The sequence below is a fragment of the Foetidibacter luteolus genome (assembly GCF_009650435.1).
Classification (GTDB): domain Bacteria; phylum Bacteroidota; class Bacteroidia; order Chitinophagales; family Chitinophagaceae; genus Foetidibacter; species Foetidibacter luteolus.
The window spans coordinates 1-57,671 of the sequence record NZ_VVIP01000035.1; the positions used below are offsets into that span (position 1 = coordinate 1).

The window sequence follows — 57,671 nt, forward strand, 5'->3', positions numbered from 1 at the left end:
AGCGGAAAGCCCGACCCCTTGCGCAGCTTGGGGACACCCCCAAAAAGCAAGTACGAAGTTTGAAGTACGAAGTACCTGTAATATGTTAGATGTTTGATGTGGGATGGAAACAAGTACGAAGTTTGAAGTACTTTTTATGTAAGATGTCAGGTGTGGGATGCACGATGTAAATGTAAACAATATTCACCTTCTCGCCATTCACCACTCCCCACTTACCCTACTAATGCTGCCTGAAAAATTTAGTGCTGTTGTGGCGTGCCTGCGCCATTTTTACGGGATACCCACATAAGCCATGCATAACCCGCAATGATAGATGCTATGGAACCGGCCAGTACAGCTACTTTGGCCATATTCTGGCTGCTGACATCGGTAAAAGCGAGGGTTGCTATAAATATGCTCATGGTAAAACCAATGCCCGCCAGCATGCCCCCGCCCAGCAGGTGTTGCAGTGTGGTGCCCTGTGGCAGTTTTGCAATGCGTTTTTTAATTACAAAATAGCTGGCCGCATAAATACCCAGCGGCTTGCCAATGAACAGCCCCAATATTATACCTACAGAGAGCGTACTGCCCAATTGTACTATAGCATTAGCAGGTAACAAAATAGCCGTATTGGCAAGGGCAAAGATGGGCATGATGATGAAGTAAACGATGCTGTGCAGCTTCATTTCAAAATGATGCAGGCATTTTTGCGGCACCAGGAACGCGAATAATACACCGGCTACGGTGGCGTGGATGCCGGAATTGAACATGCAGTACCACATAAGAATACCAAGTACAAACTGCAGCCATCCAAACGCCATTTTTTTGTTTACCAGCCAAATGAGAAATCCTGTAACGGCGCAGGCAATAAGCCAGGCAATGTTAACCTCGGCCCCATAAAAAAGCGCAATTACAATGATGGCGCCCAGGTCGTCTATAATAGCAAGAGCGGTTAGAAAAATTTTGAGTGTAACAGGAACCCGGCTACCCAGCAGAGATGCGACGCCCAGGGAAAAAGCTATATCGGTTGCGGTTGGTATGCCCCAGCCTGACTGGAAGATGGTGCCCTTATTAAAGATGGAATAGATAACCGCCGGTACAAGCATTCCACCAATTGCCGCTACCACGGGCAAAGTGGCTTTGCGCAGGCTGTTTAGCTCTCCTTCCAGCAATTCTCTTTTTATTTCCATACCGGCCAGGAAAAAGAATACAGCCATTAGGCCATCGTTGATAAAATGCAGCAATGTATGTGGCAGGTAAAAATTGTGCAGGAAATGAAATTCTGTTTCCCAAAAATGAATGTAGCGTTCTCCGCCAGGCAGGTTGGTAACCACGAGTGATATGGCAGTACACAGCAGCAGCATGATGCCGATAGACCGGCTATCGTGGATAAACTCGTTCAGCGGGTCTAAGAACTGGTGTTTAAAAAAAGAAAATATTTTAAAAGGCATGAGCTAATGTTTGATGTGGGGTGTACGATGTTATTTTCCGAACAGGTCGTACCTGGATTTTGGCCTGCGCTCATCAATCCACCTGAAGCCGCGTATCCGGATTTCATCATGGTTTACCTGCCGCATGGGATAAGTAACCCCTTTTACATTTACCCGCATAATAACACGCTGAGGTTTACGCTCATTAAAATACATATCGCTTATATCGGCGCTGGCTTTGTTTACGCCCACAAATTTATTGCCTTCGTCCTGGGCGTAATATACACTTTCAGAGTTGCCTTTTGCCCGCATGTAATCAATATTGCCATCTTTAAAATAGCCATTGATGGTACGCCCTTTTATCTGGTTGTAGAAATTGTCGGCCACTTTATTAATAGCCAAAGCATTTTCAAAAACATACATACGCTGCGGCTTTTTACTTTTTGTGTACAGGTAAATAGTGTCGCCGGTTACCTGGTTGTCTTTTGTCCAGATGATGGGATCACGAAAAAGGCGGAAAACCGAATCTTCACCCGAATAAAAAAGGCTGTCACCTACTGCCTGCAGAGAGTCAGAATAGATACGCACATTGAAGTAAGCTTCAAAAAAACGGTCGGTACTGTCGGCTTTGGCAGTAGCCACGCTATCCCTGGCAACCACAAGAGTATCATGCCTTACTCTCAGCGCACTATCGCTGGTTAGCAATGCCGCGGCAGAATCCGGAACGGGTGCTGCGGCATCGTTGGTAACAACGGAATCCAGCATAGTGCCAAATTTGTTAGGCACAGGCCCGTGGGCAACTGTATCCGGGGCTGCTTTGGCAGAATCTATCATTGCTGCCGCTGAATCGCTTAATGAAAGCTTTGCGGAATCGGTTACTTCTTTTGGCTTCAGTGCTTTGCCGGTAAGCGGCGGCCTTGACAGTTTAGCAGCCGGCCGGTTAAGGCCGGGCGGGGCGGAGGGTGCCGGTTGCGGCTCTATGCCCGCATCTCTCTTAAGCCCATAACCGCGTATATCAGGTACATCCCGGTACTTGCGCAATTCTGATAACTTACCTGAATAAAGTGTATCCGCGGCAATAAACAGGGAGTCGCTTTCAGCATCCTGCTTTAGTATCATTACCGGTTGTTGTGTAGCCAAAAAAGAGTTATCGTTCCTGTTTGACTTCATGTTATTCGCAAGGATGGTAACACCCTGGGAGGTATCCCTGTATATAACGTTGCCCCTTGCTTCGCCATAGCCGGTAGAATCATTGGCTATATCATCGGCAATAAGGCTGGTTTTACCATCTATTATGGTGGACCTTTTTCCAAAATATGTTTTCTTGCTTTTGGTATTGTAAAAACCGCTCCGGGTATTAACCGTGGTGTTTTTGCTGATGATTTTGGTTGGTACCGTAAACGTAGCTTCTTCGGTATATGTGTTGTAAATAAGCGTATCTGTTTCAATATTGTATTCAGGGTCTTTCAGGCGTACCGCTTTCTTAAAAATCACATCGCGGGTATCGCCATAATAATAACCTTCTGTACTGGTTAATACAGATTTATTGTTCACCAGTTTACCGCCCTTGGTATAAATGCCCAGCTTGGTGGTGGTGGTATATTCCAGTTCCGGCGTAGTTAGAACGCCCTTTCCGTCCGTTAACTTTACATTGCCTTTAAGAAAAGCTTTTTTCTCGTTGCCTATATACCTTAGATAATCTGAGTAGGTGTGCACACTGTCCGCATCATTAATATGCACATGCCCAAAAGCCTCCAGCACATTTATTTTACGGTTAATAACCGCGCTATCACAATAGAACAGGGTTTTTTCCTGCCTTATCACCACATTTTTTACCAGCGACTGAAACTCTGATGTATCTATTTTTTCATAGTTCATCCGCTCTGCACTTATTACCTGTATACGCTTGCGGTTAACAGCGGCTGTATCGGCAGGCGCAGGTTGTTGCGCCACCGCTGCTGTACAACACAGCAACAGTGTGGCAAAAGCAAAAAAAGAAAATAAGGGAACCCTTTTAATCATTTGTTGACAGGTGTGTTGGTACTATCCGGCAGCGGCTGGGTGAGATAGTCTCCTTTGTCTTTACGGCCAAAAACAGAAATATTCACGTACCGCTTGGGATGCACACGAAGGTCGTCCATTAAAGTGTTAAGGCTGCGTACGGTATTGTTAAGATTGTTGTACAGGGCTTTATCGTTAATAAGTGCGCCCAGCGTTCCGTTGGGCGAGTTTACCTGCGCCAAAGTACTGTTGAGTTTTTCTACCGATGATTTCAGGTTATTTACAACGCCGTCAATATCTGCTTTCGCCAGGTTTTGTGTAGCCTGCTGCACGTTAATCATCGTGCTGTCCAGCCTGTTTTTATTCGCAGCCAGTGCCCCTGAAAAAGTATTCACATTATCCAATGTGTGTGCCAGTGCGCCGGTTTCTGTATTAAGCAGTGTTTGCAGCGATGCAGAAGATTTTACAAGGCTGGCCGTAGCCGCATTCATATTGGCAATAACACTTTGCAGGTTGCCTTTGGTGTTGGGGTCAAGAATATTGTTGGCGCTGCGCAGTAACGAATCCAGGGAGCTGAGTGTTAATACCAACTGGTCTGCCACAGGTGAAAGTTTAGAGCCAACAGCATCAAACAGGCCGGCGCCTTTGCCGGTGGTAATCGTTTCATCAGACACAAAATATTCTTTACTGGTACCCAGTTTAATTTCGATGGAAGGAGAGCCAAGGGGGTTATCTTTTATTACTGCCACAGAGTTTTTGGGAATATTAAATTCATCCTTAAACTTCATGGTAACCAGTATCTCCTTTACGTTTTCATCCGCAGGCTCAATATCGTATATATTACCCACCGCCAGGCCATTAATGGTTACCACATGAGATGGTAACAGGCCCTTGGTATTATCGTACCGGGCATATAAAAAAAAGCCGCTTTTAAACAAGCTGCGGCCCTTAAGAAAATTAAACCCTAAAATGAGCAAAGCGATAGCTATAGCTGTTAAAGCGCCAATCTTTGTTTCATTAGATATTTTCATTCACTTCTTTTTTTAGTACAGTTATATACGGCGTGCAGCGCAGCCTGCAATAACGGGTAAAAACATGAATACAAAAAAACAAATGTAATGTTTATTTGCAACCGTGAATTTGGCAGCGGTAATTCAGGCCCTGTTAAATTATTGCATACTGAATTGCAGGTAACGTGACTGAAATAATCTTTACGCATTAAAATTGTGCAATAATTTTTGGTCGTCAGCGGCAGTGCTGCTATATGGCTTGCGTTGTGTCACTCACTTGTACGGCTGGGTTCGCTATTCAGCTTTTCCCGCATTGTAGAAGGTGTTTCTGCTGCCTCCGGCAGCAGAAACATGCATGCCACGGAAGCAGTTAAAAAAATTCAGGAGTTCGTTTATAACTCTGCTAATGGCTGCGTTAACTTTTTAATTTGGACCAGCAACCGTTCCTGCCTCCAACTTACCTTATCAGTACTATTGTTCCTTTTCGGTTTACCAGCTTTCCTTCGTAATCCACCGCCTGTGCCATGTACACGTAGGTACCGGGTGGTTGCTCCTGCCCGCCGTAAACGCCGTTCCAACCCATACCAACAGCATTGGTTTGATACAGCATTTGCCCCCAGCGGTTAAATACCCTGAAGTAATTGAATTTTTGCATGCCCACCACAATGGGTTTAATTACATCGTTACGGCCATCGCTGTTGGGTGTAAAGGCGGTGGGTACAAAAATGTCAGGCAATGTTTTAAAAACAATAACCCTTAATTGGTCTTCCGCATAACAACCCGGCGGTACTATACCCACACGCACTTTATATACTACTGTGTCGTAAAAAGAATTGAGTGTAACTACAGGGTCTGCAATGCTGGGGTTGCTCATGCCAACCGCCGGCGACCATTGATAACTGTTACCACCTGTAGCATTCAGTTGCAGCGGCTGGTTGATGACGATCATGGTATCCCTTCCGGCATTGGCCTGTACGGGTGGCTTTACATCTATCTCAACAGTATCCCTTACCGGTTTAAGGCATCCCGAATTATTGGTTACTGTAAATACAAAATCAGTGGGCCTGTTGGGGTTTGCACGGGGGGTAAGTGTATTGGCATCCCGCAACAACAGCTCCGGAGACCAGGTAAAATTATCTCCCCGCGTAATAATGCCAGTTAGCTGGGCAAAGTCGCCGTAGCAAATGCTGGTATCGCCAAAAGCCCTGGCTTCAGGATAAGGAAATGTTGAAACTATAATATCATCTTCATTGCTGCATTTGCCCACACTTGCCACCAGGTGATACTGCTGCACCGGGTTAACAGGCGTTGCCACCGCGTTCTTAAAGGTAGTATCGTGCAGGGTAGCGGAAGGCGACCACGCAAAATACAGTGCATTGGTTTGTGGAAAGAATTGTACACTGTCAGTAAGGCAAATATTTACATCAGGGCCAATATCCAGGTTAACGTTGTCTATAACGTTTACCAGCACAGAATCGTTGGCTGCACAGCCATTCTGTGTAATGTTAACAGAAAACCATGTACTTGTTTTAGGAAATACAAGCGGCCCGTTAGAGTTGGGATTAAGCAAAATATTGCTGCTGTTTGGTTGCCAGGCTACAGCGCCGGACGTGTTTACCTGTAGCTGCAAAGTATCAATGCTGCAGATAAGTGTGTCTTTAAAAGGAAAATCGTAAGCCGGTTTGTCGTTGGCCACAATTTCGGTGGTGGCTGTATCAATGCAGCCCTTGTCATTAACAACCACCAGCATTACGGTACGGGTACCGGGCCCCAGGTAAGTGTAGGCGGGGTTTCTCAGGCTGGAAGTGTCCTCCACGGTAGCATCATCCCCAAAGTTCCACTGCCAGCCAACGCTGTTGCCATTGTTAGAACCGGAAACGTCATTAAAGCTGAAGGGATTTTTATAGCATTGCCCCTCTGCTCCTATGGCCGCCTTAAAGCCCGGGTAAACCTTTGCTATCGCGTACCCGGTATCGGAACACTTGTTGCCCCTGTTGGTGATAAGTGTTACCGTATAAGACCCGGTGTCTGGAAAAGTATAAGAAACCACAGGCTGACTGGACGTGTCAGTTGTGCTGGATTTTACACCAAAATCCCAAAAATAGGAATGGATATTAGACGCCGTACTTTGGTTTTGAAAGTTTAGGGTCAATCCTTCGCAGTTAAGATATACCGGGCTTAGCCGCGCCTGCGGAATTTCGCAGTTTTCCACCCGCATGATAAAATCTTTGCGGTGCTCATTGATAGCGCGGCCATTTCGCCATTCCGTTACACAAACATTTACTACATAACCGCCGGTATTTAAGGGTGCAATGCCGCTTATTATACCGGTTACCGGGTCTACTGAAGCGGAGGCGCCAAGTGGGGATGCGCCACTGTACGGGGAGGAATAGCCCAGGTCTCTTAATGTTAGCTGGCCAGGGGGTAGCGGGTTGGCATTAAATTCACTCCCTCCCTGAAAGGCCCCACAAAACTGATAGCTTAAAGAATCGCCATCCCTGTCAACCGCGCTAAAATCCAGCACAAAACCGCTGTTTCTGCAAACCAGTACCGTATCGCGTACCACAAACTGCGGACTGCTGTTGTTCCCGGTTGGTAATTTGGCTGTACCGGGAATATGGGTTATAAAAGTTGCCCCTTTGGGATTAACTATGTTGACGGAATTTGGTCTGCTATAACGTATCCAGGAAAGAATGTAACCGTTTGCATTTTTTGGCAGGTCTATTTCTGCCCTGAAAATACCAATCTGGTAACAAATGTCCACTTCGCCAGACAGGCAGGGTATAGAGCCGGGTACCCGGGAGATAGAGGATACGTTACCTACCCTGGACAGAAAGACGCTCTCATACAACTGCCGCTGGGCATCGTCAGTATAGATGCCAATGGTAACCGTTTCTGTTTCCAGTGTTTGAGAGCTTGGTGGCGCATCGCACGGCCGAAACAACCGCATGGTTATACGGTATTTGCTCGTATTGGCGCCAAGGCCAGGGCCTAAGTACTCATAAAACAATTCTCCACCAGCTATATGATTAGCAAGAGTGCCCGTGTACTGTACAAAAAAGGCCAGTATGGCCAATAGAAACTGCTTTCTCATTCGTCGCTCACATTAGTACCATCTCTTGTTTAAGCAACTCAGATTGAATGGATGTGTTGCATATAATAGGTTCGTGGCGTAATATACGATCTTTGCCAGCGAACCGGCACCTTTAAAGGACAGTTGTGCCTTAGTGTAAAAATCTTGTCATTTCGGGAACGGGCGGCTACCTTATCAACACAATGGTGCCCTTGCGGTTAACTGTGCGGCCCTCGTAATCCACCGCCTGTGCCATATATACATAAGTACCGGAAGGCTGCTCCTGCCCGGCGTACATGCCGTTCCACCCCATGCCGATGGTACTGGTTTGGTAGAGCATTTGCCCCCAGCGGTTAAATACACGGAAGTAGTTGAACTTTTGCATGCCCACCACAATTGGCTTTACTATGTCGTTACGGCCATCACTGTTGGGCGTAAAAGCGCTGGGCACAAAAATATCCGGCAAAGTTTTGAATATTACAACCCTTATTTCATCCTCAGCAAAACAGCCGGGGGGCACAATGCTTACACGCACTTTGTAAGTAACGGTATCATAAAATGAATTGAGGGTTACTATGGGATCTGCAATATTCGGATTGTTCATGCCAAACGTTGGCGACCATTGGTAAGCGTTGCCGCCAGTAGCATTCAATTGCAGTGGCTGGTTAACAACAATCATGGTATCGCGGCCGGCATTGGCTTGTACGGGCGGTATAACAACCACCCTTACTGTATCTGTTACAGGCTTTAAGCAACCCGATGTATTGTAAGCGGTAAGCACATAATTTACAGTTGTATTGGGTACAGCCCTGGGCGTTAATGTATTCGCATCCCGCAGTAAAATAGCCGGCGACCAACTGTAGTTTTCCCCGTCCGTTTCTCCACGCAACTGCGCAAAATCGCCATAGCAAATGGTGGTGTCGCCAAAAGCCCTGGCTACAGGGTAAGGGGCCGTAAATATGGTTATATCATCCTGGTTGCTGCATTTGCCTACGCTGGCCACAACATGGTAATCATTCTGCTGGCTGATGGGTGTGGCTACTGCATTTTTCACGGTGGTATCCCGCATGGTTGCCGAGGGCGTCCATGCAAAATATAAAGCATTGGTTTGGGGGAAGAACTGTATGCTGTCTGTTAAACAAATGGTGGTATCCGGCCCTATATCAATGGTCACATTATCAATCACATTCACCCGCACCGAATCATCAGCTACACAACCGGCTTCTGTAATGCGCACCGTAAACCAGGTACCTGTTTTAGGAAACACCAGTGGTGTATTGGTGTTTGCGTTGAGCATAATATTGCTGTTATCTGGCTGCCAGGCTACTGCACCCGTTGTGTTTACCTGCAACTGCAGCGTGTCAATGCTGCAGATAAGCGTGTCTTTAAAAGGCAGGTTATAGGCAGGCTTATCTGTTACCTGTATCAGTTTAGTGGTATCGTCTGTACAGCCTCTTTCGTTGGTTACGGTAAGGCTTACATAGCGGGTGCCCGAATCAGCATAGGCGTAGCTGGGATGCTGCAGCAAAGAAGTGTCCGCCAGCGTGGAAAGGTCCCCAAAATCCCAGCGCCAGCCACTTATGCGGCCATACCGGAAGGTAGAGGCATCTGTAAATTCAAAAGGCTTTTGGTAACAGGAACCGTTAATGGTAAAGTCTGCCACAAAACCCGGGTACACTTGTGCAACAGCATAAGCCGTATCGGAACAGGCCTCTCCTTTGTTGGTAATAAGTGTGATGGTGTAGGTGCCGGAATCAGGAAAACTATAGTCTGCGATGGGAGAGGTAGAAGTGTCTGCCAAAGTTGTATCAATACCAAAATCCCAGAAATAAGAATTGATATTAGCCGCCGTGCTGGTATTTTGAAAAGTAAGGTTAAAGCCATCGCAGGTTAAATAATTGGGGTCAAGCGCCGCCTGCGGAATGGTACAGTTTTCCACCCGCATAATAAAATCTTTGCGGTGGCGGCCAATGATAATGCCGTTTCTCCACTCGTACACCACCACGTTTACCACATACCTGCCAACGTTTGGCGAGATACCTGAAATTATTCCTGTTACAGGGTTTATGGCAGCCTGAAGGCCCAGTGGGAAATTACCGCTGAAACCATTACCTGTGTTATAGCTTACAGAGCCGTAATTGGGGTCGCCGGGAGGGTTTGCATCCTGGGCACTGGTGAAAGCACCACCGTTATAGGCCGCGGAAAAGGCATAGCTTAAAGAGTCGCCATCTGGGTCTGTAGCGCTAAAGTCAAGAACAAAATTTGTGTTATAGCAAACCAGCTCTGCATTCTGCACTTTAAAAACGCCGCTTGAATTGGTGGCTGCACCCAGCAAATCCCTGCCCGGCATAATACAGTCGTAAGTAGCTCCAGGTACACCGCTGATAGACGGGGCATTATCCAGCACATTGGCAGAGGAAGCCCGGCAGCAATTCTGGTAAGCCAGTATGTATCCTTCATCATTATCCGGCAGTTCTACAAAAGCCGAGTATGTTTTTACTTCGTAACAGGTGGGCGGCCTTGTTGATATGCAAACAGGATAATTAGCCGAAACGCTGGTGGTGGAGTCAATGTTTACAGTTACATTACCCCAACGCTCGTAGGAGCCGGAATTACTAAAGATGCCCACGATAGCCGCACTGGGCAAACAGGCCACCTGGTTTACGCCGCAGGTAACCAGGCAATCCCTGAAAAGGCGTAAAGAAACTTTATAACGGCTGGTGTTGGGTTCAGCCCCCGGCCCGAGGTATTCATAGAATACCTCGCCACCAACTATATGCGAAGCGATGGCATCTTTTGTAAACAACAATGTGGCAAACAGTGCCAGCAAAACAATTTTTTTCATTCAACGTGGGTTCTAAACCGCTTCGGTAAACGCAAGCAGGTATTGGTTGGTAAGTTCCGGCTCCTCCCACATGCCCATGTGGCCGGCATTCTGCAGTATATGAACGTGCGATGTTTCCGGCAAATGCACCTGCTGCAACACATCGCTGAGCGGGGCGGCGGTATCTTCCTTGCCTAAGATGAACAAAACAGGCAGTTTGCTGCTTTGCAAAACGGCTGTTCTGCCGGGCCTGTTCATCATAGCAGTATAATATTGCTGTAACGCCTGTACAGGTATGTTATTGCCTGCCTCTATAAGCGCCAGTACTTTATCTGCATGCAGTGCTTTATAACCGGCAGAAAACATATTGGGCACCATACTTTTTAAAAAAGCGGGGGCGCCATATTCGCCCATCATTTTTATACTTTTCAGACGGTTTTGCTTTTTTTCTTCACTGTCTGCAAAGGCGGTAGAATGCACCAGGCCAAAACCAAGCAGCAATTGCGGGTATTTTTCCGCAAAGGCCAGTGTTATATAACCACCCATGCTATGGCCGCAAACAATGGCGCCCGTAACCTGTTCCTGCTGCAAAATGGCATACAACACATCAGCAAAAGCTTCCATAGTAGTAAGGGAGCCGTTAAAAGCCGACTTACCGGAACCCGGCAAATCCGGCACGATTAACCGGCAATGTGTTTTCAGCGCAGCTACCTGGTTATGCCATACCGTATTATCTTCCGGAAAGCCATGCACCAGCACCAGGGTTTTTCCTTCGCCTTCCACACGGTAGTTAATGCTTCTATTTTGATATGTAATTTGTTTCTCCATATTTTTTTGGTGGCCGGCTACATCTTTCCATGGCAGCCAGGTTGCATCGTGCCGCAACTTCGGGATTCATCGCCTGGTTCTTTGTGACGGCATTTAAGCGGTTACAGCCCTTGAACTTTTCTTGCCCAAATTACTTCCGCTTACAGTACGCAAAGTACAAAGGGATTGTTTGATTTGAGCCGGTCATTTCTTTCAGCAGGTGTTTAAAACAGGTAAAAGCAGGCGCCATAAACACAAAGGGCCGGTGAATTGTTGCGTTGTGTCACCACCGCGCCAGGGATTGAAGCGGATACCCCGGTACCCCCTATAGCTCCCCCTCAAGGGGGAAACGCAGCGCGGCGGGTGCCGGAGTATAAGCGGAAAGCCCGGTGCCCTTGCGATAGCTTGGGCAGGCGCCCCATGCATTTGTATTTATTTCTTTTTGCGAACGGGCAGTTTTACTGGCATTTCTATTTTGGCCAGCTTAGAGCAGCGCAGCAGCAGGTAAAGCACCAGGGGGATTAAAGCTATGTTTAATTGCTGCGGCAGCCAGAACCATGTAACCAGTAACATGCCGTAAATAAGCGCCAGCAATAAGAAATACCGCCTTAGCCACAGGGCTTTTTTCCACAGGAAAAAGGCCGCGAAAATATTGGTTGGCAACGCCCATAAAAGATTGTAGTTTTTTTGGCAAACGGTATGATCTGTACCAAACCACATAAACAACAATAAAATACCTAACAGGCCGGTAATGTAAAGCAGCAAAGAATCAAAAAGGCGGGTGATGCTGACAGCCCAGCGGTTCTTTAATAAAGACAGCCCGAAAAACAAAGTGCAAATGATGCTGAATATCATTAGCGGCGCATACTTCCAGGACTGTATATCCGGCGGGCTGGCCTGGTAAATTATATTGCTGGGTTCTATAACACCCTCGGCGGCCAGGTTAGATTCATCCAGCCCCTGCATAAGGTAATCAGGCAAAAACATGGCGTTCCAGTTAGTAACAGGCTTATCCATCATGCTGCCCAGCAAAATATCTATACCCAGTTTGCTCCATGGTTTGGCGCCTTCGTCCAGGTATTCGTGTATCTGGTTGCGGTAAGTAAAGCCATACTGTACAAGTGAATCTGTTATAGCAAGCCCGCTAAGGTTGGCAAACACAATATCCCGCACCCGTGATGTGCAGTTATCCAGCAAAAAATCGTATTTGTAATACCGGTTGGCGCCCTGCAGGTTTTTGCTTAGCGCATTAAGCATTTGCTTTTTGTGGCTGCAGTCAATACTCAGTACCTGCTCCCATATACTGCGCTGCTCGTATTGGTAAACACGGATAAACTCGTTGTAAGGCTCTACGGATAAAAAATATTCCAGTTTACCACGCACAAACTTCATATAAAAATCAGGGTCATCAAAGTCAAAAGTGCCCCAGTTAAAAACAAGGTCAGTACGCCGGGTGCTGTCAATAACCCTGATGGCGGTATGGCCAAACGTAGAATATAATTCGCTACCGGGGGTGCAGGTTAATACGCTGATGCGTACATGGCAGCTACTATCGGTTTGAGCGCCTGCGATATAAAAAGAAAGAAAAAAGACAACAGCCGGTAACAGCCACCTGGTAATCTTCATTTGGATTTTAAGCGATTTAGGGGGCAAATTAAGCTATTTATGGTTGGCGGCGGTGATTGCCATTTTACGTTATTAACATGATTTGGTGGAAAAGATAAAACCAGGTTTTTCCACCGGTATGGAAGAAGGATAGCGCATTTTATAATTGCAGGTTTTTGGGGGTGCCCCCAAGCTATCGCAAGGGGTCGGGCTTTTCGCTATTACTCCGGCGCAAGAGCCACCGCACTAAGGCCTCACCGGGGTAACCGCTGCAATCCCTCACCCGCCGGTGCAACAGGCTGCTTATTTTGCAGGCCAGCTGTAGTATAAATGGGTTAGAGAGATTATTTTTTAGATTTACAAGAACATTGTTTGGCAAACCAGTTAAAGTGCTGTTTACCGGGGTTCGACCTCACCCCAATCCCTCTCCAAAGGAGAGGGGCCAGCAAAACCTACAAAAACAAGGTTTTGGCAGCACAAGCCCTGGGTTACAAAGTTACCTTGCTGTTTTTTTGGTTGCACGATGTAAACCTGGCAACAGAACGTGTAAAGCTGCGGGTAGCCGCAGGCGGACATAACATACCAGGAGATGTAATAAAAAGACGCTACCAGAATGGTTTAAGCAATTTGCTTGAGATTTATTTTGATATTTGTGACAGGCTGATTATAGCAGACAACTCAGACATGGAATATGATTTGATTGCTCAAAAAAATAAAGGTGCCGATATTACAATCGTAAGTAACTCAAAATGGCAAACCTTAAAAGAAAACGTAGATGGAAAACAATAAATTAATATTCGACGAGGTAACCCAAAAAATTCTTCAGGGCCTCGACCTTGTATCCAAACGCCTTATTGAAGACGCGAAAAAAAACAACAGGGAACTTGTTGTTTACCGCGACAATAAAATCGTAAAGCTTAGATTCTCCAAATAGCGCCTTCTTTTTACTTGTCCCGTACTTCTACTATTAAAAATTTCAGGTAATTGGTATTCTCCAACCCCCAAACAATCGGGTGATCGCTGGCCTGTGCATTAAAAACCACCTGCCTTATTTTTTTACGGGCATCTTTGGCTGCCATTTCAATGGTTTGCAAAAACAGCTCCGGCTGTACCAGGTTGGTACAACTGCTGGTAACCAAAAAACCGCCGTTCTTAATCAGCTTCATGCCCCGCAGGTTAATTTCTTTGTAACCGGTAATGGCTTTCTGTATGTTTTCCCGGCTTTTGGTAAAAGCAGGCGGGTCCAGCATTACCACATCGTACTGTCGGCCATCTTTAACCCAGGTTTTCAATACATCAAATGCATTTACCGCTTCAAACTTACAGATATGCCCCAGCCCGTTCAATTCTGCATTGCGGGTGGCCTGGGCAACAGCGTTTTCACTAATATCCAGCCCCAGTACCGATTTTGCGCCATAATGCGCCGCATGTATTTCAAAAGTGCCGGTATAGGTAAAAGCGCCCAACACATCCGCACCTTTTACAATATGCTGTATGGCACGGCGGTTATCCTGCTGGTCAAGAAAATAACCTGTCTTTTGGCCATTCTCAATATCCACATGAAACTTAAGCCCGTTTTCTGAAATGATGATACTGGTATCAAAAGGCTCAGACAAAAAACCTTTGTGTTGTGCCAGCCCTTCCAGTTCACGCACAGGCACATCGTTTCTTTCGTAAATGCCTTTGGGCTTAAATACCTGTTGCAGGGCTTTTACAATGGCCGGTTTCCAGGCATCCATGCCGTAAGCCAGGGTTTGCAGTACAAAATAATCGTTGAACTTATCTATTACCAGGGCGGGCATTTCATCCGCCTCGCCGAATATAAGGCGGCAGTTTTCCGTATAGCCTATGTGCTGGCGGTAACCCCAGGCTTCCTGTATGCGCTTAAGAAAAAACCCTTCGTTAATATCTTCTTTTTTGCGGGTAAGCAACCGCACAATAATCTGCGATTTGGGGTTAATATAACCCCGGCCGCAATATTTTTCATCATGGTAAAATACGTCTACTATGTCGCCAGGGGTAATATCCGGGCCGGCAGGCACTATCCTGTCCACTTCATTGGCAAATATCCATGGATGGCCGTTGGCTATACGCTGGGCGATTTTCTTGCGCAGGAACACTTTTGTCATGCCGCAAAAGTATATGGTTACTACGAAAAAGGAATATCGAACAAGGAACACGGAATTTTGAATGGCGAAGACGAATGAACCCCACTCACTATTCACTACTCACCATTCACCAGCATTACACGCCGAAATATTCCTTGGCGTTGTTGTAGCAGATATCCTGTATAATGCCGCCCATCCAGGTAACATCGTTGGGCAGCAGGCCTTGCTCTATTTCATTGCCGAACATATTGCATAACAGCCGCCGGAAATATTCATGGCGTGGAAAAGATAAAAAACTGCGGCTATCTGTAAGCATGCCCACAAAACAACTAATGATGCCCATGCCGGATAACGCATTCATTTGTTTTTCCATCCCATCCAACTGGTCTAAAAACCACCAGCCACTACCAAACTGTATTTTGCCTTTTATACTGCCATCGTTAAAGTTGCCCGTCATGGCGGCCAGCACCTCGTTAAGGCCGGGATTAACGTTGTAGAGTACAGTTTTGGCAAGTTGGTTGGTACTGTCAAGCCGGTTAAGCAACATAGACAAAGCGGCCGCCTGCCGGTCGTCCGCAATGCTGTCAAAGCCGGTATCAGGCCCAAGCCGGCGGAACATGCGGGTGCTGTTGTTACGTAATGCGCCAATGTGCAACTGCTGTGCCCAGCCTTTTTCATGGTACATTTTAAACAACTCTACCATCAAATGCCCCTGTAAAGCTTCCGCCCATGGGCTTGCATCCACAGCATCGCCACGCAGCAGCTTTTTGTATTCTTCCGCGGCGCCGGCGGGCAGGTCCAGCACGGCAGGCACTTTTTGCAGGCCATGATCGCTGATGCGGGCACCCAGCTCATGAAAATAATCCAGCCGCTTGCGCAACGCTTCCAGCAGGGTATCTATGCAAACTATGTTTACAGCACTTGCAGCCGAAAGGTTTTTAATGTATGCCAGGTAGGCATCGCCACCTGTAACATTCCAGCTTTTATCGGGCCTGAAGGAAGGCATCACCTTCACTTCAAAACCTTGCTCTTTAAGTTGCCGGTGATAAGCCAGGTCATCGCAGGGGTCATCTGTAGTGCCGGCAAATTCCACTTTAAAATGTTTAAGCAACCCCTGCGTGGTAAAACCGGGTTGTTGCAGCAGTTCACCGGCTTTATCATACACATATTTTGCCGAAGAAGCATTCAATAATTGCGTTATGCCAAAAGGATTTTTTAACTCCAGGTGTGTCCAGTGAAACAAAGGGTTACGCACCGTATAAGGCACTATTGCGGCCCACTTCAAAAACTTTTCTTCATCTCCGGCCTCGCCGGTTATGTATTCTTCATTAACACCCAGGGTACGCATAGCCCGCCATTTATAATGGTCGCCACGCAGCCATGCATCGGTAAGGTTGATAAATTTTTTGTTTCCTGCTATTTCCGCCGGTGGCAGGTGATTGTGATAATCAATAATGGGCATTTGCCTGGCGTAATCAAAATATAGCTTCTGTGCCGTTGGTGTTTGCAGTAAAAAATTATCGTCCAAAAAATTTTTCATGCCTGGTGGTTTCGGTGATGGTTGTGCTGTTCTACTTTTTCTTTTGGGTACGGGCGACTGTTTTTTTATGGCATCCCAGTTGTGTCACTCACTTGTGCTTTCTGTTTTTCATTGCAACAATTAGTCTCCATAGCAGCTTTTGGCTTCGATTTTTAGGTCTTTGTTTCCGCCCGGCATATTAACGCATAAAGCCACTGCCGTCTTCTTCAGGAAGTAAGGGCGTATCCCTCAGACCTGCAAATGCCTAGTTCCAGCCCTCTCAACTCGGCCAGCCCACGCAAGCGGCCAATACAGGAATAGCCGGGGTTGGTTACCTTATTCAAATCATCAATCATCTGGTGGCCATGGTCTGGCCTGAAAGGAATGGCGTTCTTACGTTGCTGCTGTGTGGCCAGCAGTTCCTTCATTACAGCATACATATCGGTATCGCCGCCCAGGTGGTCGGCCTCATAGAAATTGCCATACTCATCCCTGCTGGTATTGCGCAGGTGGATAAAATAAATGCGGTCTGCCAGTTGGCTTGCCATAGCCGGCAAATCATTATGCTTGGAAGCGCCTAATGAGCCCGTGCAGAAACAGATGCCATTACTTTTGTTAGGTACGGCCTGCAGTATATATTCATAGTCTTCTATTTTGTTCATAATGCGTGGCAGGCCAAGAATATCAAACGGAGGGTCATCCGGGTGTATGGCCAGTTGAATACCAAGTTCATCAGCCACTGGTGTTATTTCTGAAAGAAAGTAAGCCAGGTTTGCACGCAGCGCATCATGGTTGATATCTTTATACACCGCCAGTCTTTCACGCATTTCTTCCACGGTGGTTTTCTTTTCGCCCGGTATGCCGAACATTACAATACCTGCCAGTTGCTCCAACTCATCTTCGCTGTATTTGTTGTAACGTTTCTCTGCTTCCTGCAAAATGGTATCGTTGTAATCTTTAGCGGCGTTTTCTCTTTTAAGAATATAAATGTCAAACACGGCAAGGTCAAACCAGTTAAAGTACAATGCCTTACTACCATCGGGCATCAGGTAATCAAGGTTGGTTCTTGTCCAGTCGTTTACCGGCATGAAGTTGTAGGTAACAATGGTAATGCCGCAGGCTGCCAGGTTGCGCAGTGTTTGCTTGTACTGTTCGATGTATTGTTGATAATTACCTGTTTTTGTCTTAATATCTTCATGCACAGTTACACTTTCCACTACAGACCATGCAAGGTTATAGGCTTCTATTTCTTTTTTCCTTTTTTCAATTTCTTCTACTGTCCATACATCGCCATGGGCAACATGGTGCAGGGCGGTAACAATTCCTGTGGCGCCTGTTTGTTTTACATCCTGTAATGTAACGGGGTCGTTTGGCCCAAACCATCTCCAGGTTTGTTCTAATTGCATATTGTTGTTTTTAAGCTTTGAGTTTTGCATTACGAGCCGTGAGCTTATTTATAATCCTGTTGCACTATGCTGTGTAGCAAACAAGCCCTCCATTTTGCCCAGGGCAGGCTACTGAGGCAATTTGCTGAATGGAATTTACTCAGTACAAGTGAGTGACACAATCCCGAAGTTTCGGGACCTCATAGCAGCAATAAAGCCTGGCCCGTAAGCCTTGCTTTTCTATACTCCTGAGAACACATTAAAGCCGCCGTCCACACAAATAATTTCGCCCGTTACAAAACCCGAAGCCGGGCTTAATAACCATATTAATGTGCCGTTTAATTCTTCGGGATTGCCAAAGCGCTGGTAAGGCGTATTGCGTATAACCGCCTCGCCCCGGGGGGTGTAGCCACCATCTTCTTTTACCAGCAAATGGCGGTTTTGCGTGGTTACAAAAAAGCCGGGCGCAATGGCATTGATGCGTACTTTTCCTTTATAACGACGGGCCATTTCCACACTCATCCATTTGGTAAAATTATCAACTCCCGCTTTGGCCATTGAATAACCCAGCACCCGGGTGATGGCTTTTTGCGAGGCCATAGACGAAATATTTACGATGCTGCCACCCTGTTCGGCTATGTGTTTTCCAAAAATAACCGAGGGCAATACCGTGCCAAACAAGTTAAGCTCAAACACATCATGCAAGGCATCCAGGTTCATTTCAAACAAATCATCATCAGGCCCTATTACCGCCGCTGCCACATTACCGCCTGCGGCATTTACAAGGGCATCAATTTTTCCGTACTGCTGCAAAATTTTTCCAGATGTAGCATGCAGTTCCTCTTTGTTCAATACATCACATTGCATAAACACAGCTTCGCCACCGCTTTGCTTTACTTCTTCTTCAAGCTGGCTACCCACCTCCTGCTTACGGCCAATGATAAGTACTTTGGCACCGGCGGCAGCCAACACTTTTACAAAAGAACTGCCCAATATACCTGTACCGCCGGTAATGACGACTACCTGGCCAGAAAGATTAAAAACATTTTCTATAACACTCTGGTTCATATTATTTGAATTGTAACGCGTCAAGTTTATGATGGGCGCAAGCTTTGGAATCAGGGCAGTGCTAAGCGTTGGCTATTAACCCAACAGCAAGTATGCATCAGGCAAGCGCATGGGCTATACCCCTGAAATAGCCTACGGATTCAGCTATGCCCGGCAAAGACTCAGTCATATCTTTTTCAAATTCAATACTTGCCAACCCTTTGAATTTCGCTTTATACAGCGCTGTAACAAAGGCCTTGAAATCAATAATACCGCGGCCTACTTCTATTGCTTTGGCATCTTTCTCCGCGGCGGTTACGTCTTTAATGTGCAAGTCAAATATTCGTTTGCCGTAAGCTTTAACTGCATCTGCAGGCGAAAGGCCGGTACGTTGTGTATGGCCAATATCCAGGCAAAGCCCCACACGTTCATCCCTGTTCTTTATTTGCTCATACACTTCTTTCGGGCTGGGATATAATTTATCCTCCGGGCCATGATTGTGAATAGCGATCCTTATGTTGTATTCTTTCACTTTTTGCTCAGTGTAGTCCAGCAGTTCGTAATTAGGCACACCCACAATCATATCCACTCCCACATTTTTTGCTTAGGTAAACGTTCGGTCAACTTCCTCCTTTGTTTTCATGTAAATAACCCCCACGGCATATACCTTAATACCGGCATCGTTAAACTGTGCTAACACAGATTTAATTTTTTCAGCATCACTGTCCAACGGCAGGTGAAAATCCTTTAGAGAAATATTGTAAACGCCTACCCTTTTCATCATGGCTATGGTTGTGGGTATATCAAATTTTGCAAAAGTGTAACCTGCCATACCCACGGTAAACGCATCTTCGCCTTTGTTAACGGCTGCTTCAGAAAACATGGCCGCCCCGCCTGCTATCGGCAAGGCTAAAGTTCCTGCCATGCCAATGGCAGATGACCTGATGAATTTTCTTCTTGAATGCATGTATGTTTATTTATGTATAACAGTTAACAATAAAGGAGTATTTTTTAGCCCGGCAACATTACTGCTATCAGGCTTTACTTGCGTCGCACTCTTGTACGCTTTGCTCTTTGTTCATCAAGGCATCAGCAGCTTTCCCGGCCATACTTCACAGCAATCATCCACCTTAACTTTCAATACATGGTGCCTGCACGTTATAAGCCTGCCGCACCTTGCCGCGTAGAATTACCGAACGTACAAGAGTGCGACGCAAGCGGCGATGAAAGAAGCAATACAGTCCGGCTCCAAAAAATTGCTCACCTTTTAATTCTGTGATTATACCTATTCTTATCATGTTATATCAAACATGTACTGTATAAAAAATATGAAGTGATTTACTGGCATAAGCAACAAATTTTCGCTGGTTGTGCAGTGGCGTTTTCACCGGCTATGCTGCAATATATGCATAATCAGTGTTCAGGAAACAACGGTATTGCGGTCTTTGTTAACTACAACGGTTGAAATTGTTTACTACAACGTTTTAAATTATCGGGAGATTTGCCCAAATTTGACGATGGCAGAATCCTGTCACTTAAATTAACAACTTTGAAGAAGCCTGTAACGATAAAGGACATTGCCAGGAAGCTGAACATGTCTGTGTCTGCCGTATCAAAAGCATTGAACAACGATAAAAGCATCAGTACACTTACCCGGGAACGCGTAGCAGCCCTTGCCAGTGAGTGGAATTATGTGCGTAATGAAACGGCAAGGCATTTTCAGCAAAGTAAAAGTTTTACGGTCGGCATAATTGTACCTGCCATTCTTGACCAGTTTTATGCCCTTGCCATTAACGGTGTTGAAAAAATAGCGCTGGAACAACAATACAACGTTATCCTTTCTCAGTCGCATGAAGATTTCGAAGTAGAATCGAAGATTGTTAATATGATGATACGCAACCGGGTGGATGGTGTTATTGTGGCCTTATCCAAACAAACTGTTGACACGTCTTCCTTTAATAAGCTGGCCACTTTAGGCATACCGATTGTTTATATTGCCCGCATGCCTAAAAACCCTGACTGCCATTACGTAAGCAGCGACAATTTTGGCGGCGCCTATAAGGGAACTGAATTTTTGATTAAGAAAAAAGGGCACCATCGTATTGCCCATATAAAAGGCCCGGATGAAATGTACATAAGCCATATACGGCACGAAGGTTATATGCAGGCCTTAAAAAAGTACGGTATTGAATACGATGACAAGTTGGTTACCAGTGTTGACTTTTCAAAAGAAGCCACCTACGCTGCCATGGAGCAACTTATGGCTTTGGCAGAGCCACCGACCGCCATACTTACCTTTAAAAATTACATTACACTGGATGCGCTGCAATTTTTAAGAACCCGCCATCCCGATAAAATTAACAGCATTGATTTTGTAGGCTTTGGTTTTTTGCCCTTGCTGGAATACATTGATCACAAACCTACCGCTTCTGTGGCAGAGAACTCTTATGATATTGGCATTAGTGCCATGCGGCTTCTGCTGGAGCTGATGCGGGATGAAACCGAAGATAACAATATAACGCCCAAGCATATTGAGGTGGCTTGTAAACTGGTGGTTCACAAATAACCCATTTACCCAATGAAGAAAATTTTAAGACCCCTGCAGATTGTTTATGTTATTTACGCCTTGCTATGGTTTGTGATACTGATGTTGCTGGTGCTTCTGTTTGTGCCGTTTTCTTTGCTGGCCGGCAAAATAAAAGGGGGCAATTATATTTACTGGCTGTGCAATAAATGGGCAAAGCTCTGGTACTTTTTTACAGGTATAAGGCATAAAGAAATTTATGAAGCGCCGCATGATAAAAGCCGGCAATACATATTTGTAGCCAACCATTCTTCTTACATGGATATACCACCTATTGTAAGGGCCATACACCAGCCTGTGCGTGTATTGGGAAAATATGAGATGGTAAAGTATCCCATATTTGGGTTAATATACCGCTCCGCTGTAGTGGTGGTAGACAGGAGCAGCGCCGAAAAAAGGGCCCGGAGCGTAAGGGCGTTAAAGAGCGCCCTGCAAAAAGGCATTTCCATTTTTATTTTTCCGGAAGGCACATTTAACCAAACGGATAAACCTTTGAAAGAATTTTTCGATGGTGCTTTCCGCATAGCCATTGAAACAAAAACCCCCATTAAACCATTGCTGTTTGTTGATTCAGAAAAGCGCATGCACTGGCGTGGATTTTTTGAACTGACCCCAGGCCCCTGCAGGGTAGTGTACCTGGCAGAAGTGGATGTTTCCCAATACAGCCCTGCAGATATTGCTGTGCTAAAACAAAAAGTGCATGATGTGATGGAAGAAGGTTTGATAAAATACAAGTTCACCTGACAAAATTCTAATTGATGAAGCCTTGTTATCTTTACCCGTTACAGAATGGAAAATGGACAACTTAACATAAAACCAGTTACCCCGTTAAACATGCAGGCTGATATCTATGCCGAGATCATCGTTCCCCTTGCCCTGCCTGTAAATTATACATGGAGCATACCTGCGCATTTGCAGGAAAAAGCCAAAGCCGGTGTTAGGGCAGAAGTTGAGCTGCGCAATAAAAAATACACGGGCATTATCAAAAGAATGTTTCCTGAAAAGCCCGCCGCATTTAATCCCAAACCCATCCTGAACATACTGGATACCGAGCCGCTTGTCTATGAAAATCAACTGCAGCTATGGCAATGGGTGGCGGCATACTACATGTGTACGGAAGGTGAAGTAATGCAGGCTGCGGTACCCGCCAACCTGAAACTTTCCAGCGAAACCATAGTTATCTGGAATGATGAACACGATGAAGACTTTACCGACCTTGATAATGACGAATTTGTAGTGGCCGAAGCGCTAACCATCAAAAAGGAACTTAAGTTAAGCGAAGTGCAGCAGTTACTGGATGCATCTCATGTATACCCGGTGATAAAGCGCCTTATCGAAAAAAAGATATGCTATGTGTGGGAAGAGCTGAAGGAGAAATACAAAGAGAAAAAAGAAACGTACATACTGCTGCACCCGGATTACCACAACGAAGACAGGCTGGCTGATTTAATGAATGCATGGAGCCGGGCACCCAAACAGCTTGACCTGCTGCTCTCCTACCTTCACCTTTTAAAAACCGAAGGCGAAGTGATACAGGTAGAGTTGCTGAAAAAATCCAATGCCACTGCAGCCCAGTTAAAGGGCCTGTTAGAGAAAAAGATTCTCATAGCACAAAAACGCTCTGCCGAAAGAATTAAAAGCCTGCCCAAAGATGTACAGGTTGATTTTAGCCTTTCGCCGGCGCAACTGCAGGCTACCAACGAACTGCTGGAGCATTTCTCTAATAAACAAGTATGCCTGCTGCACGGCGTTACTTCCAGCGGCAAAACCCAGGTGTATGTTAAACTCATTGAACAACATATTAAGCTGGGCCAACAGGTATTGTATATGCTGCCGGAAATTGCATTAACAGCCCAAATTATCCGCAGGCTGCAAAAGCATTTTGGCGGCCATATTGCCATCTACCATTCCAAATTCAACCCTAACGAACGTGTTGAACTTTGGAACAAGGTTAAGAGCGGGGAGATTAAAGTAGTGCTGGGTGCAAGGTCTTCCTTATTCCTGCCCTTTCATAACCTGGGGTTTATTATCGCAGACGAAGAGCACGACGCTTCTTACAAACAACATGAGCCTGCCCCGCGTTACCATGCCAGGGACGCGGCTATCTACTACGCTTCCCTCTGTAATGCCAAGGTATTGCTGGGCAGCGCAACGCCTTCCATTGAAAGCTATTACAATGCCGTTGCCGGTAAATATGGCCTGGTAAAACTTACTGAAAGGTTTGGCAATGTAGAGTTACCGGCTATTGAACTGGTGGATACAAAAACCATCATTCGTAAAGACAAAGGCCGGCTGTTGCTAAGTCCACATTTAAAGCATGCTATTGAGCAAAGCCTTATGCACAAAAAGCAGGTAATTATTTTTCAAAACAGGCGCGGCTATGCGCCTTATCAAATATGCGCCGTATGTGGCTGGATACCCCACTGCGAGCATTGCGATGTTACGCTTACCTATCACAAGGCAAAGAATAAATTAAGCTGTCACTATTGCGGCACTGCTTACCCCGTTATACAAACCTGCGCGGCCTGTGGCAGCCATAATTTTATACAGCGCAATTTTGGTACAGAAAAAGTGGAAGAACTTTTTACCGAAGAATTTCCGGAGGCCAAAATTGCCCGCATGGATTACGACAGCATTAAAGGCAAGCACGACCATGATAACCTCATCAAGCTTTTTGAACAACAGCGGGTGGATATCCTTATCGGTACGCAAATGGTAGTAAAGGGGTTGGATTTTGAGCAAGTAAACCTGGTTGGCATTATTGATGCCGATGGTATTTTAAACTTTGCCGATTTCAGGGTTAATGAACGGGCGTACCAGCTAATGGAGCAGGTTAGCGGCCGTGCCGGACGCAGAGATGGCAAAGGCAATGTACTTATACAGGTTAGCAATACCCACCATCCTGTGCTGGGCTTTGTACAGCAGCACAACTATCAGCACCTGTACGATTTTGAGGTTGAAAACCGCCGCCAGTTTTTTTACCCGCCTTTTTCCAGGCTTATACAGCTTACGCTTAAGCACAAAGAAAAACACCTTGCAGAAGAGGCCGCTTACCTAATGCTCAACGGGCTTAAACCTAATTTCGGTAATTACCTTAACGGCCCCGCGGAACCCATGGTTAACCGCATACGAAACCAATACCTTTGGGAGATACTCATTAAGCTACCCCGCGATGGCAAGCTGATTGCGCAATGCAAAAAAGAGATACAGCAACAAATGGTCATCATACAATCCGCAAAGCTGTATAAACGTGTGGTAATTGTGCCCGATGTTGATCCAGTATAAGTGTAAAAAATTGAGGATGATAATAATGGGGTGTCCCCAAGCTATCGCAAGGGGCCGGGCTTTCCGCTTATACTCCGGCACAAAAGCCTTGCTGCGATGGCCTCACCGGGGTAACCGCTTCAATCCCTCACCCGCAGGTGTAACACGCTGCTTTTTTTGCAGAAAGGCTTCCCGGCCAAAACAGTAAAAGAAAAAAAGACAAGTTAATTTCTAAACTCATAAGTGTTACCAGATCTCATTAAAATCAATATTCACCTGGTAATCACCTATCAAAAAATTGTAAACAAAACTTCTCCCTTTTTCTTTTAGCTCATAGCCGTTGTGGCCTATTTCGTACACTTCCACTTCTTCCATATCCGGAGAAATCAGCAGGAAATACCCAATGCCGTTAGATTCGTATATAGGGAATTTTGTATAGCGGTCTTTTAGCATAGTAGCGGGTGATAAAATTTCAGCCACCAGCGCAGGCGGAAAATCCAGGTATTTTTTTGCTATAGGGCCACAAACCACCAGCATATCGGGCTGTAGTACAATATCGTCTGCAACGCGATAATCCAAAGGCTGGTAAGCAGCGCAATCAGGGCTCTTCTTTAATTGAAACCTGAATTCTGCAACAAGGTTTGCAGCAATCCTTTGATGTTTGGGTACTGGTAAGGGGCTCATAGCATACGGAATACCTTCTATCAATTCCCACTGGCCTTCCCACTGTTCATAATCAGCGTAATTGTAGTGCGGTAATATTTTAACGTCGGGTAACATGTAAAAAATAATAAGCTAAAGTTACAAGAATATGTTCACACCGTCAGCAGCAACTACCCCCTTAACTTTCATACTCCCGCTCTGCGAAGTCTCCAGACTTCGCAGCCCTATGCATCAAGTCTCTGACTTGATAAAGCTTTGCCGCGGGTCTAAAAAGCCGCTCAATGAACCGGACGATGAACGGATTGCGACGCAACGATGATGCCATGAAACTATATCGCCGGTATCATAATCGCAAATGATTATGGTATGTACAGCGTAAAATTGTGCAATAGCCCGAAGGGCTGAATATGAATAGCCCCGGATGAAATCCGGGGTTGACTTACAATAAACCCCCAACCCCTTCGGGGTTGAACAATGCTGTTGCACATTTACCCGGTTTTCGGCATAGAATTGTTTAAGACACCTCAACCTCGCATTCATTTTCTTAACAACCAAACGGTAAATGAATGAAGGTTAGGGTAAAACACTAACCCCCAGCCAGCTTCACCATATCATCATATAAGTACACATGTGTGCCAGGCTGGTGCTGTTTCGCGGCTGCCACCATAGCTTTTGCAACGGTAAGGCCTTCAATAGCACGGTACTTACTTAATGAGCCCCTCAACAAAAAAGAGGTAATTCTCATCAACACTTTTCCGGCGCTTTCGCCTAAACGAAACTCCTTACGCCCACCCAGCAATACAGATGGCCTGAAGATGCCCAGGCTGCCAATACCTGCGGCGCTTACAGCGTCTTCCACCTCACCTTTTAAACGCAGATAAAAATTGCGGGATTGGGCATTTGCCCCCACTGCGGATACAAGCATGTAAGCTTCAATACCCGCTTGACTAGCCAATTGCGCCGCATAAACAGGTATATCAAAATCTACTTTTCTGTAGGCCGCCTCGTCGCCCTTTACTTTTTTGGCAGTGGTACCTATGCAACAAAAAAGGCAGTCGGCTTTACCAATATGGCTGCGCATTTCTTCGGGGTTATTAAAGTCAATTACTATCGCCTGCAGCTTTGGGTGTGGGGCTGCTACATCTCTGCGTACCAAAGCTTTTACACTTGCAAACTGCTCATCGTGCAAAAGTTCGTTAACCAGGTATTCTCCAATAAAACCAGTGGCGCCAAGCACCACAGCAGTTAGAGGTTGCATAATTTGTTTACTTTGTGGGCTATGCAAATTGATAAAAATATTTCGCTTAAACCATACAATACTTTTGGCATTGATGTATTGGCCGGCTTTTTTGCTTCTTTTGGCACAACAGACGAACTGGAGGAGTTGTTTAATGCCTTTGCAGCAAAGGAGAAGCTTATACTGGGTGGTGGCAGCAATATTCTTTTCACCCAAAATTTTGATGGCCTTGTTTTAAAGAATGAGCTGAAGGGCATAAGCCTGGTTAAGGAAGATGCCAACCATTATTATGTAAAAGTGGCGGCGGGAGAAAACTGGCACGGCTTTGTTATGCATTGCCTGGCACATAACTATGCCGGGCTTGAAAACCTTAGCCTTATACCTGGCAACACCGGCGCATCGCCTATGCAGAACATAGGCGCTTACGGCGTGGAAATAAAAGATGTATTTGAAAGCCTGGAAGCCTGGCACATAGCCGGCGGTAAAACAGTGCTGTTTACCAACAACGATTGCGAATTTGGTTACCGCGAAAGTGTGTTTAAAAGAAAATTTAAAAACCAGTTTGTCATACTCAACGTTACGTTCCGGCTAAACAAAAAACCTGTCTTTAACACATCGTACGGCGCTATTGAACAGGAACTTGAAAAAATGCAGGTGAAGGAGCTTTCTATACAGGCCATATCCCAGGCTGTCATCAATATTCGCAGCAGCAAGCTGCCAGACCCCAAAGAAATTGGTAATGCAGGCAGCTTTTTTAAAAACCCGCAGATTACCAATGCGCAGTTTGACGAATTAAAGAAGGAATACCCCACCATACCGGGCTACCCGGCAGAAAGCATCAACCGGCAAACCTACACCAAAGTAGCTGCCGGCTGGCTGATTGAGCAATGCGGCTGGAAAGGCTACCGCCTTGGCGATGCCGGCTGCCACGCCAAACAGGCTTTGGTATTGGTAAATTATGGAAACGCTAAAGGCAATGAAATCTATGCCCTTTCGGAAAAAATCATCGAAAGCGTGCAGGCCAGGTTTGGCATAACGCTGGAAAGGGAAGTAAATATTTTATAGCAAGTGGAAACCTCACTTAATTTCCAAATACTTTCTTCAGCAGGTCAGATGTTCTGGCCAAAGGGTTTTTCCTGATGTCTTTTTCCTGCTGCCCTACTTCATAAAAGATGCCCGTAATGGCTTTCTCTGTAACATAGGCGGAGAGATCGGGGTTAAGCTTATCGCCGCCAAAAAGGTTTACTTTATTGTAAGCATTCACCAGGTCGCTCCAGTATTTGGTAGCGTTTACCTTAGTAAGCGACTGTTCGATAACAGGCTTAAAAGCCGCGGTTAGCGGTGAGGTTGTTTTTGTTTTAAGATAACTGGTGGCAGATGTATCGTTACCACGCAAAATGCCCCAGGCATCCTGTATGGTAATGCCTTTAATCGCATCCAGAAAAATTGGTGCGGCGCTTTTGGTGGCATCTTCTGCTGCGCGGTTCATAGAGGTAATGGCATCATCCACCAGTTTGCCCATGCCTACACCACGCAGGGTTTTTTCTACCTTTTGCGCTTCTGGCGGCAACAACACTTTTATGGCTGCATTCTTTAAAAAGCCATCTACGGAAGATAGTTTCTCCGTTCCCTTTTTCACGCCTACATTCAGCGCTTCCTTTAAACCGCTGGCTACGTCATTTGTGCTCAGTGAGTCATTACCGCCGCCGGACAATGCACCCAACAATCCGCCCACAGAAGACTTACCCGTAGAATCAGTCTTGGTAGCTTTTTTAATCAACCCCTTTAATCCCTGGGCATTAACGGTAGTTATGGCAAACAGCAGGATGGTTGTGTAGAATATTCTTTTCATATTGAATTTTTTAAGGAACCGCGACGCTTGTAACCTTAGCGCCAACGCCCTTTGCAACCAAATATATAACCACAAAAACATAACAGGGCGTTAAATGCTTTTAAACAAAGTTTTGCATCGGTAAAAAAGAAACGGTGTAATTTTCGGCCATGCAAATTTCAATCTGGGAAAAGCAGAGTTTTTTTTCCCGCCGCGACTTTATTATCGCCGGCGCAGGCCTTGCAGGTTTGTGGGTAGCGTATGAATTGAAAAAGAAGTTTCCTGAAAAATCTGTGCTGATTATTGAACGCAATATTATACCTGCCGGGGCTTCTACCCGCAATGCAGGTTTTGCCTGCTTTGGCAGCCCTACTGAACTGCTGCACGATATGCACCTGCTGGGCGAAGAAACCATGCTGCAAACAGTTGAATTTCGCTATAAGGGTATTGAAAAAATTAAACAAACACTTGCCGGTACCGATATTGAATTTGATGATTGCGGCGGTTACGAATGTATCACCCGCGGCATAACAGACTTAAGCAGCCTGCAGGAAATGCTGCCTGCACTTAACAATCTGTTGCAAACCGTTACAGGCAATAGCCAAACTTTTGCCTGGTGTAACCAACGGCTTAAGGAATTTGGCCTTAACGGTTTTGATGCACTGATTGAAAACAAGGCGGAAGCAGCCCTGCACAGCGGCAAGCTGGTATATAACCTAACCAGGCTGGTACAGCGTATGCACGTAGATATTTTAACAGGGGTTAGTGTAAAGCATTGGTCGCACAACAACAGCCATGTAGAGGTTGATTGCAGCTACACTTTTGTGGAAGGCAACGTACAGCACATAAGCCTTTTGGCAGGGCAACTTATTCTTTGCACCAACGCTTTTACTTCGGCTATTGCACCGCAACATAAGGTAGCCCCGGGCCGGGGCCAGGTTATTGTTACCAGCGAAATTGCCGGGTTAATGCTTAAAGGAACTTTTCACTACGATGAAGGCTTTTACTATTTCCGCAACCTGGGCAACAGGATATTACTGGGCGGTGGCCGCAACAAGGCGTTTGACGAAGAAACTACCAACAGTTTTGATGAATCTGACATTATACAGGATGAGTTGGAGCGTTTCTTAAGCCAGCATATCGCATCCGGTTACAATTATACAATAGATTACCGCTGGAGTGGTATTATGGGTTTTACTGATAACAGGCAACCATGCATAAAAAAGCTGGAGAAAAATGTGTATACGGTTACATCCTGCAACGGCATGGGTGTTGCCCTTACTCCGGTAATGGCTGAAAAACTGGTTACACAACTGCAGGAAAATTAATGTGCTGCCAGGCTCTACCTTCCCATCCAGCCGCCATCTACCAATAGTATGGTACCATGTACATAAGCCGCCGCGTTTGAAGCAAGAAATACCGCCGGGCCTTTAAAATCAGCAGGTTCTCCCCAGCGGCCGGCAGGTATGCGGTCAAGAATACTTTTGCTGCGTACCGCATCGTTGCGCAGGGCTTCTGTGTTATCGGTGGAAATATAACCCGGCGCAATACCGTTTACGTTTACGCCCTTGCCTGCCCATTCATTACTAAACGCTTTTATCAGGCTGCTTAAAGCGCCTTTGCTGGCCGCATAGCCCGGTACGGTTATACCACCCTGGAAAGAAAGCAGGGAGCAGGTAAAAACAATTTTCCCTTGCCCTCGCTGCAGCATGTCTTTTCCAAATTCACGTGTAATAATAAACTGCGAATCAAGGTTAACGGACAGCACTTTATCCCAATATTCATCGCTGTGCTGCGCCACTGGGTTACGCAGTATGGTGCCGGCATTGTTAATAAGAATATCAATGTGCGGGTGTGCCGCTTTTACCTCTTGTATCAATGAGTACACAGATGCCCTGTCGCTAAAGTCTGCCGCGTAGGCCCAATATTTGCGCCCGGTTGCCAGCACCGCTTTTTCAGTTTCACTGCCAGGCTTTAGTGAGCTGGAAACGCCAATGATATCAGCCCCTGCCTCAGCCAGTCCTATGGCCAATGCCTGGCCAATGCCGCGGCTGCTGCCTGTAACAAGGGCGGTTTTGCCCGATAAATCAAATAGCTGGTTTACGCTCATGTTTGCCGGTTAAGCTGTTAAATAAAGCGCAAGTGTAAAGTTTATTGCAACAGCTTGCATTAACGGCAGGCTGTTTTTTAACGTAAACGATTTCGCGGGTAACTTTATACGCCACTTATTTTCAGCAGCTTATAAAACCGCTCCAGTTCCGAAGTTTCCGCTGGGGAAAAAATTTCGTTCCGGTCATACTTGTTCTTATAAAACAATACCCTTTTGTGTTCCGGGTATTTTTGAAGAATGGCTTCTATCATTTTGCCGGCCTGCTCGTTTTTTTCATATAGCGGTTTTACAGGCGGCAGGGCCGATTTATAACGGGTAGGCCTCTTCATTATGTGCGCCTGCAGGGTAGCCAGTTTTTTAGCGGGTATACTGGTTACTTTAGCGGCCTTAAGGTAAAGCCCTTCCAGTTGTTTTTTACTAAGGCCTCCACGTTCCCGGTACTGCTGGTTAAGGCTTTTGATAAAGTCTGAGTCAGGCCTTGCCTGCAGCATGGCATTCAGTACTTCGCTTACAATGTCTATCTCAATGTCTTTTTTGTCTGTAGGCATAAAAAAGGGCTCTGGCAAAAATAGGGCAACCCGGCATGGTTGCAGTAATTTTTATGTACCGGGCCCAGGAATTTCATGTCATCGCCTGTTGCGTCGCACTACGTTCATCGTTCTGTATTTCATGGCGTCTTTTCAGCCCGGGTAGAAAATATCGAACAAGGAACAGGGAATGATGAGCAACGAAGCGAAATGCCCCAACTCACTACTCACCATTCACCACTCACCATTCACCAATCACTTTCAGCATCCTATCGAAATGCAAAAAGCCAGCCTCTCGGCTGGCCCCGGGATACGGTATGGGGTTACAGTGTTTTTTAGTGTTGGTTGAAAAAGGGGGTAACAATTCTATGGGGTTATATGCTGATCAAGGGTTATGATATTCTTTAAAAAAGGAGGGTGGATAGACATCCACCACTCCCACTCCAAATCTTGAATCAAAATCGGCATGTATATTTCAAGGGCAATGCCAGAAAATAAATAACTGATTATCAATAAATTGAACCGAAAATTATGAAGTAAATTCTCTTTTTTAGAAAATAGCAGTCCATTATGGGAATTACTGTTTACCCGCTTATGCATGGGCATAAAAAAACGGAAGTTGGAAAACCTCCGTTTTGTGTCAGCATATAACCCCCAATGAAAAATTTGTTATTGCTATCGGCGGTTGTTTTGTTCGCCGTAACAACAATACAAAGATGCACCGCGGTAAACCCTGAATCAATGTGAGAAATAAAATGTTTACTGTGATTTTTCACAACAGGGAAATAGGGGATGGTGAGTGGTGAGCAGGGAGTAGTGAGTGGGGAGTAGTGAGTAGTGAGTAGTGAGTGGGGGAATTTCGCTTCGCTATTCATCATTCCTTGTTCCTTGTTCAATATTCGCATCCTTGTTCCTTGTTCGATATTTTCTACCCGGGCTGAAAAGATGCCATGAAATACTGAACGTACAAGGGAGTGACACAACAGGCGATGCCATGAAATACATCAGTCCATCACCAAAAAATAAACACGAAAAATAAATAGCGGAAATTATACTTTGCCCAGTACAAACATCTGGTCCATAGAAGGGGCGGCATTACCGCCAGCCTTTTCCAACGTTATGGCAAAAGCCTGGGCATTAGGAATGGTAAGCATTTTACAGAGGCCGGCACAATCATCAACCATGCCTGCATTAACCGGCTGGCCATTTACGATGGCCCATAACTGGTACTGTTTGCCGGCCGGGGTGGCGGGCAGGTTGCCGGTAGACAGATAAACATTTTTGCTGCTTTGGTTCCAGTACACCTGCGCCAGGCTGTTTTCGTGCCCGGCCACACCCGGCATTTTTATCATCCTGGTGGCAGGGTCGTTCATTACCTTGATGCTTTCATCCATATCATCCATTTTGGCCTTGTATACATCCATACTGGCCTGCATGGTATTTTGGGTTGATAACAAAGCCTGGTATTTGGTGTAGGCGGTTTTGTAACCGTTGTAGAAATAAACATTTAATGCGGCGCTGCCTATAAGCAATACAATAGACGCTGCGGCCATATACTTCCAGAAGGCGGAACGAACAACAGCGGCGCCGGGCAGGGTATTGCTTTTTAACTCCCGTAATGGAAAAGGCGCCGCGGCAGTCGGCTGGTTGTTAGCCTGTTGCATAAGGGCCGCCATTACTGTTTCTTTTAAGGCGGGCGGTGGCGCTACAGCACTGTTTAAGGCATTTTGCTCAAGGCTGGCGGAAAAGGCATCAACAGCCTGCCTTACCTGGGCATGCTGCTGCATTAACTGCTCAAGCTCTGCCGCTTCTTCAGGGCTTGCAAGCTCAAGAACATAGCTTTCAATAATACCAGATTCTATGTATGCCTTTATATCCACTTTATGTTTTAACTAGTTCACGCAATTGTACCAGGGCATTTCTCAGCCTTGTTTTTACAGTTCCTAACGGTATGTTTAACATTCGGGAAATCTCTTCCTGGGTGAACCCCTGGAAATAAGACAGCTCAATTAATACCTTGTACTCCTCTTTTAAAGTTTGCACTATTTTACGGAGGCCTATTTTGTCAGTATTAGTTTGGGTTGTTCCGCTGCTGTCATATACGTTTTCTGTAAGCTCACGGTTTTGCCTGCTGTTTTGAAAACCTTTACTGCGTACCATGTCTATAGATGCATTGCGGGCAATATTAAGCATCCAGGTAAACAGGCGGCCCTTGGAGTCGTCGTAAGAATCTATCTGGCGCCAGATTTTCACGAACACTTCCTGTAAAACATCGCCTGCCAGCTCCCTGTCTGTAATAATGGATAAGATTACAGAAAACAGGGCGCCGGAATAACTGTCGTACAAATACCCAAAAGCATGCTGCTCATGTTGCTTTAGCAACATAACCAGTTCGCTTTCAGAATATTTTTTTATTTCAGGCATTTACAGGAGCGGGAAAACAGAAGTTGATGAACAGGATTACCAGCAAGTTTTAAGCCGGAAGATTAAGCTACCAGTTCCGCATAGGCTTCAGCGGTTAAAAGACCATCCAGGTCTGCCGTATTGGCTAATTCAAACTTCACCATCCATCCTTCGCCGTAGGGGTCATTATTCACCAGTTCGGGATTTTTTTCCAATGCGCTGTTAACCTCAGTAACGGTTCCGGCAACGGGCAAAAACAGGTCGCTAACGGTTTTTACCGCTTCAACAGTACCAAATATTGCTTCGGCTTCCAGGGCTTTACCAACAGTGGAAATATCCACGTACACAATATCCCCCAGTTCGCGTTGGGCAAAATCAGTAATGCCTATCAGGGCGGTATTGCCATCAACAATTTTTATCCATTCATGGTCTTTGGTATACTTTAGTTCCGCCGGAAAGTTCATGGTGTAAGTTTTTGCGTAAGTTGATTAATGTAATATTCTTGGTAAATGTATATGATTTCAGTTTTGCCCAACACAAATTCAGCCACACAATTTTAGCCGGTTAGCCAGCCTTTACCGGCAGGTGCGTTAAACCAGTTTGCTTACCACGTTCCAGATAACTTTGGGCTTGCCCAGGGTATAATAATGCAATACGGGTACGCCGTTCTGTTTCAGCTCTTTGCTTTGTTGTATCATCCATTCTGTACCAACAATTTCGCACTCCGCATCGTTTTTACACTTCATAATTTCTTCAGACAGCTCCGTAGGTAAATCCACATGAAAAATACGGGGGAGTATGGACAATTGTTTTTTGTTGGTAAGGGGTTTAAGGCCCGGTATAATAGGAACGTTAATGCCAGCCAGCCTGCAGGCATCTACAAAGGCAAAGTATTTGGAGTTATCAAAAAACATCTGTGTCATTATATACTCGGCACCGGCATCCACCTTTTCTTTCAGGCGTTTAAGATCTATATTCAGGTTAGGCGCTTCAAAATGCTTTTCAGGATACCCTGCCACACCAATGCAAAACCTGGTTTTGCCGCCGTTAAGAATATCTTCATCTATATAAATACCGCTGTTAAGGCTTGCTACCTGTTTCAGCAGGTCTATGGCATAACGGTTGCCGTCGGGTTCTGGCTCAAAAGCCGCTTCATTTTTCGCGGCGTCTCCCCTTAGCACCAGCACATTATCTATTCCCAGGAAGTTAAGGTCAATCAGGGCATCTTCAGTTTCACGGCGGCTAAAACCGCCGCATATCATGTGCGGCACCGCGTCTACCTGGTAATGGTTCATAATAGCGGCACAAATACCCACGGTGCCGGGCCTTTTGCGAACGTCCACTTTTTCAAAGCTGCCATCCAGCTTTTTCTTAAACATGGTTTCGCTGCGGTGATAGGTAACATTAATCCAGGATGGCTTAAATTCCATTAAGGGGTCAAGGTGGTCGTAAATTGACGTAATGCTTTTGCCTTTTAAAGGTGGCAAAACCTCAAAAGAGATCAGGGTCTTATTTGCCTGTGCAATATGATCGGTAACTTTCATTTTATTTAAAATTGCTGCAATATACAACGCAAAGGATTTGATAAAACATTTGCCATACAAAGCATATTGGGGCGCAACCTCTATTTTTGTTTAAAAGCTATTACGTGAGTTTAACGATACACACCAAAGAACTGGTTAAAACCTACAGCAGCAGAACCGTGGTAAACAATGTTTCCGTAGAGGTAAAGCAGGGTGAAATTGTTGGGCTGCTGGGCCCTAACGGCGCCGGTAAAACCACTACCTTTTATATGGTAGTAGGACTTATTAAACCCGATAAAGGCGATGTTTTTTTAAATGATATTGATATTACTAAGCTGCCCATGTACAAAAGGGCGCAAATGGGCATTGGCTACCTGCCCCAGGAAGCCAGTGTTTTCAGAAAGCTAAGTGTTGAAGACAATATTCTGGCCGTTCTGGAAATGACCAAAATGACCAAAAAAGAACGTTTGGACAAGCTGGAATCGCTGTTGGACGAGTTTAACCTGCACCACGTACGCAAAAATAATGGCGACAGCCTCAGCGGCGGCGAAAGGCGCAGAACGGAAATTGCCAGGGCGCTGTCTGTTGATCCTAAATTTATACTGCTGGATGAACCTTTTGCCGGCGTTGACCCCATTGCCGTGGAGGACATACAAAGTGTAGTTGCCCGTTTAAAATATAAGAATATTGGCATATTGATAACGGACCATAATGTAAACGAAACGCTTTCCATTTGCGACCGTGCCTACCTGCTGATTGAAGGAAAGATTTTTAAGCATGGTACCGCAGAACAACTCGCTGAAAATGAGCAGGTACGGCGCCTTTACCTGGGCACCAATTTTGAACTGAAGCGCAAAGACTGGATTATTGAAATGGGCCGCAAGCAAACCCTTAAACACGAAAAGTTGATTACTGTTTTACAACAAGCCCTGGTTGAACTGAATACATTGCAGGCAGCCCAGGCCGCACAATTGCAGGAACCAGCTAACGCCCAGGATGATGATAGCTTGCAGAATTACAATAAGTTGGCAACAGAAATAAAGATTGCCGTAATTGATTACGGAGAATCTCTTGCAGATGACGAAATTATTGAAAAAGGCCGGGCACTGTTTTCCGGCAATATGGATATTGCATCAGAACTAAACAGTACTATAAACTTTTTAAAGCTTCACAACCCCGAGAAAAGCTATGCCAGGTAGTTGCGTTTCTTGAAACATCGTACATCCCACATCTACATCTTGCATAGTACAGGTACTTCGTACTTCGTAACTCGTACTTTTTCCCATCGTACATCCCACACGTACATCCCACATCGTACATCTAACATTTGTTTGGGGGTGTCCCTCGTACCTCGGGCCGGGCTTTCCGCTATTACTCCGCCACAGAGCCTTGCTGCGACGGCCTCAGCGGGGTAACCGCTTCAATCCCTCACCCAAAGTGCAACACGCGGCTTATTTTGCAGGCAGCTTGTATGCCTGGCCATTCAGCAGTGCAGCAAAACATGGTGAATAGCCGTAAAATTCTTTGTTAAAGCCCCTTAATATTTATCACTGCTCTGTTCAAAACCCTACTTTTGAAGGCATTTCATTTTACACTTATGAAGAAATTAGCTGTTTTGTGCGTGGTTGTGGCCGCTTTTATAACAAACCTGGCCGCTCAAACCCAAAAAGTGATTGCGGATAAAATTGTGGCACAGGTGGGCGACAAAATTATCCTGCGCTCAGATATTTTTAACGCAATTGCCGACTATAAGCGGCAGGGGCAGGATGCCCAATTGCCCGCCAATGCGGAATGTGCCTTCCTGGAAGGACAACTTATACAAAAAGCCCTGATGCTGCAGGCTCAAAAAGATTCATTACCGGTTGGCGAAGACGAACTGGAGGGGGCCCTGGATAACCGTATCAGGTATTTTATTGGTATGTACGGCTCTAAAGAAGTATTGGAAGAAGTTGCCGGCAAAACCATTTACCAGATAAAAGAAGACTTCAGGCCCTCTTTGAAAGAACAAATGCTGGCCGATGCGATGCGCAAAAAGATATTTGAAAACATTAAAATTACCCCTAACGAAGTAACCAATTACTTCAACAAAATTCCGAAAGACAGCCTGCCTTATTATGAAAGTGAACTGGAGGTAAGCCAAATCGTAGTTTTCCCAAAAGCGAATAAAGATGTGGAAGAATATGTTACCAGCGAACTGATGGCTTTAAAAAGGCAGGTGGAGAGCGGCCAGAAGAAATTCGATGCCCTGGCCCGGTTGTATTCTGAAGAACCTGCTGCCAAGGAAAGTGGCGGGCAGTTAAACATTAATCGTGGCGACAAAAATATTGACGGTACATTTCTTTCAGCGGCTTTCCGCCTTAAGGAAGGCCAGATATCCAATGTTATTAAAACCAAATTTGGCCTGCACATAATACAGATGGTTAGCCGCTCCGGCGAGGATGCCATCGTAAGGCATATCATTAAAATACCCAGCGTTACAGAGGATGAGATTAACGCTGCCAAGGCAAAACTCGACAGCATAAGGAATAAAATACTGGACGGCACCCTGCCCTTCAATGCCGCCGTAAACAAGTACAGTGATGACGAAAACAGCAAAAGCACGGGTGGTAACGTAATGGCCCAGGATGGTTCTACTTACGTAACCATAGACCAGCTTGATAAAGAAATGGTGGTGAGCATAAGAGACATGAAAGTGGGCGATATCTCCAAAGCAGTAAGCTTTACCAGCGAACGGGGTACCAAGGGCGTAAGGCTTATTAATCTTAAAAGCCGTAGTGAGCCACATAGGGAAAATCTGAAAGATGATTACAATAAAGTATCTCAAAGGGCCCTGGATGAAAAAAAACAAAAGTTAATGCACAAATGGTTTTCCGAGCATATTCCAACTTACTACGTAAGAATTGATAATGATTTTAATAGCTGCAATAACATTGCGGAATGGAAGCAGGTGGCAGAAAAAAACGCCATGAAATAAGTACAAGTAATTATACTTCTAAAAAAGAAGCCTGTTTTCGCGAAAACAGGCTTCTTTTTTTATTAACAAATAAAATTTGGAAAAAATACATGTACATACATATATTTGCATTGTGAAATTAGAACAGGCCATAAAAAGTACAAAATTTAAGAGTGAAATGCAAAAAGCAGGGCTGAATATTTTATATACTGCCTGGTGGCTTAAAACAATTATGAGTAAAGAGCTGAAAGAATACGGCCTTACGCATGAACAATACAATGTATTACGCATACTAAAAGGTAAACACCCCGATCAAATGTGCGTACGGGATATAGCCAGCAGGATGATTGAAAAGAATTCGAATGTGCCAAGGATTATAGACCGGCTGGAACTTAAAAAGCTGGCCAAAAGAAGTTCTTCGGCGCTGGATAAGAGAGAAACCGTGGTTACAATAACTCCCGCAGGTATGAATATGCTGGACATTACTACCCAGAAGATTGACAGTTTATACGGAGACATGGTTACAATTAATGAAGATGCGGCAGCCGCTTTAAACAGCCTGCTGGAAAAAGTAAGGGAGAAAGAAGTTTAATTTTTTTTACTTTAATACATGTATATACATACAAGTATGTACAATCAAATAAAAAAGGAGCATTTGATATGAAAAACAGAAGCATTCAACATATCATCTATGCAGCAACATACAACATGGGCGGGTTCCCGGTTAGGCAGCCCCTCCCATCAGCACAGGTAAACAACCTTGATCCGTTTCTTTTATTGCACCATGCGGATGTAAAAGTTCCCGAAAATGTACCGGTAAACAAGGCAGGCGTAGGCCCACACCCACACAGGGGTTTCTCACCGGTTACTTTCATCTTTAAAGGTGGGGTTCACCACCGCGACAGCCGTGGTAACAATAATGTAATTTATGCAGGCGGCACCCAGTGGATGAATGCCGGAATGGGCATCATTCACAGCGAAAGACCGCCACACGACATCCATGAAATAGGCGGGCGCCAGGAAATCATACAGCTTTGGGTAAACAGTCCAGCTTCTGAAAAAATGAAACAGCCCGTTTATTATCCAGCCACCGCCGAAGAAATCCCTCATATTATATCAAACGATGGATTAGTTACAATAAACATTGTATCAGGAAGCTTCAACGGTGTTAAGGGCCCCGTGCCGGCATCAACAGAGGTAAACACTTTTACTGCAGAATTTAAAGCTGGCGGTAAGCATTTTATAAATATACCGGCTAACCATAACGCCTTTATCTATTTACTTGACGGGAAGCTGCTGGTAAACGGCAGTGAAGTAAAAGGCAAATACGCCGTAGTCTTTAACAACGATGGCGACGGTTTTGAACTGGAAGCAGCAGAAGATACCCGCTTATTTATCGGCAGCGGCCTACCGCTGAATGAAAAGATAGCCTCTCACGGCCCCTTTGTTATGAACACAGAAACAGAATTACTCGAAGCCTTTCGTGATTATGAAATGGGCAAGATGGGGGTATTGATTGAAGATTAAAAAGTTAGTGGCTGCAAGCTACCGGGCTTTAGTAACTCACAGCTTGCAACTCATGGCTAACAGCAAAACATTATAAACAATTTAAATACAAACAAAAATGGCAACTTACAAAATTGATGCAGCACACTCAGAAGTAACTTTTAAAGTGAAACACCTGATGATTACCAATGTAACAGGCAGCTTTACAAAATTCGATGGCAGCCTGGAAAGCGAGAAAGAAGACTTCACTGATGCTAAAGTATCTTTCGAAGCAGATATCAACAGCATCAGCACCAACAATGAGCAAAGAGATGCGCACCTGAAAGCAGACGATTTCTTTGCAGCCGACAAATTTCCCAAACTTAGTTTCGTATCCACAGGCATTGAAAAGAAAGATGACGAAGAATATGTACTTACCGGTAACCTTACCATACGCGATATAACCAAACCGGTTAAGCTGAATGTAAATTATGGCGGTACTGCTACAGACCCCTGGGGACAGGTAAAAGCTGGCTTTGAAATTGAAGGTAAAATTAACCGTAAAGAGTTTGGCTTAACATTTCATGCAGTTACAGAAACCGGCGGCATTATGCTTAGCGACGATGTGAAATTAAACCTGCAAATACAAATGGTTAAGCAAGCCGCTTAATACTTTTCGCAAATCATAAATTTCCATTCAAGAACAATTCTTTATTTTACCTGTTAAACTTTATTTCTTAAAAATTGAAAATGTTATGAAACTAGCATCCAAACTTTTTATTTCTGCCAGCATTTTACTCGCAGCGTGCCAAAGCGCACCCAAAGCCGATGAAGCAGCCACCGGCGAAAAGCAAGACGCCGCAGCGGCAACAGGCGCCACCTACACAGTTGACACAACCAACAGCGTTGTAACCTGGGCGGGCACAAAACCTACAGCCACACATACCGGCACATTCAAAATTAAAGACGGAAGTATTGCCGTTGAGAACAGTAATGTAACCGGCGGTTCATTTACGATTGACATTGCTTCATTGGTTGATACAGATTTAACCGGCGAATTCAAAGGCAAGCTGGAAGGCCACCTGAAAAGCCCCGACTTTTTTGATGTTGCCAAATTTCCTACCGCCAAATTCGAAATAACTAAAGTTGAAGCTTTCGACAGCACCAAAGCAAAAAGCCTTTTACCAGGCGCAACTCACCTGCTAAGCGGTAACCTTACTTTAAAGGACAGTACTAAAAATGTAACTTTCCCCGCTATCGTAAGCATTACAGAAAATGCTTTAACAGCACAGGCGAATTTTAATATAGACCGCACAGATTGGGGCATGAACTACAAAGGCCCAGACAATCCGCAGGATTGGGTAATTAAAAAAGAAGTGAACTTACAGTTGAATGTAAAGGCAGGAAAATAGTGAGTAATGAGTGAGCAGTGAGTGATGAATAAGAATTGTCCTAAACTCACCATTCACTGCTCACCACTCACTTTAAAATAAATAAAATGCAATCAATCTTCTTTCCCGCCAATGAGCGTGGCACAAAAAACATCGGGTGGCTGCAAAGCAATTTTACGTTCAGCTTCAGCACTTTTTATGATCCGAGGAAGAATGGGTTTGGTCTGCTGAAAGTGTTTAACGATGATTATTTGCAAACCGGTAAAGGCTTTGGCCTGCACCCGCACACTAACATGGAAATCATTAGCGTGTTGTTGCAGGGTAAGATGAATCACAAAGACAGCATGGGTTACGGTGATGTGGTGGAGAAAGACTGGGTACAGATTATGAGCGCAGGCAGTGGGTTAAAACACGAGGAATACAACGTAGGCGAGGAGGAAGTGAATTTTTTACAGATATGGATTGAGCCGAAGCTGCAGAACATTAGCCCACGGTACCAGCGCAGGAGTTTTCCGGAAGACAAGCGAAAGAATAAGTTACAGACGGTAGTGAGTAATGAAGAGGGGCAGGAACATTGCTGGATTAACCAGAATGCTAAAATAAGCCTGGGATATTTTGAAGCGGGAAAGAAGATTGCATATACTTTAAACCCTTTAAACAAAGGTGTTTACATTTTTAATATTGATGGTGATCTAAATGTTGCGGGTAACAAACTCAGCAAACGCGACAGTATTGGCCTTTGGCAAACAGATTCAATAGAAATTGAATGCGATACTGAAAGTCGTTTTGTCGTTATTGAAGCCCCTATTAACCATTAAGAATTTTTCTTGAGCCCGGCAGATGTATTTCATGGCATCGCCTGTTGCAAACATGGTTTTGTTATTATTTGGTCTTTCAGTGAAAGAACAAGTAATAATCACGGCGTGTACACTGGCTTTTCATGGCGACATTTAAGCGGGTATTAAAACAACTCCTCCTTGATCCGATAGATTTCATATCTTTATTGATATTTAAAATGCACAATAAGTATTATTAAAGCTGGTTAAATATGATAGAGATTGTTCAAAATTACCTGCTGCTGAAAAAGCAGCTACCACAACTGATAAAGAAATCTGGCTACAGGAACGATTTTATTGCAGAAAAGATTGGTATGAAGGCTGATTACTTTGCTGTAAAAAAACAAAGAAATAGTTGGTCAGATGAAGAAATACTGAAAATAATAAAGCTGATAGAAAGTGATGATGTATCTGAATATTTTGACTCTTTGCTGATTAAAAAAGCATTTCCAGGTAAAACGGTTTCTTCTGAAGAATTTGAAAAACAGATGGGATGGTAGTTGTCCTGGAACAATTTTTTATAGAGCAATTGCAAATCTGCCCCCTTGAATTCCAACAAAAGTTTCGCAAAGCATATCAACAATTTAAAGTTGTTGACAAACCAGAAGAAGTGAAAGGCGTTGTGAAAATTGAAAAGAATTTATATAAACTGGTAATTGAAAAGAGTAGAATTGCTTTGAGGTATGATGGCGCCAGGCTTACAATAGGCTGCTTTTTGTACAACCAGTTTTATAATCCGGAGTGATTTGCATGGGAACAGGTAATTACGAAGAGAGAAAAAACACTTCCCTTAGTGCGTGCCTTCACGCACCAACTATCCGGGGCTGAAAAGTCGCCCAATGATTTGCAGATGAAAGGATTGCGACGCAACGAAGTCCCCATGAAATGCCGGACGCCGGTACCCTAAAAAAGAAAAGGAAAAAATGAAATGAACATTGAAATTGTGGCGGGAAGCCCCAGTAAAGGAAGCGTTACTTACAGGCTTGCTTTGTTTTTGAAGAAACATTTTTCTGAAAAAACGGGGCACCAGGTAAATATACTGGATGTGCGGGACTGGCAGTTTCCGCTATTGCAACAGGAAGTTTTCCGTTCTGTTGATCAGGCGCCGGAAGAGTTGAAACCCCTCGCCAAACGCATGTTTGAAGCCAACGCTTTTATTTTGGTAACGCCTGAATACAATGGCAGCTACACCCCCGCTCTCAAAAATATTTTTGATCATTTTCCCAAGCAATCGCGTAAAACATTTGGTATTGTTACCGCTTCGCCGGGGGCATTGGGTGGCATAAGGGCAAGCCAGCAAATACAGCTTTTAATTAATGCCCTGTTTGGCATTGGCTCTCCGTACATGCTGGTAACACCGCATGTAGACAAAAAGTTTGATGCAGAAGGCAACCTGGTTGATGCGGCCTTTCAAAAAAATATTGATGTATTTGTTACTGAGTTCCTGTGGCTTGCGGAAAGCGTAAAGCCGGAACTGGTTTAATAACACGCTTTTCTAAAACGATTCATAAAATCCATTTGAGAATGGATGTACAACCGTAACTTTGCGGCTTCTTTTTAAACCTCACCATGAGCGACGAAATAAAACATGAATGTGGCCTTGCCTACATTCGTTTGCGGCGGCCTTTCTCTTACTATCTTCAAAAATACGGAACGGTGATGTATGGCCTTAACAAGCTGTACTTACTCATGGAAAAACAGCATAACCGGGGGCAGGACGGCGCCGGCATAGCGGCGGTAAAACTGGACGTAGAACCAGGCTATCCCTACCTGCACCGCAGCCGCAGTAATGCCCAGCAGCCCATTGCAGACATTTTCTCTAAAATTGGCGCGGAAATACAGGAAATGGAGAAATACCTGCCTGATTTTAAGAAAAAGCCCGGCCTGATGAAAGGACATGTTCCTTTCCTGGGTGAGTTGCTGATGGGGCACTTACGCTACGGCACGCAGGGAAAAAACAACGTAGAATTTTGTCACCCCTTTATAAAAAGAGACTTGGTTCCCGGTAAAAATCTTGCATTGGCCGGGAATTTTAATTTAGTAAATACCGAAGAGCTTTTTGACCTGGTGAATATTAATCCGGGAGAGTTTCAAAAGCAAAGCGACCTTGCGGCAATGATGGAAGTGGTGCACCATTTTCTCTCGAAAGAAGATGAGAAAACACCTAACTGTGCCAACATTACCGAAGTGCTTAAAAAAGCAACGCCCTTGTTTGATGGCGGTTATACCATCGGTGGTTTAATAGGCAACGGCTGCAGCTTTGTAATGCGTGATGCGCATGGTATTCGCCCGGCATACTACTACATAAATGATGATGTAATCGTTGCTGCCAGTGAACGTTCGTCTATACGCACTGCTTTTAACGTTGGTGAAAACGAAGTTTTTGAGCTAATGCCCGGTAATGCCCTGATTGTAGATGCTAACGGCGAATACAAAGTGGAGCAGATACTGGAGCCGAAAGAAAGACGGGCCTGTAGCTTTGAGCGTATTTACTTCAGCCGCGGCAGCGATGAAAAAATATACCGCGAACGCATAGCGCTGGGCCACCACCTGAGCAAGCCGGTTTTGGAAGCCGTAAACTACAGTTTAAAAAATACCATCTTCTCCTACATACCCAATACTGCCGAAGTGGCTTTTTATGGCCTGGTAAAGGGCATGGAAGAGTACCTGAACAAGATTAAAATTGAACGCATTTTAAGCTGGGGAAAGGATTTTACGGAAGAGAAGCTCAATGAGATGATCAACCGTAAAATACGCCAGGAGAAAATAGCCATTAAAGACGTTAAGCTGCGCACTTTTATTACTGAAGACAGCAGCCGTAACGAGATGGTACAACACGTATACGATATTACTTATGGCACTGTTAAGAGAGATGAAGATACGCTGGTAGTTATTGACGACAGCATTGTACGTGGTACTACATTAAAAGAAAGCATTGTTAGAATGCTTGCCCGTTTAAACCCTAAAAAGATTATTGTTGTTTCATCTGCCCCGCAAATACGCTACCCGGATTGCTACGGTATTGACATGAGCAAGCTGGGCGATTTTATTGCTTTCCGCGCCGCAATTGAATTGTGGAAAGACCGTGGTGAGGAAGACAAGCTGGACGATATTTACAAGCAATGCAAAGAGCTTCAGCGCAATAACCAGTTGCATACAGAAAACCTGGTAAGGCTGGTGTACAAACCATTTACCACCCAGGAAATATCGGATAAAATTGCGCAACTTATTACACCTCCCGAAGTATCATTACCTGTACAGGTTATTTATCAAACCATAGAAGACCTGCATGACAGTTGCCCCACCAATACCGGCGACTGGTATTTTACCGGCAACTACCCCACACCAGGCGGTAACCGCGTAGTAAACAAAGCCTTCATTAACTATATGGAAGGCAAGAATGTAAGGGGTTATTAACCAGGCCGCACCTGTAAGTTTTTATGGCAGGCGGTAGCGGCTTTTAAGTGCAGGCCTAACCAATTCATTACCCGGTTTTTACAATTAACACTCCTCTTTGCGGCAGTAACAAATTACTGCTCTTACTTTGCGGTAAGCATGCGGGTAGCAGCCTGCCGCTACATTTAGATTATTTTATTTAAACGTTATGCAAATAGCCATTGCCGGTGCAGGTATTGCCGGCTTAACAACCGCTATCGCCTTAAAAAATAAAGGAATTGAAACACAAATTTTTGAAGCTGCACCCGCGGTTAAAGGCATAGGCGCGGGCCTTGCGCTGGCCGCCAATGCCATGCAGGCTTTTGAAAGGCTGGGCATTGCTGAAGAAGTTAGCCGCTGTGGCAGAATGTTACCATCCTTCACCATTTACGATGAAAAGAAAAAAGTAATCAACCGCACAAACAGCGAGGCCATCAGTAAAAAGTATGGCGCCGACAATTTCACCATTCACCGCGCCGCCCTGTACGATTTGCTGTACTCAAAACTTAACCCGCAACAGGTAGTTATCAATAAAAAACTGGTGGCTGCCGAGCAATTGCCCAATGGCATAAAACTGGTTTTCCAGGATGGCAGCATACATTTTACCGATGCTTTAATAGCGGCAGACGGCATACACTCCTCCATACGTAAAAAGCTGTTGCCGGCATCTGCGCCCCGCTACGCCGGTTATACCTGCTGGCGGGCGGTTATCAACAATGACTTTCTTAACCTTACGGAAACATCAGAAACATGGGGGCTAAAAGGCCGCTTTGGTATTGTTCCGCTGCTGGATAAGGTTTACTGGTTTGCCTGCATTAACGCCCCGTACAGCAGCAGCAGGATGAAAGCATTTACAATAGATGACCTACAGCGGCATTTTAAAGATTTTCACGAACCCATCCCGGCCATACTGCAGCAAACCAAAAACGAGCACCTTATATGGAACGATATCATGGATATCAGGCCTATTCATCAATATGCGTTTGGCAATATTCTGCTTATTGGCGATGCTGCCCATGCCACTACGCCTAATTTGGGCCAGGGCGCCTGCCAGGCCATTGAAGACGCTGTTATACTGGCCAATGAACTGGCCGCCAACGCCAACATTCCCGAAGCATTTAAGCAGTTTGAGCAGCGGCGGTTAAAAAGAACCCATTATATCACCAACACTTCCTGGAAAATCGGCAAAGCTGCGCAAACCAGCAACAGGCTTTTTGCCGGCATTCGCAATACGTTGTTTCGCCTGTTACCGCAAAGCGTAAATGAAAAGCAGTTTCAGAAGTTGTACCGGGTAGATTTTTAGCGCCAGTGTAGTACCTTCCGGGCACATCGTACATCCCACATCAAACATCGTACATTGTTTTGTGGGGTGTCCCTCGTACCTCGGGCCGGGCTTTCCGCTCATACTCCGGCACAAGGCCCTGCTGCGACAGCCTCACCGGGGTATCCGCTTCAATCCCTCACCCGCCGGTGCAACAGGCTGTTTGTTTTGCACACAACCAATTTTTAATCTCTCCTCATTTCAACGGGGTTACTACATCCGAAAAAACGTTTTCTGCCATTGTTACATATACTAACTTCGCGTTCCGCTAAAACCCGTACCGGGCTTTTGGCAATTGCGCTTTATATAGCGCAAATCCCTGATAGCAAATAATTTATGGAAAGGAAAGAAGCAGTACTACAGGATGTAGTGATAAAATTTGCCGGCGACAGTGGCGATGGCATGCAGTTAACCGGCCAGCAGTTTACCAATAACACCGCTTTATTGGGTATTGATTTGGCTACGTTTCCTGATTTTCCCGCAGAAATTCGTGCCCCGCAGGGTACCCTGCCGGGTGTGAGCGGTTACCAGATACGCTTTTCGTCAGACAGGGTTTTTACACCCGGAGATTTGTGCGATGTACTGGTAGCTATGAACGCCGCCGCCCTTAAAGCCAATCTTAAAAGCCTTAAACCCGGCGGTAAAATCATTGCCAATATTGAAGGTTTTGACGCCAAAAACCTGCGCCTGGCCAACTACCCTGATGGTGTTAACCCCATTAACGATGGCAGCCTTGACAGTTACGAACTGATTAAAGTTGACGTAACCAAAATGACCCGCGAAGCGCTGAAAGATTTTCACGACCTGGGCACCAAAGAAAAAGACCGGGCAAAGAACATGTTTGTACTGGGCTTTATTTACTGGATGTACAACCGCAACCTCGACAATACGATTGATTTCATTACCGAGAAATTCGGCAAAAAAGAAACCATCCTGCAGAGCAACATTAAAGTGCTGCAGGCCGGTTACAATTACGGCGATACCACGGAAACCTTTACCACCCGGTTTAGGGTAGAAAAGGCCAAACTGCCTGCCGGCACTTACCGCAGCATTATGGGCAACCAGGCACTGGCTTACGGCCTTATCGCTGCTTCTCAAAAAAGCAAACTGCCGCTGTTCCTGGGTACCTACCCCATTACACCGGCATCAGACATATTGCACGAGTTAAGCAAACATAAAAACTTTGGCATACGCAGCTTCCAGGCAGAAGATGAAATTGCAGGTATTACTTCCGCTATCGGCGCCTCTTATGGCGGCAGCCTGGGTGTAACTACTACTTCAGGCCCGGGCATGGCCTTAAAAGGCGAGGCCATGGGGCTGGCGGTAATGCTGGAAATTCCACTGCTTATTATAGATATACAGCGTGGCGGCCCATCAACAGGCCTGCCCACCAAAACAGAGCAGAGCGATTTGTTGCAGGCCTACTATGGCCGCAACGGCGAATGCCCTATGCCGGTAGTATCGGCCAGCACGCCCAGCGACTGCTTTGATGCCGTGTATGAAGCGGTACGCATAGCCGTACAGCACATGACGCCGGTTATCTTCCTTAGCGATGGCTACATAGCCAATGGCGCAGAACCCTGGAAATTTCCTAAAAGCGAAGACCTGCCTACTATTGAAGTGAAGTTTAAAACAGAGCTGGGGCATGATGAAGACAAGTTTATGCCTTACCTGAGGGATGAAAAACTGGTACGCCCCTGGGCGGTGCCCGGCACCGCCGGACTGGAACACCGCATTGGCGGCATCGAAAAACAAAATATTACCGGCAACGTTAGCTACGAACCCGAAAATCACCAGTTAATGGTGCGCATCAGGCAGGAGAAAGTAGATAAGGTTGCGGAATATATTCCGGAACAACAATTGGACAGCGGGGCCGAAAAAGGCAAACTGTTGGTTTTGGGCTGGGGCAGCACTTACGGCGCTATCAAAAGCGCTGTAATGGAACTGCAGGCAGAAGGGCTGGAAGTTAGCCATGCTCACCTGCGCTACATACGGCCCTTCCCCAAAAACCTGGGCGACATCCTCAAAAACTTTGAGCAGGTGCTGATACCGGAAATCAACAATGGCCAGCTTATCAAAATCATCCGCGACCAATATTTGATACCCGCCAAAGGCTACCATAAAATAATGGGGGTACCTATTACCAAAACCGAACTGGTAATGGAAATAAAGAAATTGCTGTAAACAGCAGCCCTGCCGGGCAGTAATATTATTATGGGCCCGGCAGAAGGAATTACTATGAGGCTGCCGTTGCGTCGCACTCTTGTACATTCTGTACGCTGCTCAGCACCAAGACTCCAAACTAATTATCTGCATATAAATCAGCTTTCTTAATCTAAAAAACAAGGTGTAACATATTACACTTCTTTAGGGGATGGAGGTATGAACGTAAGCATTTTTGTACCGTGTTTTATTGACCAGTTGTATCCTTCCGTTGCCTTCAGCATGGTAAAAGTGCTGGAAAAGGCAGGATGCACTGTATCTTACAATACCAACCAAACCTGTTGCGGCCAGCCTGCTTTTAATGCCGGTTTTCATGGCGAAGCAAAGGATGTATGCACCAAGTTTCTCAATGATTTTGCTGGTGCGGATTACGTGGTAGCCCCCAGCGCCAGTTGCGTGGGTTTTGTACGAAATTATTATCACCAGTTGTTTGATAACTCATCCCGGCACAACGATGTAAAAGACCTTGCCAACAGAATAGTCGAGTTTTCTGAGTTTATGGTAAAGGTACTGGCCGTTGATAACGTAGGTGCACAGTTAAATGGACGGGCTACCTATCATGATAGTTGTGCCGCATTGCGTGAATGCCACATAAAAACCGAGCCACGCCAATTACTGACTAATGTAACAGGCCTTGAACTGATAGAGATGAACGATGTGGAAACCTGTTGCGGGTTTGGCGGCAGCTTTGCAGTAAAATTCGGGCCCATCAGCATCGCCATGGCCGATCAGAAACTTACCAACGCCACAGCCACGCAAGCCCATTACCTTATAAGTACCGATATGAGCTGCCTGATGCATATTGGCGGCTATAGCCAAAACAAAGGCGCCGGCATTAAAGTAATGCACCTGGCTGAAGTACTGGCCAGCGGGTGGTAATTTTTTTCTGGATTATTACCCATATTTGTTTAAAATTACCGGATGGCAGAAGATGTTTTATACTCAAGCATTTTACAGGACTTTGCAAGGCCGTTGCTGCATGAAGCGGATACAGATGAGATGTTTAAGGAGAAGATGAAATTAGCTGAAGTAATCTGGAATTATTGCATAGCCAGGGAATTTAAGCTTCCTCATTTTGATGAGATTAACAAAGTGTTAGGCTCGGAAGGTCAAAAACACCCTGAAACAAAACAGATTTTTGATCAGTTAGCAGCGTTTAAAGAAGCTAACTTCAAGCGCTATAAGAATTTTATACTTAAAGTTGAGCATCGGGTTAAAAGCGGGGGTGAGAAAACTTTGTATGTAGAATCCGCTCATCCCAACCATCTGCGGTAACCAACCAGCCGCACCACTAAAAAGATCAACATCATTCTATAATACAAGCAACAAATGAGCAAACTGGGGTCACACAAAAAACCGGCAAGGGTAAGGGTGCAGACAGAAGAACGGGCAATGGAGATGATGGCTTTGTGCAACCAAAAAGGCTGGCAGGTTATAGTAGGTATTGAGCCGGATAAAGAAGAGAATATTGATGACATTAAAAAACTACAGGGTGGCGGAAAATCATCTTTCGCCTTTGCATCTGCCCCTGCAAGAAATGCCCCCTGCCCATGTGGGAGCGGAAAGCAGTACAAACGCTGTTGCGGAAATTGAGTAATGTCTTTAAACATCAGCGGGGCAGATAGTTATGCTGCAAAGAGCATAAAAGTACAATAGTGTTGTTCAACCACTTTGGGGTTGGTTTTTTTCTATCATAAATTCCAACCCCGGATTTCATCCGGGGCTATTCACATTTAGCCCTTTGGGCTATTTCATAATTTTAATATTACTGTACTTTAAAGCATTCAAAGTTTCTTTAAGTGGGTTGGATATTGAAGTGATGGGCATTGATTTAAAATTTATTTCGCCTAACCATACAACCTGCCCGTGAAAGCAGTAGCGTGTTGCACTTTCGGGTGAGGGATTGCAGCGGTTACCCCGGTGAGGCCATTGCAGCCGGGCTTTTGTGCCGGAGTAATAGCACAACCGAGAAAAAGCAACTAAATGTTGCTTTGACGAAGGTTGCGAACGTAGTTCTGCCCGGCCCGAGGTACGAGGGACACCCCCTAAAAAAATTTTATCACAGCAGAATGCAACAACCCTGCCATCACACCGGGTATTTCCAATCCCCGCGATAATCCCTTTTCAGCAGCTTGTTGGCTTCCGCATCGTTTATTACCAGTTCTTTTTCGCCATCCCATTCAATGCTGCGGCCCAACTTATAAGATAACATGCCCAGCAGGCTAACATTGGTGGAGCGGTGGCCGCTTTCAATATCATTTACCGGCAACTGGTTATTTTTTATGGCCCTCAAAAAATCTGTCCATAGTTCCGGTATGTTCTGTTCATCTGGTTTGTGAAGTTGGGGCAACGCACTTTGAACGGGTTTGTTTTTATCTGACGGGTAAAAGTGCCAGCCATCCGTCCACCCCATGTGGAATGTGCCTTCCGTACCATAAAAATAACAGCCCACGTTGTGTTTTTCAGCTTCATTGGCAGCATACAGGCGGTGCTCCCACACGGCGGTAAACGATTCAAACTGGTAAGTAACCACCTGTGTATCCGGCGCATCGGTATTATCCTGCCGGATGTACCTATCGGCATGAGAGAATATTTTACGTGGGTATTTTTCTTCCGTACACCACAGAATCTGGTCCATCCAGTGTACGCCCCAGTCGCCCAACTGCCCATTGGCAAAATCAAGGTATTGCCGGAAACCTTTGGGATGAATGCCCGGATTATAATTTTTTAGTGGTGCAGGCCCGCACCAAAAGTTCCAGTCAAGCTCCTTGGGAGGCTCTGCATCGGGCGTTTTTTTACCCGGCCCGCCGCCATAATGTACAAACGCCCTTACCATGCCTATTTTACCAGCTTTGCCCGATTTTAAAAACTCCATGCCAGACATATTGTGAGGCGACACCCGGCGGTGTAAGCCTACCTGCATTACCTTACCTGTGCGGCGTGCGGCGTTAACCATGGCCCGGCCTTCCATAATGGTGTGCCCAACCGGCTTTTCCACGTACACATGGGCGCCTGCTTCTACGGCAGCTATCGCTATCAGCGGGTGCCAATGGTCTGGGGTGGCCACAATTACTATTTCGGGCTTTTCTTTTTGCAACAGTTCGCGGTAATCACGGTATAGTTTAGGCTGGTCGCTGGTCCACTGTTTTGCGGTATTGGTGCAGGCAGCCAATTGGCGTTCATCCACATCGCAAAGCGCTACAAGTTTACTTTCCCCGGCCTGCAGGGCAGCCTGTAAAATATTGGTACCCCACCACCCGGAGCCAATTAAAGCAGTGCGGTATTTTTCTGTACGTGCAAAGGAACTGAACAAAGGCATGGCGCCGGTAACCAAACCGGCCTGGATGGTGTTTTTAAGAAAACTACGGCGGTGCATCATTCGTTAGGTGTTTTGAGATTTAAAGTTAAAGGCTATGTTTTTAAACATGAAAGTTTATGCTGTTTTTGCCGGTGATAAACTAACCCGAATTGACATTTTTTTAAGAGTAGCTTTTTTAGATTTATTACATGAAGAACAAATCCGTCAGCTTGCTGCTTCATCCCCTTTTTATTGTTTGCCTTGGCTTATTACTGCTTAATGATTTTTATTTGAAGCAACAGTATCATAACTTTTTGACGGGTAAATTGTCCGACTTTGCAGGCCTTGCATGTTTTGCCTTGTTTATCTCAGCGTTACTTCCCAATCATAAAAAAACAGCATTTGTGTCCGCTGCCTTGTTCTTTGCCTGGTGGAAGTCTTCTTTATCACAGCCGGCAATCAACTTTTTTAATTACAAATTACAGTTTCCCGTTAACCGCGTAGTTGACTATACCGATTACATGGCCTTAACAGTATTGCCGATGGTTTACAAGCTACGGCATGAAGGGTGTATGAATTTTGTTCACAAACTGGCTGCGGTAGTTGTTGCAGGTGTTTCCCTGTTTGCATTTTGCGCAACTACCTGCAGAGGTTACTACCCGTCTAGAATGTCAACAGAGGTTTACATGTACAACAGCTACAAAACCACTTTGACAGAGAACCAGGTTTTCAAAAGATTAGATTCATTAAAGCTTCGCTACAAAAAAGACTCCGTTAAAGCGAATGAAATCTATACTTATGACAGTATATTTTATTTGCAGAAAGATTCTGTAACAGGCATTACAAACAGGGTTGTGCTACCAACAAAAAATACGGTTGTTTATGCCCGTTATAAAACAAGCCCGTTTATTGAAGTTTATAATGTGCCCGCAGAAAATGAAATGATACCTGTTGTTACTTTCGGCTATTTTGCCCGGAAAGGCAAATCCCGCATAGAAATATCGAGTATAACACTGGACAGTTTACAGTATAGCCGGTATGTAAAAGAGCCGGCACTTGAACGCAGGTATAAAAAAATGCTCGAAAATTTGTTGATTAAGCAATTGCAATAAAATGATTAGATTTTTTTCTATGAAGTTGTTGACTTTGACACTATTTATCTCTGCTCTTTTTACGGATGCTACAGGTCAAAAAATTGCCGATTCATCTAAGCGCTCTATATATAAAGACTATCAAAAATGTAAGTATGTTTCAAAGTACACACCTGCACAACGCAGCCGGTTTTATCCCTTTTCAATAGGGGATTCTGTAAAACTTGTATCATTCAGGTATCACCGTAACAACTGCCCTGTACAGGAAGGAAAAATCTTTGAAGATAGCCTTATTGAACAAAAAGTTTTAAATACAACAGAGCTTGAAAAACTAACGGATATTCTCTACAACAACTTCTATTATCGGCAGCCCCAATGTTGTGTCAGTTCAATAACGCAGTGTTTCTTTCCCAGGAATGCCATTTTATTTCTTGATAGAACCGACCAGTTAAAAGAGAGCATCTTGATATGTTTTCATTGCAACAGGATAGAAAAAAGTTCTGAGGCAATGATTCTCGGAGATAACTGTAATGGTAAGATGGAGAAACTGCGCCAATTCTTTATATCCTCCGGTATAGAATTTGGAACGAATACAACAATAGACATATACCCTGGAGAAACCGGTTCTGATTATAAAAACTAAACCTTCGCTTCGGCTGTCATCGTTGCTTAATTAAAGTTGCAGCCTGAGCCTGCCAAAGGCAGACCCAAGGGATAAGACTTGATAAAACCGTTTTCTACAAGCCAACCTGACGGCATCGTTTTTTTTAAAACCGGACTAATCCGTCAATACCAGATTAAAATCAGCAAGAATCAAAGATTACACCAGCGCCCCTGCCGCTTCTTCCAAAAACCAGAATAATTCACCGGGCGACGGTTTGATAACCTGGGAGGGATAAAGGTCTGGATTGTATTCTCCCTGCAGTACATGCTTAATAGCCGGCGCTTTACTGCCGCCTGCCAATACAAACGCTACGCGGGCCGATTTGTTAACTACCGGCGCTGTTAATGTAACGCGGTACATGTTCTGCGACTCCAGCCAGAGAGATGTAGCCCATTTTTCCTGTTCATGAATAACCTCTCTTTTGCCGGGGAAAAGAGACAGTGTATGCGCATCGTCGCCTATGCCGAGCAATACCAAATCGAAAGTTGTTGGCGCATCTGTAAAATATGCACGTAAAATTTTTTCATATTCGGCAGCAGATTCTTCAGCCGGTATATCTGTACGCATCACGTGTATTTGTGAAGCGGGAACATCCACAAAATTCAATAAAGTGTCGTAGGCCATTTTTGCATTGTTGCGCTCATCTTCAAAAGGAACATGGCGCTCATCTCCCCAGAAAATATGCAGCTTGCTCCAGTCAATCTTGTTCCGGTATGCATCGCTGGCGAGTAACCGGTGCAGGCTTTTGGGCGTATTGCCGCCGGAAAGCGCAATGGTGTAGCGGTCTTGCTTTTGAAGTGTTTCGTTAATATGTTCCGTTATCCAGGTGGCAACGGTGGAATTAAGATCGTCTATGGTTTTTACTTTGATGATTTCCATGAGATTAATGACACTGGTTAGATGATTGTTTTGATTGAGATTGTATAAAACAGCAATGCACTTTGGCTAAAGCCATATAGATTACTATTTACAAACCCAAGGCTTAAGCCTTGGGTTAAATGCCAGGAAGTTGACCGGCTTTAGCCGAAGTACATTTACATTAAAAGAGCTACCTGCATTGCTGCGCTATTACACTACGAACCGAAGATGCCATTTGCATTACAGATGAAGTGATTGCGACGCAAGGGACGATGCCATGAAAAACCATTGGCGGTATCTAAAAAATGCTGACCCTGGCACGCATGCACAACCTGAAACTAATCTTTATGCTTGGGCGGTAACGTTACCCAGTTACGGCCATCCCTTGCAATTAAAGCTTCCGCATCCTCAGGGCCCCATGTGCCGGGCGCATAATTGGGGAAATCCACCGGCGGGCGTTGTTCCCATGTTTCTATAATAGGCATCACCGCTTTCCATGCAGCTTCTACCTGGTCATCCCGCATGTATTGGGTGGGGTTGCCCGCCAGTACATCCAGCAACAGGGTTTCATACGCTTCGGGCTCATGGCCGTCTTCGTATGCGTCCTTGTAGCTGAAAATCATATCCACGGGGTTCAGCGTCATGGTTTGGCCGGGGCGTTTTGCCTGGAAACGCAGCCTGATATCCATTTCGGGCTGTATGCTGATGGTAAGGCGGTTAGGCCTCCATGTTTCAGCAGCTTCCGGCGGAAAAGCGTAATGTGGCGCCTGCTTAAACTGTACAGTAATAATAGTGGTTTTATCCCGCATGTACTTGCCGGTACGTACGTAAAAAGGCACATCCTGCCAGCGCCAGTTGTCAATATAGAATTTGATAGCTGCAAAAGTTTCTACGGCTGATTTAGGATTTACCTTTTCTTCCTGGCGATAGCCCTGCACTTTTTCCCCTTTTATCCAGCCTTCGCTATACTGGCCACGTACAGCATAATTATGCACTTCTTCTTTCGGAATTTTTCGCAAGGCATTCAACACATCTACCTTCTTGTTGCGTATTTCATTGGCATTAAAGCTAACCGGCGCTTCCATGGCAATCATACACACCAGTTGAAGGATGTGGTTTTGCAGCATATCCCGCAGGGCGCCGCTTTGTTCGTAGTAACCGCCACGCCCTTCCACACCCACCAACTCGGCATTGGTAATCTGCACATGGTCTATGTAATTACGGTTCCAGATAGGTTCAAATAAAGCGTTGGCAAAACGAAGCGCCAGGATATTCTGCACCGTTTCTTTACCCAGGTAATGGTCTATGCGATAGATCTGGTCTTCATCAAATAGAGAAGTCAGCAACCCATTTAGTTCCTGGGCGCTCTTTAAATCGTGGCCAAAAGGTTTTTCTACCACAATACGCGTGGTAGCTGCATCCTGGCAAAGCTTTAGGGCCCCCAGCTTGGTGGCTATATCCGGCACCAGTTGCGGTGCTACGGCCAGGTAAAAAATTACGTTGGGGTGTACGCCAAAAGCCTGCTCCACTTCCTTTATTTTATCGGCCAGCAGGTTATAGGCTGCTGCATCGCCGGCATCCATCTGCAGATACGATACATGCTCAGCAAACTCTTTCCAGTGGCCGTTCTGTTCACCTTTGCGGCGGCTGAATTCCTGTATGCCCTGGTAAAGGTGGCCCAAAAATTTCTCATTGGAATATTCTGTACGGCCCAGGCCAACGATGGAAAATTGCTCTGGCATCCAGTCGTCTAAAAAAAGGTTGTATAATGCCGGTGTAAGCTTGCGCTGGTTTAAATCGCCACTACCGCCAAAAATAAAAATAATTGAGGCCGGCGGTTTGGTATGGCTGCTAGGTTTTGACATATTCTCTGTCTTTAAAAATTATAGTTCTTTAGTTCCCCTTCGGAAATCTTTCGGCAAGCTTAAGATGACAAGGGTGACATTCCCTTCGACAAGCTCAGGGTGACATTCCCAGTTAACTTATCCCTGGTTCCATTCTGTGTGGAATGTTCCCTCCCTGTCAATACGCTGGTAAGTATGTGCACCGAAATAGTCGCGCTGCGCCTGTATCAGGTTGGTTGACATGCGTTCGCTGGTATAGTTATCGTAGTAACCCAGTGCATTCATCAGGGCTGCGCCTGGTATCTTATTCGCTATTGCTACTTTAATAACGTTACGTGCACTACGTTCCCTTTTCTTCACCAATCGTGCAATTCCCTTATCCAATAACACATTGGGCAGTTTTTTCTTTTTGCTGTAGGCTTTGTAAAAATCTTCCAGCAGTACGGAGCGTATAATACAGCCGCCCCTCCATATTTTAACCACGTCATCCAGCGGAATATCCATGCCTAATTCTTCGGATGCTTTGTATAGCATGGCCAGCCCTTGTGCATAACAGAGTATGGTAGCAAAGTATAGCGTATCTCCCACCTGCTGAATAAACTGCTCTTTTTTGGCCGTTACGGGTTTAACTACGGGCTTATAAATAGCCGCAGCCTGTACCCTTTCGTCTTTATATCCGGATAATGTTCTGGCAGATACCGCCGCATCTATCGTTGGTATGGCTACCGGCAGGTTCATGGCTTCCTGTGATGTCCATTTACCGGTACCTTTCATGCCGGCTTTATCCAATATAACATCCACCAGGTGCTTGCCGGTAATATCGTCTTTTTGTAAAAAAATATCTCTTGTAATTTCTACCAGGAAAGATTTCAGCTCCCCTTCATTCCAGGTTTTAAAAACCTCATACAGCTCTTCGTTGGTAAGGCCCATGCCACGGTGCAGCAAGTCGTAGGCCTCACTCAGCAATTGCATAATGGCATATTCAATACCATTATGTACCATTTTAACGTAGTGGCCGGCAGCGTTTTTACCCATGTAGGCAGTACATGGCTCATCCCCCACTTTTGCAGCTATTGCTTCCAGTAAAGGTTTTACGTGATTGTAAGCATTCTGGTCGCCGCCGGGCATTATGCTCGGGCCGGTACGGGCTCCATGCTCGCCACCGCTAACCCCCATGCCCATAAAGTGAATGCCTTTGGGAAGCAGGTAATTTACACGGCGAACGGTATCGCCAAAATAAGAGTTACCGCCATCAATCACCACATCACCTTCCTGTAACAGCGGCAACAGGCTTTCTATTACATCGTCAACCGGTTTGCCTGCGGGTACCAGCATCATTATT

General features: G+C 45.2%; 51 protein-coding genes (1 of these 51 running past the window's edge). 25 read left to right on the forward strand and 26 right to left on the reverse strand.

The genetic code is table 11. The features are described 5' to 3' along the window. Positions 1-239: 239 nt before the first annotated feature. From nhaA to F0364_RS09470, 7 genes are all read right to left on the reverse strand, one after another. Positions 240-1,430: a Na+/H+ antiporter NhaA gene (nhaA, locus tag F0364_RS09440; protein WP_153797532.1), complete on the reverse strand. Its 1,191-nt coding sequence runs from the start codon at positions 1,428-1,430 to the stop codon at positions 240-242. 30 nt (positions 1,431-1,460) lie between these two features. After that, positions 1,461-3,431 carry an OstA-like protein gene (locus F0364_RS09445; protein WP_153797533.1) on the reverse strand — a complete coding sequence of 657 codons (1,971 nt, stop codon included), beginning with the start codon at positions 3,429-3,431 and terminating at the stop codon, positions 1,461-1,463. Beyond that, positions 3,428-4,441 (reverse strand): MlaD family protein, encoded by a 1,014-nt coding sequence (locus F0364_RS09450; RefSeq protein ID WP_153797534.1) that lies wholly within the window; start codon positions 4,439-4,441, stop codon positions 3,428-3,430. Before F0364_RS09450 ends, F0364_RS09445 begins: the two co-directional genes overlap by 4 nt. A 436-nt stretch (positions 4,442-4,877) precedes the next feature. Beyond that, positions 4,878-7,514: a PKD domain-containing protein gene (locus tag F0364_RS09455; protein ID WP_153797535.1), complete on the reverse strand. Its 2,637-nt coding sequence runs from the start codon at positions 7,512-7,514 to the stop codon at positions 4,878-4,880. A 166-nt stretch (positions 7,515-7,680) separates the two neighbouring features. After that, the gene (locus F0364_RS09460; RefSeq protein ID WP_153797536.1) at positions 7,681-10,338 is read right to left on the reverse strand and encodes a PKD domain-containing protein; all 2,658 of its coding nucleotides are present in this window, start codon (positions 10,336-10,338) and stop codon (positions 7,681-7,683) included. Positions 10,339-10,350: 12 nt separating this feature from the next. Beyond that, the gene (locus F0364_RS09465; protein ID WP_153797537.1) at positions 10,351-11,145 is read right to left on the reverse strand and encodes an alpha/beta fold hydrolase; all 795 of its coding nucleotides are present in this window, start codon (positions 11,143-11,145) and stop codon (positions 10,351-10,353) included. 411 nt (positions 11,146-11,556) lie between these two features. After that, positions 11,557-12,750 carry an Lnb N-terminal periplasmic domain-containing protein gene (locus F0364_RS09470; protein ID WP_153797538.1) on the reverse strand — a complete coding sequence of 398 codons (1,194 nt, stop codon included), beginning with the start codon at positions 12,748-12,750 and terminating at the stop codon, positions 11,557-11,559. 447 nt (positions 12,751-13,197) lie between these two features. On the opposite strand from F0364_RS09470, the gene F0364_RS09475 reads away from it, so the two are divergent. Together F0364_RS09475 and F0364_RS28895 are read left to right on the forward strand one after the other, a co-directional pair. Beyond that, entirely contained in the window at positions 13,198-13,518 is a 321-nt protein-coding gene (locus tag F0364_RS09475; protein ID WP_153797539.1) for a hypothetical protein, read from the forward strand. Continuing rightward, on the forward strand, positions 13,505-13,663 hold the full coding sequence (locus F0364_RS28895) for a hypothetical protein (protein WP_207632593.1): 159 nt from the start codon (positions 13,505-13,507) through the stop codon (positions 13,661-13,663). Before F0364_RS09475 ends, F0364_RS28895 begins: the two co-directional genes overlap by 14 nt. Before the next feature lie 10 nt (positions 13,664-13,673). Here F0364_RS28895 and F0364_RS09480 read toward each other — a convergent pair whose 3' ends face one another. The 6 genes from F0364_RS09480 to F0364_RS29170 all read right to left on the reverse strand — a co-directional run bounded on the left by F0364_RS09480 (position 13,674) and on the right by F0364_RS29170 (position 19,755). Beyond that, the gene (locus F0364_RS09480; RefSeq protein WP_153797540.1) at positions 13,674-14,858 is read right to left on the reverse strand and encodes a class I SAM-dependent rRNA methyltransferase; all 1,185 of its coding nucleotides are present in this window, start codon (positions 14,856-14,858) and stop codon (positions 13,674-13,676) included. A 115-nt stretch (positions 14,859-14,973) separates the two neighbouring features. After that, complete coding sequence (uxaC, locus tag F0364_RS09485) at positions 14,974-16,377, reverse strand: glucuronate isomerase (RefSeq protein WP_153797541.1); 1,404 nt, start codon at positions 16,375-16,377, stop codon at positions 14,974-14,976. 206 nt (positions 16,378-16,583) lie between these two features. Then, entirely contained in the window at positions 16,584-17,762 is a 1,179-nt protein-coding gene (gene uxuA / locus F0364_RS09490; RefSeq protein WP_153797542.1) for a mannonate dehydratase, read from the reverse strand. Positions 17,763-17,981: 219 nt separating this feature from the next. Further along, a complete protein-coding gene (locus tag F0364_RS09495; RefSeq protein ID WP_153797543.1) occupies positions 17,982-18,809 on the reverse strand; it encodes an SDR family oxidoreductase in 828 nt (275 codons plus the stop codon). 97 nt (positions 18,810-18,906) lie between these two features. Continuing rightward, positions 18,907-19,371, reverse strand: a complete 465-nt coding sequence (locus tag F0364_RS29165) for a sugar phosphate isomerase/epimerase family protein (protein WP_235921062.1) — start codon at positions 19,369-19,371, stop codon at positions 18,907-18,909. A 21-nt stretch (positions 19,372-19,392) separates the two neighbouring features. Further along, positions 19,393-19,755: a hypothetical protein gene (locus tag F0364_RS29170; protein WP_235921041.1), complete on the reverse strand. Its 363-nt coding sequence runs from the start codon at positions 19,753-19,755 to the stop codon at positions 19,393-19,395. Between the two features lie 582 nt (positions 19,756-20,337). On the opposite strand from F0364_RS29170, the gene F0364_RS09505 reads away from it, so the two are divergent. Genes F0364_RS09505 through priA form a run of 3 tightly spaced genes read left to right on the forward strand, consistent with a single transcriptional unit; the run spans position 20,338 to position 24,657 of the window. Continuing rightward, a complete protein-coding gene (locus F0364_RS09505) occupies positions 20,338-21,354 on the forward strand; it encodes a LacI family DNA-binding transcriptional regulator (protein ID WP_153797544.1) in 1,017 nt (338 codons plus the stop codon). Between the two features lie 12 nt (positions 21,355-21,366). After that, the gene (locus F0364_RS09510; RefSeq protein WP_153797545.1) at positions 21,367-22,116 is read left to right on the forward strand and encodes a lysophospholipid acyltransferase family protein; all 750 of its coding nucleotides are present in this window, start codon (positions 21,367-21,369) and stop codon (positions 22,114-22,116) included. Between the two features lie 45 nt (positions 22,117-22,161). After that, positions 22,162-24,657 (forward strand): replication restart helicase PriA, encoded by a 2,496-nt coding sequence (priA, locus tag F0364_RS09515; protein ID WP_235921042.1) that lies wholly within the window; start codon positions 22,162-22,164, stop codon positions 24,655-24,657. A 225-nt stretch (positions 24,658-24,882) separates the two neighbouring features. Here priA and F0364_RS09520 read toward each other — a convergent pair whose 3' ends face one another. Together F0364_RS09520 and F0364_RS09525 are read right to left on the reverse strand one after the other, a co-directional pair. Then, positions 24,883-25,416, reverse strand: a complete 534-nt coding sequence (locus tag F0364_RS09520; RefSeq protein ID WP_153797546.1) for a Uma2 family endonuclease — start codon at positions 25,414-25,416, stop codon at positions 24,883-24,885. A gap of 469 nt (positions 25,417-25,885) precedes the next feature. Next, positions 25,886-26,557 carry an NAD(P)H-binding protein gene (locus F0364_RS09525; RefSeq protein WP_153797547.1) on the reverse strand — a complete coding sequence of 224 codons (672 nt, stop codon included), beginning with the start codon at positions 26,555-26,557 and terminating at the stop codon, positions 25,886-25,888. A gap of 21 nt (positions 26,558-26,578) precedes the next feature. Between F0364_RS09525 and murB the strand changes: the two genes are divergently transcribed. After that, a complete protein-coding gene (murB, locus tag F0364_RS09530; RefSeq protein ID WP_153797548.1) occupies positions 26,579-27,601 on the forward strand; it encodes a UDP-N-acetylmuramate dehydrogenase in 1,023 nt (340 codons plus the stop codon). A 16-nt stretch (positions 27,602-27,617) separates the two neighbouring features. Here the strand turns inward: murB and F0364_RS09535 are convergent, their stop codons facing one another. Continuing rightward, positions 27,618-28,388: a DUF4197 domain-containing protein gene (locus F0364_RS09535; RefSeq protein ID WP_153797549.1), complete on the reverse strand. Its 771-nt coding sequence runs from the start codon at positions 28,386-28,388 to the stop codon at positions 27,618-27,620. A gap of 149 nt (positions 28,389-28,537) precedes the next feature. On the opposite strand from F0364_RS09535, the gene F0364_RS09540 reads away from it, so the two are divergent. Further along, entirely contained in the window at positions 28,538-29,695 is a 1,158-nt protein-coding gene (locus F0364_RS09540) for an NAD(P)/FAD-dependent oxidoreductase (protein ID WP_153797550.1), read from the forward strand. A 14-nt stretch (positions 29,696-29,709) separates the two neighbouring features. Here F0364_RS09540 and F0364_RS09545 read toward each other — a convergent pair whose 3' ends face one another. From F0364_RS09545 to metF, 6 genes are all read right to left on the reverse strand, one after another. Further along, positions 29,710-30,477 (reverse strand): SDR family NAD(P)-dependent oxidoreductase, encoded by a 768-nt coding sequence (locus tag F0364_RS09545; RefSeq protein ID WP_153797551.1) that lies wholly within the window; start codon positions 30,475-30,477, stop codon positions 29,710-29,712. Between the two features lie 104 nt (positions 30,478-30,581). Further along, positions 30,582-31,025 (reverse strand): hypothetical protein, encoded by a 444-nt coding sequence (locus tag F0364_RS09550; protein WP_153797552.1) that lies wholly within the window; start codon positions 31,023-31,025, stop codon positions 30,582-30,584. Positions 31,026-32,053: 1,028 nt separating this feature from the next. Continuing rightward, positions 32,054-32,884 (reverse strand): anti-sigma factor, encoded by an 831-nt coding sequence (locus F0364_RS09555; protein ID WP_153797553.1) that lies wholly within the window; start codon positions 32,882-32,884, stop codon positions 32,054-32,056. 1 nt (position 32,885) lies between these two features. After that, entirely contained in the window at positions 32,886-33,389 is a 504-nt protein-coding gene (locus tag F0364_RS09560) for an RNA polymerase sigma factor (protein ID WP_153797823.1), read from the reverse strand. 101 nt (positions 33,390-33,490) lie between these two features. Beyond that, a complete protein-coding gene (gene gcvH, locus F0364_RS09565; protein WP_153797554.1) occupies positions 33,491-33,871 on the reverse strand; it encodes a glycine cleavage system protein GcvH in 381 nt (126 codons plus the stop codon). Positions 33,872-33,997: 126 nt separating this feature from the next. Next, positions 33,998-34,951 carry a methylenetetrahydrofolate reductase [NAD(P)H] gene (metF, locus tag F0364_RS09570; RefSeq protein ID WP_153797555.1) on the reverse strand — a complete coding sequence of 318 codons (954 nt, stop codon included), beginning with the start codon at positions 34,949-34,951 and terminating at the stop codon, positions 33,998-34,000. A 104-nt stretch (positions 34,952-35,055) separates the two neighbouring features. Here metF and lptB point away from each other — a divergent pair, with 104 nt between their 5' ends. The 15 genes from lptB (at position 35,056) to F0364_RS09645 (ending at position 50,167) form a co-directional block, all read left to right on the forward strand. Beyond that, positions 35,056-36,129: an LPS export ABC transporter ATP-binding protein gene (gene lptB / locus F0364_RS09575; RefSeq protein ID WP_235921043.1), complete on the forward strand. Its 1,074-nt coding sequence runs from the start codon at positions 35,056-35,058 to the stop codon at positions 36,127-36,129. A gap of 398 nt (positions 36,130-36,527) precedes the next feature. Then, positions 36,528-37,904 (forward strand): peptidylprolyl isomerase, encoded by a 1,377-nt coding sequence (locus tag F0364_RS09580; RefSeq protein ID WP_153797556.1) that lies wholly within the window; start codon positions 36,528-36,530, stop codon positions 37,902-37,904. A 112-nt stretch (positions 37,905-38,016) separates the two neighbouring features. Beyond that, positions 38,017-38,475 (forward strand): MarR family winged helix-turn-helix transcriptional regulator, encoded by a 459-nt coding sequence (locus F0364_RS09585; protein ID WP_153797557.1) that lies wholly within the window; start codon positions 38,017-38,019, stop codon positions 38,473-38,475. 68 nt (positions 38,476-38,543) lie between these two features. Further along, the gene (locus F0364_RS09590) at positions 38,544-39,410 is read left to right on the forward strand and encodes a pirin family protein (RefSeq protein ID WP_153797558.1); all 867 of its coding nucleotides are present in this window, start codon (positions 38,544-38,546) and stop codon (positions 39,408-39,410) included. Positions 39,411-39,507: 97 nt separating this feature from the next. Then, positions 39,508-40,038 (forward strand): YceI family protein, encoded by a 531-nt coding sequence (locus F0364_RS09595; protein WP_153797559.1) that lies wholly within the window; start codon positions 39,508-39,510, stop codon positions 40,036-40,038. An 85-nt stretch (positions 40,039-40,123) separates the two neighbouring features. Then, positions 40,124-40,780, forward strand: a complete 657-nt coding sequence (locus F0364_RS09600; protein WP_153797560.1) for a YceI family protein — start codon at positions 40,124-40,126, stop codon at positions 40,778-40,780. An 86-nt stretch (positions 40,781-40,866) separates the two neighbouring features. Beyond that, complete coding sequence (locus tag F0364_RS09605; protein ID WP_153797561.1) at positions 40,867-41,577, forward strand: pirin family protein; 711 nt, start codon at positions 40,867-40,869, stop codon at positions 41,575-41,577. Between the two features lie 230 nt (positions 41,578-41,807). Continuing rightward, positions 41,808-42,095, forward strand: coding sequence for a hypothetical protein (locus F0364_RS09610; protein WP_153797562.1), 288 nt, complete (start codon positions 41,808-41,810; stop codon positions 42,093-42,095). A gap of 428 nt (positions 42,096-42,523) precedes the next feature. Continuing rightward, positions 42,524-43,078, forward strand: coding sequence for an NADPH-dependent FMN reductase (locus F0364_RS09615; RefSeq protein ID WP_153797563.1), 555 nt, complete (start codon positions 42,524-42,526; stop codon positions 43,076-43,078). Positions 43,079-43,164: 86 nt separating this feature from the next. Then, positions 43,165-45,012 (forward strand): amidophosphoribosyltransferase, encoded by a 1,848-nt coding sequence (locus F0364_RS09620; protein WP_153797564.1) that lies wholly within the window; start codon positions 43,165-43,167, stop codon positions 45,010-45,012. A gap of 187 nt (positions 45,013-45,199) precedes the next feature. Then, a complete protein-coding gene (locus F0364_RS09625; protein WP_153797565.1) occupies positions 45,200-46,333 on the forward strand; it encodes an FAD-dependent monooxygenase in 1,134 nt (377 codons plus the stop codon). Between the two features lie 354 nt (positions 46,334-46,687). After that, entirely contained in the window at positions 46,688-48,535 is a 1,848-nt protein-coding gene (locus F0364_RS09630; protein WP_153797566.1) for a 2-oxoacid:acceptor oxidoreductase subunit alpha, read from the forward strand. A gap of 198 nt (positions 48,536-48,733) precedes the next feature. Then, positions 48,734-49,453: a (Fe-S)-binding protein gene (locus F0364_RS09635; protein WP_153797567.1), complete on the forward strand. Its 720-nt coding sequence runs from the start codon at positions 48,734-48,736 to the stop codon at positions 49,451-49,453. A gap of 42 nt (positions 49,454-49,495) precedes the next feature. Next, positions 49,496-49,849, forward strand: a complete 354-nt coding sequence (locus tag F0364_RS09640) for a hypothetical protein (protein WP_153797568.1) — start codon at positions 49,496-49,498, stop codon at positions 49,847-49,849. A gap of 54 nt (positions 49,850-49,903) precedes the next feature. After that, complete coding sequence (locus F0364_RS09645; RefSeq protein ID WP_153797569.1) at positions 49,904-50,167, forward strand: PBPRA1643 family SWIM/SEC-C metal-binding motif protein; 264 nt, start codon at positions 49,904-49,906, stop codon at positions 50,165-50,167. Positions 50,168-50,660: 493 nt separating this feature from the next. Here the strand turns inward: F0364_RS09645 and F0364_RS09650 are convergent, their stop codons facing one another. Further along, positions 50,661-51,953 (reverse strand): Gfo/Idh/MocA family protein, encoded by a 1,293-nt coding sequence (locus F0364_RS09650; protein WP_207632594.1) that lies wholly within the window; start codon positions 51,951-51,953, stop codon positions 50,661-50,663. Positions 51,954-51,987: 34 nt separating this feature from the next. Between F0364_RS09650 and F0364_RS09655 the strand changes: the two genes are divergently transcribed. The 3 genes from F0364_RS09655 to F0364_RS09665 all read left to right on the forward strand — a co-directional run bounded on the left by F0364_RS09655 (position 51,988) and on the right by F0364_RS09665 (position 53,606). Then, positions 51,988-52,152 (forward strand): hypothetical protein, encoded by a 165-nt coding sequence (locus F0364_RS09655; protein ID WP_207632595.1) that lies wholly within the window; start codon positions 51,988-51,990, stop codon positions 52,150-52,152. Positions 52,153-52,276: 124 nt separating this feature from the next. Next, positions 52,277-52,984, forward strand: a complete 708-nt coding sequence (locus tag F0364_RS09660) for a hypothetical protein (RefSeq protein ID WP_153797571.1) — start codon at positions 52,277-52,279, stop codon at positions 52,982-52,984. Positions 52,985-53,003: 19 nt separating this feature from the next. Further along, positions 53,004-53,606, forward strand: a complete 603-nt coding sequence (locus F0364_RS09665; protein WP_153797572.1) for a hypothetical protein — start codon at positions 53,004-53,006, stop codon at positions 53,604-53,606. Between the two features lie 177 nt (positions 53,607-53,783). Here the strand turns inward: F0364_RS09665 and pgl are convergent, their stop codons facing one another. From pgl to gnd, 3 genes are all read right to left on the reverse strand, one after another. Then, positions 53,784-54,506, reverse strand: coding sequence for a 6-phosphogluconolactonase (pgl, locus tag F0364_RS09670; protein ID WP_153797573.1), 723 nt, complete (start codon positions 54,504-54,506; stop codon positions 53,784-53,786). A gap of 317 nt (positions 54,507-54,823) precedes the next feature. Continuing rightward, positions 54,824-56,350: a glucose-6-phosphate dehydrogenase gene (zwf, locus tag F0364_RS09675; RefSeq protein WP_153797574.1), complete on the reverse strand. Its 1,527-nt coding sequence runs from the start codon at positions 56,348-56,350 to the stop codon at positions 54,824-54,826. A 117-nt stretch (positions 56,351-56,467) separates the two neighbouring features. After that, positions 56,468-57,671, reverse strand: partial view of an NADP-dependent phosphogluconate dehydrogenase gene (gene gnd, locus F0364_RS09680; protein WP_153797575.1) — the 3' portion only. Its footprint extends 215 nt past the window's final position; the window shows 1,204 of its 1,419 coding nt (coding positions 216-1,419); the start codon falls outside the window, past its right edge; it ends in the stop codon at positions 56,468-56,470.

Coding starts and splice junctions, on each gene's coding strand:
- F0364_RS09590 (WP_153797558.1), top strand. CDS start 38,544: ATGAAAAACAGAAGCATTCAACATATCATCTATGCAGCAACATACAAC.
- F0364_RS09625 (WP_153797565.1), top strand. CDS start 45,200: ATGCAAATAGCCATTGCCGGTGCAGGTATTGCCGGCTTAACAACCGCT.
- F0364_RS09665 (WP_153797572.1), top strand. CDS start 53,004: ATGAAGTTGTTGACTTTGACACTATTTATCTCTGCTCTTTTTACGGAT.
- F0364_RS09655 (WP_207632595.1), top strand. CDS start 51,988: ATGTTTTTAAACATGAAAGTTTATGCTGTTTTTGCCGGTGATAAACTA.
- uxuA (WP_153797542.1), bottom strand. CDS start 17,762: ATGCAATTAGAACAAACCTGGAGATGGTTTGGGCCAAACGACCCCGTT.
- F0364_RS09610 (WP_153797562.1), top strand. CDS start 41,808: ATGATAGAGATTGTTCAAAATTACCTGCTGCTGAAAAAGCAGCTACCA.
- F0364_RS09445 (WP_153797533.1), bottom strand. CDS start 3,431: ATGATTAAAAGGGTTCCCTTATTTTCTTTTTTTGCTTTTGCCACACTG.
- F0364_RS09550 (WP_153797552.1), bottom strand. CDS start 31,025: ATGCCTACAGACAAAAAAGACATTGAGATAGACATTGTAAGCGAAGTA.
- F0364_RS09510 (WP_153797545.1), top strand. CDS start 21,367: ATGAAGAAAATTTTAAGACCCCTGCAGATTGTTTATGTTATTTACGCC.
- pgl (WP_153797573.1), bottom strand. CDS start 54,506: ATGGAAATCATCAAAGTAAAAACCATAGACGATCTTAATTCCACCGTT.
- F0364_RS09640 (WP_153797568.1), top strand. CDS start 49,496: ATGGCAGAAGATGTTTTATACTCAAGCATTTTACAGGACTTTGCAAGG.
- F0364_RS09645 (WP_153797569.1), top strand. CDS start 49,904: ATGAGCAAACTGGGGTCACACAAAAAACCGGCAAGGGTAAGGGTGCAG.
- F0364_RS09495 (WP_153797543.1), bottom strand. CDS start 18,809: ATGAACCAGAGTGTTATAGAAAATGTTTTTAATCTTTCTGGCCAGGTA.
- F0364_RS09535 (WP_153797549.1), bottom strand. CDS start 28,388: ATGAAAAGAATATTCTACACAACCATCCTGCTGTTTGCCATAACTACC.
- metF (WP_153797555.1), bottom strand. CDS start 34,951: ATGAAAGTTACCGATCATATTGCACAGGCAAATAAGACCCTGATCTCT.
- F0364_RS09540 (WP_153797550.1), top strand. CDS start 28,538: ATGCAAATTTCAATCTGGGAAAAGCAGAGTTTTTTTTCCCGCCGCGAC.
- F0364_RS09455 (WP_153797535.1), bottom strand. CDS start 7,514: ATGAGAAAGCAGTTTCTATTGGCCATACTGGCCTTTTTTGTACAGTAC.
- nhaA (WP_153797532.1), bottom strand. CDS start 1,430: ATGCCTTTTAAAATATTTTCTTTTTTTAAACACCAGTTCTTAGACCCG.
- F0364_RS29170 (WP_235921041.1), bottom strand. CDS start 19,755: ATGCATTCAAGAAGAAAATTCATCAGGTCATCTGCCATTGGCATGGCA.
- F0364_RS09635 (WP_153797567.1), top strand. CDS start 48,734: ATGAACGTAAGCATTTTTGTACCGTGTTTTATTGACCAGTTGTATCCT.
- F0364_RS09620 (WP_153797564.1), top strand. CDS start 43,165: ATGAGCGACGAAATAAAACATGAATGTGGCCTTGCCTACATTCGTTTG.
- murB (WP_153797548.1), top strand. CDS start 26,579: ATGCAAATTGATAAAAATATTTCGCTTAAACCATACAATACTTTTGGC.
- F0364_RS09615 (WP_153797563.1), top strand. CDS start 42,524: ATGAACATTGAAATTGTGGCGGGAAGCCCCAGTAAAGGAAGCGTTACT.
- F0364_RS09525 (WP_153797547.1), bottom strand. CDS start 26,557: ATGCAACCTCTAACTGCTGTGGTGCTTGGCGCCACTGGTTTTATTGGA.
- zwf (WP_153797574.1), bottom strand. CDS start 56,350: ATGTCAAAACCTAGCAGCCATACCAAACCGCCGGCCTCAATTATTTTT.
- F0364_RS09595 (WP_153797559.1), top strand. CDS start 39,508: ATGGCAACTTACAAAATTGATGCAGCACACTCAGAAGTAACTTTTAAA.
- F0364_RS09630 (WP_153797566.1), top strand. CDS start 46,688: ATGGAAAGGAAAGAAGCAGTACTACAGGATGTAGTGATAAAATTTGCC.
- F0364_RS09465 (WP_153797537.1), bottom strand. CDS start 11,145: ATGGAGAAACAAATTACATATCAAAATAGAAGCATTAACTACCGTGTG.
- F0364_RS09600 (WP_153797560.1), top strand. CDS start 40,124: ATGAAACTAGCATCCAAACTTTTTATTTCTGCCAGCATTTTACTCGCA.
- F0364_RS28895 (WP_207632593.1), top strand. CDS start 13,505: ATGGAAAACAATAAATTAATATTCGACGAGGTAACCCAAAAAATTCTT.
- F0364_RS09470 (WP_153797538.1), bottom strand. CDS start 12,750: ATGAAGATTACCAGGTGGCTGTTACCGGCTGTTGTCTTTTTTCTTTCT.
- F0364_RS09560 (WP_153797823.1), bottom strand. CDS start 33,389: ATGTTGCTAAAGCAACATGAGCAGCATGCTTTTGGGTATTTGTACGAC.
- F0364_RS09580 (WP_153797556.1), top strand. CDS start 36,528: ATGAAGAAATTAGCTGTTTTGTGCGTGGTTGTGGCCGCTTTTATAACA.
- gcvH (WP_153797554.1), bottom strand. CDS start 33,871: ATGAACTTTCCGGCGGAACTAAAGTATACCAAAGACCATGAATGGATA.
- F0364_RS09460 (WP_153797536.1), bottom strand. CDS start 10,338: ATGAAAAAAATTGTTTTGCTGGCACTGTTTGCCACATTGTTGTTTACA.
- F0364_RS09605 (WP_153797561.1), top strand. CDS start 40,867: ATGCAATCAATCTTCTTTCCCGCCAATGAGCGTGGCACAAAAAACATC.
- F0364_RS09520 (WP_153797546.1), bottom strand. CDS start 25,416: ATGTTACCCGACGTTAAAATATTACCGCACTACAATTACGCTGATTAT.
- priA (WP_235921042.1), top strand. CDS start 22,162: ATGGAAAATGGACAACTTAACATAAAACCAGTTACCCCGTTAAACATG.
- F0364_RS09480 (WP_153797540.1), bottom strand. CDS start 14,858: ATGACAAAAGTGTTCCTGCGCAAGAAAATCGCCCAGCGTATAGCCAAC.
- F0364_RS29165 (WP_235921062.1), bottom strand. CDS start 19,371: ATGATTGTGGGTGTGCCTAATTACGAACTGCTGGACTACACTGAGCAA.
- F0364_RS09650 (WP_207632594.1), bottom strand. CDS start 51,953: ATGATGCACCGCCGTAGTTTTCTTAAAAACACCATCCAGGCCGGTTTG.
- F0364_RS09450 (WP_153797534.1), bottom strand. CDS start 4,441: ATGAAAATATCTAATGAAACAAAGATTGGCGCTTTAACAGCTATAGCT.
- uxaC (WP_153797541.1), bottom strand. CDS start 16,377: ATGAAAAATTTTTTGGACGATAATTTTTTACTGCAAACACCAACGGCA.
- F0364_RS09545 (WP_153797551.1), bottom strand. CDS start 30,477: ATGAGCGTAAACCAGCTATTTGATTTATCGGGCAAAACCGCCCTTGTT.